General features: G+C 71.6%; 59 protein-coding genes, 1 pseudogene and 1 riboswitch. Of the genes and pseudogenes, 37 read left to right on the top strand and 23 right to left on the bottom strand.

The features are described 5' to 3' along the window. Positions 1-59 precede the first annotated feature (59 nt). The 6 genes from lepA to AB0K10_RS30575 all read left to right on the top strand — a co-directional run bounded on the left by lepA (position 60) and on the right by AB0K10_RS30575 (position 6,774). Positions 60-1,934, top strand: coding sequence for a translation elongation factor 4 (gene lepA / locus AB0K10_RS30600; protein WP_363689268.1), 1,875 nt, complete (start codon positions 60-62; stop codon positions 1,932-1,934). A 380-nt stretch (positions 1,935-2,314) separates the two neighbouring features. Next, positions 2,315-2,599 (top strand): GlsB/YeaQ/YmgE family stress response membrane protein, encoded by a 285-nt coding sequence (locus AB0K10_RS30595; RefSeq protein WP_266245137.1) that lies wholly within the window; start codon positions 2,315-2,317, stop codon positions 2,597-2,599. 569 nt (positions 2,600-3,168) lie between these two features. Beyond that, positions 3,169-3,453, top strand: coding sequence for a GlsB/YeaQ/YmgE family stress response membrane protein (locus AB0K10_RS30590; protein ID WP_363689266.1), 285 nt, complete (start codon positions 3,169-3,171; stop codon positions 3,451-3,453). 224 nt (positions 3,454-3,677) lie between these two features. Continuing rightward, positions 3,678-4,964 carry a sugar ABC transporter substrate-binding protein gene (locus AB0K10_RS30585; protein WP_363689264.1) on the top strand — a complete coding sequence of 429 codons (1,287 nt, stop codon included), beginning with the start codon at positions 3,678-3,680 and terminating at the stop codon, positions 4,962-4,964. After that, positions 4,961-5,947: a sugar ABC transporter permease gene (locus AB0K10_RS30580; protein WP_363689262.1), complete on the top strand. Its 987-nt coding sequence runs from the start codon at positions 4,961-4,963 to the stop codon at positions 5,945-5,947. The genes AB0K10_RS30585 and AB0K10_RS30580 overlap by 4 nt, the downstream gene beginning before the upstream one ends. Beyond that, entirely contained in the window at positions 5,944-6,774 is an 831-nt protein-coding gene (locus AB0K10_RS30575; RefSeq protein WP_234587171.1) for a carbohydrate ABC transporter permease, read from the top strand. The genes AB0K10_RS30580 and AB0K10_RS30575 overlap by 4 nt, the downstream gene beginning before the upstream one ends. 24 nt (positions 6,775-6,798) lie before the next feature. Here the strand turns inward: AB0K10_RS30575 and AB0K10_RS30570 are convergent, their stop codons facing one another. From AB0K10_RS30570 to AB0K10_RS30560, 3 genes are read right to left on the bottom strand one after another with little or no spacing between them, the layout of a single operon-like run. Continuing rightward, complete coding sequence (locus AB0K10_RS30570) at positions 6,799-7,581, bottom strand: MerR family transcriptional regulator (protein WP_363689260.1); 783 nt, start codon at positions 7,579-7,581, stop codon at positions 6,799-6,801. 45 nt (positions 7,582-7,626) lie between these two features. Beyond that, a complete protein-coding gene (locus AB0K10_RS30565; protein WP_363689258.1) occupies positions 7,627-8,388 on the bottom strand; it encodes an ABC transporter permease in 762 nt (253 codons plus the stop codon). Then, positions 8,385-9,182 (bottom strand): ATP-binding cassette domain-containing protein, encoded by a 798-nt coding sequence (locus AB0K10_RS30560; protein WP_363689256.1) that lies wholly within the window; start codon positions 9,180-9,182, stop codon positions 8,385-8,387. The genes AB0K10_RS30565 and AB0K10_RS30560 overlap by 4 nt, the downstream gene beginning before the upstream one ends. A gap of 72 nt (positions 9,183-9,254) precedes the next feature. Between AB0K10_RS30560 and AB0K10_RS30555 the strand changes: the two genes are divergently transcribed. Continuing rightward, a complete protein-coding gene (locus tag AB0K10_RS30555; protein ID WP_363689254.1) occupies positions 9,255-9,896 on the top strand; it encodes an MOSC domain-containing protein in 642 nt (213 codons plus the stop codon). A gap of 245 nt (positions 9,897-10,141) precedes the next feature. Further along, positions 10,142-11,338, top strand: coding sequence for a low temperature requirement protein A (locus tag AB0K10_RS30550; protein WP_363689252.1), 1,197 nt, complete (start codon positions 10,142-10,144; stop codon positions 11,336-11,338). A gap of 25 nt (positions 11,339-11,363) precedes the next feature. Here the strand turns inward: AB0K10_RS30550 and AB0K10_RS30545 are convergent, their stop codons facing one another. The 3 genes from AB0K10_RS30545 to AB0K10_RS30535 all read right to left on the bottom strand — a co-directional run bounded on the left by AB0K10_RS30545 (position 11,364) and on the right by AB0K10_RS30535 (position 14,711). Continuing rightward, positions 11,364-12,566, bottom strand: a complete 1,203-nt coding sequence (locus tag AB0K10_RS30545; RefSeq protein WP_363689250.1) for a low temperature requirement protein A — start codon at positions 12,564-12,566, stop codon at positions 11,364-11,366. 160 nt (positions 12,567-12,726) lie between these two features. Then, entirely contained in the window at positions 12,727-13,629 is a 903-nt protein-coding gene (locus AB0K10_RS30540; protein WP_363689248.1) for a phytanoyl-CoA dioxygenase family protein, read from the bottom strand. 221 nt (positions 13,630-13,850) lie between these two features. After that, positions 13,851-14,711 (bottom strand): hypothetical protein, encoded by an 861-nt coding sequence (locus tag AB0K10_RS30535; protein ID WP_363689246.1) that lies wholly within the window; start codon positions 14,709-14,711, stop codon positions 13,851-13,853. Between the two features lie 267 nt (positions 14,712-14,978). On the opposite strand from AB0K10_RS30535, the gene AB0K10_RS30530 reads away from it, so the two are divergent. Beyond that, entirely contained in the window at positions 14,979-15,743 is a 765-nt protein-coding gene (locus tag AB0K10_RS30530; RefSeq protein WP_363689244.1) for an SDR family NAD(P)-dependent oxidoreductase, read from the top strand. A gap of 56 nt (positions 15,744-15,799) precedes the next feature. On the opposite strand, the gene AB0K10_RS30525 is transcribed toward AB0K10_RS30530, so the two are convergent. Next, positions 15,800-16,609 carry an enoyl-CoA hydratase-related protein gene (locus tag AB0K10_RS30525; protein WP_363689242.1) on the bottom strand — a complete coding sequence of 270 codons (810 nt, stop codon included), beginning with the start codon at positions 16,607-16,609 and terminating at the stop codon, positions 15,800-15,802. Between the two features lie 19 nt (positions 16,610-16,628). On the opposite strand from AB0K10_RS30525, the gene hemW reads away from it, so the two are divergent. Next, positions 16,629-17,852, top strand: a complete 1,224-nt coding sequence (hemW, locus tag AB0K10_RS30520; RefSeq protein ID WP_363689366.1) for a radical SAM family heme chaperone HemW — start codon at positions 16,629-16,631, stop codon at positions 17,850-17,852. Between the two features lie 66 nt (positions 17,853-17,918). Here hemW and AB0K10_RS30515 read toward each other — a convergent pair whose 3' ends face one another. After that, the gene (locus AB0K10_RS30515) at positions 17,919-18,557 is read right to left on the bottom strand and encodes a DUF4870 domain-containing protein (RefSeq protein ID WP_363689240.1); all 639 of its coding nucleotides are present in this window, start codon (positions 18,555-18,557) and stop codon (positions 17,919-17,921) included. Between the two features lie 224 nt (positions 18,558-18,781). On the opposite strand from AB0K10_RS30515, the gene hrcA reads away from it, so the two are divergent. From hrcA to AB0K10_RS30500, 3 genes are all read left to right on the top strand, one after another. After that, the gene (hrcA, locus tag AB0K10_RS30510) at positions 18,782-19,804 is read left to right on the top strand and encodes a heat-inducible transcriptional repressor HrcA (RefSeq protein WP_363689238.1); all 1,023 of its coding nucleotides are present in this window, start codon (positions 18,782-18,784) and stop codon (positions 19,802-19,804) included. A gap of 73 nt (positions 19,805-19,877) precedes the next feature. Further along, entirely contained in the window at positions 19,878-21,023 is a 1,146-nt protein-coding gene (dnaJ, locus tag AB0K10_RS30505) for a molecular chaperone DnaJ (RefSeq protein WP_172899204.1), read from the top strand. Between the two features lies 1 nt (position 21,024). Then, entirely contained in the window at positions 21,025-21,759 is a 735-nt protein-coding gene (locus AB0K10_RS30500) for a 16S rRNA (uracil(1498)-N(3))-methyltransferase (protein WP_363689236.1), read from the top strand. Between the two features lie 22 nt (positions 21,760-21,781). On the opposite strand, the gene AB0K10_RS30495 is transcribed toward AB0K10_RS30500, so the two are convergent. Then, on the bottom strand, positions 21,782-22,543 hold the full coding sequence (locus AB0K10_RS30495; RefSeq protein ID WP_363689234.1) for an SDR family oxidoreductase: 762 nt from the start codon (positions 22,541-22,543) through the stop codon (positions 21,782-21,784). Between the two features lie 46 nt (positions 22,544-22,589). On the opposite strand from AB0K10_RS30495, the gene AB0K10_RS30490 reads away from it, so the two are divergent. From AB0K10_RS30490 to AB0K10_RS30455, 8 genes and pseudogenes are all read left to right on the top strand, one after another. Next, positions 22,590-22,949 (top strand): histidine triad nucleotide-binding protein, encoded by a 360-nt coding sequence (locus AB0K10_RS30490; RefSeq protein WP_007463963.1) that lies wholly within the window; start codon positions 22,590-22,592, stop codon positions 22,947-22,949. Further along, complete coding sequence (locus AB0K10_RS30485) at positions 22,946-24,331, top strand: serine hydrolase domain-containing protein (RefSeq protein ID WP_363689232.1); 1,386 nt, start codon at positions 22,946-22,948, stop codon at positions 24,329-24,331. The genes AB0K10_RS30490 and AB0K10_RS30485 overlap by 4 nt, the downstream gene beginning before the upstream one ends. A gap of 131 nt (positions 24,332-24,462) precedes the next feature. Further along, entirely contained in the window at positions 24,463-25,521 is a 1,059-nt protein-coding gene (locus AB0K10_RS30480; RefSeq protein ID WP_363689230.1) for a PhoH family protein, read from the top strand. A gap of 16 nt (positions 25,522-25,537) precedes the next feature. Further along, positions 25,538-26,011 (top strand): rRNA maturation RNase YbeY, encoded by a 474-nt coding sequence (gene ybeY, locus AB0K10_RS30475; protein ID WP_007463954.1) that lies wholly within the window; start codon positions 25,538-25,540, stop codon positions 26,009-26,011. Further along, positions 25,987-27,411, top strand: coding sequence for a hemolysin family protein (locus AB0K10_RS30470; RefSeq protein ID WP_363689364.1), 1,425 nt, complete (start codon positions 25,987-25,989; stop codon positions 27,409-27,411). The genes ybeY and AB0K10_RS30470 overlap by 25 nt, the downstream gene beginning before the upstream one ends. Continuing rightward, positions 27,404-27,790: a cytidine deaminase gene (locus AB0K10_RS30465; RefSeq protein ID WP_363689228.1), complete on the top strand. Its 387-nt coding sequence runs from the start codon at positions 27,404-27,406 to the stop codon at positions 27,788-27,790. Before AB0K10_RS30470 ends, AB0K10_RS30465 begins: the two co-directional genes overlap by 8 nt. Then, entirely contained in the window at positions 27,787-28,692 is a 906-nt protein-coding gene (gene era / locus AB0K10_RS30460) for a GTPase Era (RefSeq protein ID WP_363689226.1), read from the top strand. Before AB0K10_RS30465 ends, era begins: the two co-directional genes overlap by 4 nt. 151 nt (positions 28,693-28,843) lie before the next feature. Beyond that, positions 28,844-29,830 (top strand): annotated as a pseudogene (locus AB0K10_RS30455) (acyltransferase); the annotation flags it as partial. 364 nt (positions 29,831-30,194) lie between these two features. Here AB0K10_RS30455 and AB0K10_RS30450 read toward each other — a convergent pair. Continuing rightward, entirely contained in the window at positions 30,195-31,001 is an 807-nt protein-coding gene (locus tag AB0K10_RS30450; RefSeq protein ID WP_363689224.1) for a DUF4097 family beta strand repeat-containing protein, read from the bottom strand. Between the two features lie 102 nt (positions 31,002-31,103). Here AB0K10_RS30450 and recO point away from each other — a divergent pair, with 102 nt between their 5' ends. From recO to AB0K10_RS30425, 5 genes are all read left to right on the top strand, one after another. Then, positions 31,104-31,979, top strand: a complete 876-nt coding sequence (gene recO, locus AB0K10_RS30445) for a DNA repair protein RecO (protein WP_363689222.1) — start codon at positions 31,104-31,106, stop codon at positions 31,977-31,979. Between the two features lie 8 nt (positions 31,980-31,987). Next, a complete protein-coding gene (locus AB0K10_RS30440; RefSeq protein WP_363689362.1) occupies positions 31,988-32,788 on the top strand; it encodes an isoprenyl transferase in 801 nt (266 codons plus the stop codon). A gap of 69 nt (positions 32,789-32,857) precedes the next feature. Continuing rightward, a complete protein-coding gene (locus AB0K10_RS30435) occupies positions 32,858-33,043 on the top strand; it encodes a hypothetical protein (RefSeq protein WP_007463934.1) in 186 nt (61 codons plus the stop codon). Between the two features lie 222 nt (positions 33,044-33,265). Continuing rightward, on the top strand, positions 33,266-33,466 hold the full coding sequence (locus AB0K10_RS30430; RefSeq protein ID WP_363689220.1) for a thioredoxin reductase: 201 nt from the start codon (positions 33,266-33,268) through the stop codon (positions 33,464-33,466). Further along, positions 33,463-34,224, top strand: coding sequence for a pirin family protein (locus AB0K10_RS30425; RefSeq protein ID WP_363689218.1), 762 nt, complete (start codon positions 33,463-33,465; stop codon positions 34,222-34,224). The genes AB0K10_RS30430 and AB0K10_RS30425 overlap by 4 nt, the downstream gene beginning before the upstream one ends. A 127-nt stretch (positions 34,225-34,351) precedes the next feature. Here AB0K10_RS30425 and gndA read toward each other — a convergent pair whose 3' ends face one another. Next, positions 34,352-35,794, bottom strand: coding sequence for an NADP-dependent phosphogluconate dehydrogenase (gene gndA / locus AB0K10_RS30420; protein ID WP_363689216.1), 1,443 nt, complete (start codon positions 35,792-35,794; stop codon positions 34,352-34,354). A gap of 145 nt (positions 35,795-35,939) precedes the next feature. After that, on the bottom strand, positions 35,940-36,236 hold the full coding sequence (locus tag AB0K10_RS30415) for an MTH1187 family thiamine-binding protein (RefSeq protein WP_363689214.1): 297 nt from the start codon (positions 36,234-36,236) through the stop codon (positions 35,940-35,942). 291 nt (positions 36,237-36,527) lie between these two features. Here AB0K10_RS30415 and AB0K10_RS30410 point away from each other — a divergent pair, with 291 nt between their 5' ends. After that, on the top strand, positions 36,528-36,977 hold the full coding sequence (locus AB0K10_RS30410; RefSeq protein WP_363689212.1) for a hypothetical protein: 450 nt from the start codon (positions 36,528-36,530) through the stop codon (positions 36,975-36,977). 157 nt (positions 36,978-37,134) lie between these two features. On the opposite strand, the gene AB0K10_RS30405 is transcribed toward AB0K10_RS30410, so the two are convergent. From AB0K10_RS30405 to AB0K10_RS30395, 3 genes are all read right to left on the bottom strand, one after another. Continuing rightward, positions 37,135-37,935 carry an energy-coupling factor transporter transmembrane component T gene (locus tag AB0K10_RS30405; protein ID WP_363689210.1) on the bottom strand — a complete coding sequence of 267 codons (801 nt, stop codon included), beginning with the start codon at positions 37,933-37,935 and terminating at the stop codon, positions 37,135-37,137. Further along, positions 37,932-39,353 (bottom strand): ABC transporter ATP-binding protein, encoded by a 1,422-nt coding sequence (locus AB0K10_RS30400; protein WP_363689360.1) that lies wholly within the window; start codon positions 39,351-39,353, stop codon positions 37,932-37,934. The genes AB0K10_RS30405 and AB0K10_RS30400 overlap by 4 nt, the downstream gene beginning before the upstream one ends. 128 nt (positions 39,354-39,481) lie before the next feature. Continuing rightward, complete coding sequence (locus tag AB0K10_RS30395) at positions 39,482-40,069, bottom strand: ECF transporter S component (RefSeq protein WP_363689208.1); 588 nt, start codon at positions 40,067-40,069, stop codon at positions 39,482-39,484. A gap of 77 nt (positions 40,070-40,146) precedes the next feature. After that, positions 40,147-40,251: riboswitch (TPP riboswitch) on the bottom strand. A gap of 107 nt (positions 40,252-40,358) precedes the next feature. Between AB0K10_RS30395 and AB0K10_RS30390 the strand changes: the two genes are divergently transcribed. The 5 genes from AB0K10_RS30390 to AB0K10_RS30370 all read left to right on the top strand — a co-directional run bounded on the left by AB0K10_RS30390 (position 40,359) and on the right by AB0K10_RS30370 (position 45,646). Beyond that, positions 40,359-41,189: an alpha/beta fold hydrolase gene (locus AB0K10_RS30390; RefSeq protein ID WP_363689206.1), complete on the top strand. Its 831-nt coding sequence runs from the start codon at positions 40,359-40,361 to the stop codon at positions 41,187-41,189. A gap of 38 nt (positions 41,190-41,227) precedes the next feature. Then, on the top strand, positions 41,228-42,034 hold the full coding sequence (locus AB0K10_RS30385) for an AAC(3) family N-acetyltransferase (RefSeq protein ID WP_363689204.1): 807 nt from the start codon (positions 41,228-41,230) through the stop codon (positions 42,032-42,034). After that, the gene (locus AB0K10_RS30380) at positions 42,031-42,780 is read left to right on the top strand and encodes an SIS domain-containing protein (RefSeq protein ID WP_363689202.1); all 750 of its coding nucleotides are present in this window, start codon (positions 42,031-42,033) and stop codon (positions 42,778-42,780) included. The genes AB0K10_RS30385 and AB0K10_RS30380 overlap by 4 nt, the downstream gene beginning before the upstream one ends. Positions 42,781-42,990: 210 nt before the next feature. Beyond that, positions 42,991-43,494 (top strand): DUF6328 family protein, encoded by a 504-nt coding sequence (locus tag AB0K10_RS30375; protein ID WP_363689200.1) that lies wholly within the window; start codon positions 42,991-42,993, stop codon positions 43,492-43,494. A gap of 229 nt (positions 43,495-43,723) precedes the next feature. Beyond that, positions 43,724-45,646 carry an acyl-CoA dehydrogenase family protein gene (locus tag AB0K10_RS30370; protein ID WP_363689358.1) on the top strand — a complete coding sequence of 641 codons (1,923 nt, stop codon included), beginning with the start codon at positions 43,724-43,726 and terminating at the stop codon, positions 45,644-45,646. 82 nt (positions 45,647-45,728) lie between these two features. On the opposite strand, the gene AB0K10_RS30365 is transcribed toward AB0K10_RS30370, so the two are convergent. From AB0K10_RS30365 to AB0K10_RS30330, 8 genes are all read right to left on the bottom strand, one after another. Continuing rightward, a complete protein-coding gene (locus AB0K10_RS30365) occupies positions 45,729-45,896 on the bottom strand; it encodes a hypothetical protein (protein ID WP_007463909.1) in 168 nt (55 codons plus the stop codon). Positions 45,897-45,905: 9 nt separating this feature from the next. Continuing rightward, positions 45,906-46,514 carry a hypothetical protein gene (locus tag AB0K10_RS30360; RefSeq protein WP_363689198.1) on the bottom strand — a complete coding sequence of 203 codons (609 nt, stop codon included), beginning with the start codon at positions 46,512-46,514 and terminating at the stop codon, positions 45,906-45,908. Positions 46,515-46,586: 72 nt separating this feature from the next. Beyond that, positions 46,587-46,985: a Fur family transcriptional regulator gene (locus AB0K10_RS30355; protein ID WP_363689196.1), complete on the bottom strand. Its 399-nt coding sequence runs from the start codon at positions 46,983-46,985 to the stop codon at positions 46,587-46,589. Next, complete coding sequence (locus tag AB0K10_RS30350; RefSeq protein ID WP_007463903.1) at positions 46,982-47,281, bottom strand: metalloregulator ArsR/SmtB family transcription factor; 300 nt, start codon at positions 47,279-47,281, stop codon at positions 46,982-46,984. The genes AB0K10_RS30355 and AB0K10_RS30350 overlap by 4 nt, the downstream gene beginning before the upstream one ends. Positions 47,282-47,317: 36 nt before the next feature. Then, on the bottom strand, positions 47,318-48,190 hold the full coding sequence (locus AB0K10_RS30345; protein WP_363689194.1) for a metal ABC transporter permease: 873 nt from the start codon (positions 48,188-48,190) through the stop codon (positions 47,318-47,320). Positions 48,191-48,193: 3 nt separating this feature from the next. Next, the gene (locus tag AB0K10_RS30340) at positions 48,194-48,955 is read right to left on the bottom strand and encodes a metal ABC transporter ATP-binding protein (protein WP_363689192.1); all 762 of its coding nucleotides are present in this window, start codon (positions 48,953-48,955) and stop codon (positions 48,194-48,196) included. Next, positions 48,952-49,902, bottom strand: coding sequence for a metal ABC transporter substrate-binding protein (locus AB0K10_RS30335; RefSeq protein ID WP_363689190.1), 951 nt, complete (start codon positions 49,900-49,902; stop codon positions 48,952-48,954). Before AB0K10_RS30335 ends, AB0K10_RS30340 begins: the two co-directional genes overlap by 4 nt. A 54-nt stretch (positions 49,903-49,956) precedes the next feature. Then, a complete protein-coding gene (locus tag AB0K10_RS30330; RefSeq protein ID WP_363689188.1) occupies positions 49,957-50,214 on the bottom strand; it encodes a hypothetical protein in 258 nt (85 codons plus the stop codon). Positions 50,215-50,243: 29 nt separating this feature from the next. Between AB0K10_RS30330 and AB0K10_RS30325 the strand changes: the two genes are divergently transcribed. The 5 genes from AB0K10_RS30325 (at position 50,244) to dusB (ending at position 54,619) form a co-directional block, all read left to right on the top strand. Next, entirely contained in the window at positions 50,244-50,585 is a 342-nt protein-coding gene (locus AB0K10_RS30325) for an antibiotic biosynthesis monooxygenase (RefSeq protein WP_007463893.1), read from the top strand. 24 nt (positions 50,586-50,609) lie between these two features. After that, on the top strand, positions 50,610-51,089 hold the full coding sequence (locus AB0K10_RS30320; RefSeq protein ID WP_363689186.1) for a hypothetical protein: 480 nt from the start codon (positions 50,610-50,612) through the stop codon (positions 51,087-51,089). A gap of 116 nt (positions 51,090-51,205) precedes the next feature. Next, positions 51,206-52,585, top strand: a complete 1,380-nt coding sequence (locus tag AB0K10_RS30315; protein ID WP_344360685.1) for a glycine--tRNA ligase — start codon at positions 51,206-51,208, stop codon at positions 52,583-52,585. Positions 52,586-52,789: 204 nt separating this feature from the next. Then, positions 52,790-53,383, top strand: coding sequence for a hypothetical protein (locus AB0K10_RS30310; RefSeq protein ID WP_363689184.1), 594 nt, complete (start codon positions 52,790-52,792; stop codon positions 53,381-53,383). A gap of 63 nt (positions 53,384-53,446) precedes the next feature. Next, positions 53,447-54,619 (top strand): tRNA dihydrouridine synthase DusB, encoded by a 1,173-nt coding sequence (dusB, locus tag AB0K10_RS30305; RefSeq protein WP_363689182.1) that lies wholly within the window; start codon positions 53,447-53,449, stop codon positions 54,617-54,619. Positions 54,620-55,013: the final 394 nt, after the last annotated feature.

The raw sequence follows: 55,013 nt of genomic DNA, 5'->3' as shown, positions 1-55,013 counted from the left end.
CATGGAGGGGGTCGGCGGCGCGCCGGCCTGTTCACGTCAGCCGACCAGAACGGACCGCTGTGCCACCGAAGCTCGATCCCGGCGCGAACGCCCCTGGTGCCACCGACCCCGGTCGCATCCGGAACTTCGGCATCATCGCCCACATCGACCACGGGAAGTCGACCCTGGCCGACCGGATGCTGCAGCTCACCGGCGTGGTCGACCCCCGGCAGATGCGCGCGCAGTACCTGGACCGGATGGACATCGAGCGCGAGCGCGGCATCACCATCAAGAGCCAGGCCGTCCGGATGCCGTGGACCATCCGCGAGGGCGAGCGGGCCGGCGAGCACGCGGTGCTCAACATGATCGACACCCCGGGTCACGTCGACTTCACCTACGAGGTGTCCCGGTCGCTTGCCGCCTGTGAGGGCGCCGTGCTGCTTGTCGACGCCGCGCAGGGCATCGAGGCGCAGACCCTGGCCAACCTCTACCTGGCGCTCGAGAACGACCTGCGCATCATCCCGGTGCTCAACAAGATCGACCTGCCGGCCGCCCAGCCGGAGAAGTACGCCGAGGAGCTGGCCCACCTCATCGGCGGCGACCCCGCCGACTGCATCCGGGTCTCCGGCAAGACCGGTGAGGGCGTACCGCACCTGCTCGACGAGATCGTCCGCCAGTTCATCCCGCCGGTCGGCGACGCCGAGGCGCCCGCCCGGGCGATGATCTTCGATTCGGTGTACGACGTCTACCGCGGCGTCGTCACGTACGTCCGGGTCATCGACGGCCGGATCAGCGCCCGCGACCGGATCAAGATGATGTCGACAGGCGCGGTGCACGAGCTGCTGGAGATCGGCGTCATCTCACCGGAGATGGTGAAGGCCGAGGCGCTCGGGGTCGGCGAGGTCGGCTACCTGATCACGGGTGTGAAGGACGTCCGGCAGTCCCGGGTCGGTGACACGGTCACCATCAACGCGCGGCCGGCGGCCGAGGCGCTGGGTGGCTACAAGGACCCGAAGCCGATGGTCTACTCCGGCCTCTACCCGATCGACGGGTCCGACTACCCGAACCTGCGTGAGGCCCTGGACAAGCTCAAGCTCAACGACGCCGCCCTGGACTACGAGCCGGAGACCTCCGGCGCGCTCGGGTTCGGCTTCCGCTGCGGCTTCCTCGGCCTGCTCCACCTGGAGATCATCCGGGAGCGGTTGGAGCGCGAGTACAACCTCGACCTGATCTCCACTGCTCCCAACGTGGTGTACCGGGCGATCACCGACGACGGCGAGGAGATCGTCGTCACCAACCCCAGCGAGTACCCCACCGGCAAGATCGCCGAGGTGTACGAGCCGGTGGTCCGGGCCACCGTGCTGACCCCCAACGACTACGTGGGCGCGGTGATGGAGCTCTGCCAGGGCCGGCGCGGCAGCCTGCTCGGCATGGACTACCTCTCCGCCGACCGGGTGGAGCTGCGCTACACGCTGCCCCTCGCGGAGATCATCTACGACTTCTTCGACCAGTTGAAGAGCCGTACCAAGGGCTACGCCTCACTCGACTACGAGCCCTCCGGCGAGCAGGCGTCCGACCTGGTGAAGGTGGACATCCTGCTGCACGGCGAGCCGGTGGACGCGTTCAGCGCCATCGTGCACAAGGACAAGGCGTACAACTACGGCGTCACGATTGCCGCCAAGCTGCGTACGCTCATCCCGCGCCAGCAGTTCGAGGTGCCGATCCAGGCGGCCATCGGCAGTCGGGTCATCGCCCGGGAGACCATCCGCGCGATCCGCAAGGACGTCCTTGCCAAGTGCTACGGCGGCGACATCAGCCGAAAGCGCAAGCTGCTGGAGAAGCAGAAGGAAGGCAAGAAGCGGATGAAGATGGTCGGCCGCGTCGAGGTGCCGCAGGAAGCCTTCATCGCCGCACTGTCCTCCGACTCAGGCGACACCAAGACCCCCAAGAAGTAGCCCCCCACCTGCCCGGTCCCCTCGGTCCCGCCTGGGCCGGCCTCGCCGTGCGCCGTGCGGTGATCAGGAGGTTTGCGTCAGCTGGGACGCGGATCCTGACGCGAACCTCTTGATCACCGGCGCCGGGCGGCGGGCGAGTCGGGGAGTCGGGGGAGTCGGGGGAGAAATTTTTGGGGCGTCGCGGGAAGTCGTCGCCCTGGGCAACATGATGCCTGACCTGTGTGGACGCGTTTCCCCCTCCAATCGACGCAGCCTCTCGGCATCGACCGCGACAACTTCTTCGCGGTTGAGTCGGTTTGGATTTTTGGTGGGTCGGGAACTTAGTCGCCACGACAGGAAGCACACATTGTGTGTCAGACATTCTTAGAAGGAGGGCGACCGTGGAGCTCACCGTGTGGGGCATCATCACTGCCATCGTTGTTGGTCTCATCGTCGGGGCGCTCGGCCGCCTGGTTGTCCCGGGTCGGCAGAACATGCCGATGTGGCTGCACCTGCTGATCGGTATCGGTGCGGCTCTGCTGGGGACGGTGCTGGCGCGGGCGATGGGTATCGCGACCGAGACGTCCGGTATCGACTGGACGGAGCTGCTGGTGCAGGTCGTGGTGGCCGCGATCGCGGTCGCGCTGGTGGCCGGTGTGGGTGGCCGCCGCCGCGTCACCCGATGACACCAGCACAGCCGTAACACCGAACCACTTCCGAGGGGCGCCCGGCCGACAGGCCGGGCGCCCCTCGGCCTTCGCCGTTCGGCCCGGCTCCCGGCGTCGGTGGTCGGCGTCGGCCTGGGGACGCGGTCCGGCCCGGTGTCGAGCCCTGCGCGCCGTGCCCGTGCCCGCCGTCTCGGATCGTCGTGATCGACTCGATTTCAGTGAAAGCGCGGTGTCCCTGGCGCTCGGACACCCCGACTTCAGCGAAGCCGAGTCGATCACGACGCCGAGTCGGTCACGACGCCGAGTCGGTCACGACGCCGAGTCGGTCACGACGCCGAGTCGGTCACGACGCCGAGTCGGTCACGACGCCGAGTCGGTCACGAAGCCGAGGCGACCACGATGCCGGATCGAGGCCGTCGAGCGGCGGTTGAGGCGGGCGGGGGGCGGCCGGTGGAGGCTGCCCATGTTGGCCAAGTCGTGATCGTCTGGGCCACGAAGTCGGTTTGGATTTTTGGTGGGTCGGGAACTTAGTCGCCACGACAGGAAGCACACATTGTGTGTCAGACATTCTTAGAAGGAGGGCGACCGTGGAGCTCACCGTGTGGGGCATCATCACTGCCATCGTTGTTGGTCTCATCGTCGGGGCGCTCGGCCGCCTGGTTGTCCCGGGTCGGCAGAACATGCCGATCTGGCTGCACCTGCTGATCGGTATCGGTGCGGCTCTGCTGGGGACGGTGCTGGCGCGGGCGATGGGTATCGCGACCGAGACGTCCGGTATCGACTGGACGGAGCTGCTGGTGCAGGTCGTGGTGGCCGCGATCGCGGTCGCGCTGGTCGCTGGCGTGGGTGGCCGCCGCCGCGTCACCCGGTAACAACCTGGCATCACCGCACCACGGAAAAGAGCGTCCGACCACCGGTCGGGCGCTCTTTCCGTGGTGGAGTGCCCGGGTTCGGCCCTATGCTGCGGCCCTTCGGGTCGATGCGCTGCGGTACCGTCGCCTCGCTTTGGCCAGCCCGCCCACTGTCGTAAAGGATTTCTTCGTACTAGGGTGCGGCGGAGAAGGTTAGTTCCAAGCGGCGCGAGGGGAGAAGTGGCGTGAACAGGTGGAAGCGGCTGGCCCCGGTCACCGCCGTGGTGGCCTCGGCCGCGATGGTGCTGACCGGCTGCGGAGGCTCCGAAGACAAGGCGGCCGACGACAGCAAGCTCACGGTCTGGATGATGGGCGAGGGCGGCGACGCGCAGAACAAGTTCCTCGACGGCGTCGAGGCGGAGTTCCGCCAGAAGCACCCCGACACCGACGTGGTCGTGCAGTACATCCCCTGGCTGGAGGCGCCCAAGAAGTTCCAGGCCGCGCTCGCCGGCGGTGAGGGGCCGGACGTCACCGAGCTGGGCAACACCGAGACCCAGGGCTGGGCCGCGCAGGAGGCGCTCGCCGACGTGAGTGGTCGGATGGGCGGTTGGGCGGACGGCAAGGACCTGCTGCCTGACCTGGTGCGCAACGCGCAGCTCGACGGCAAGCAGTACGGCGTCCCCTGGTACGCGGGTGTCCGGGCGATCTACTACCGCACGGACTGGTTCGCCGAGGCGGGCGTCCAGCCGCCGAAGACCTGGGACGAGCTGGTCACCGTGGCCAAGGCCGTGCAGGCGAAGAAGAAGGGCACCTACGGCATCGCGCTGCCGGGCAACTCCGAGCTGCCCTTCTACTCCTTCCTCTGGGGCGCCGGCGCGGAGATCGCGACCAACCAGGGCGGCACCTGGAAGTCCGGCTACAACACGCCGGAGGCGCAGCGGGCCGTCAAGTACTGGACCGACCTCGTGACCGTCCACAAGGTGGCCCCACCGGCCGCCGCCGGCTGGAACGAGATCGACGCGCGCACCCAGTTCGCCACCGGCAAGGCCGCCATGGCGTTCGCCGGTAGCTGGCAGCAGGGCGCCATCAAGAAGGACAACCCCGAGATCGAGAAGGTCTGGGGTACGTTCCCGATCCCCGGCCCGGACGGCAAGGCCGCGCCCGGTTTCGCCGGTGGTTCGGATGTGGCGATCTGGAAGGACAGCGAGCGTCAGGACCTGGCCTGGGACTACCTGACCGTGCTGCTGAACAAGAAGAACGCGCAGAGCTTCGCGAGCAGCCTCGGCTTCTTCCCGGTCTACAAGGACCTGGTCGCCGGTGACACGTACGCCAACGACAAGGTGATGGCGGCGTTCGCCACCACCATGCAGAACACCAAGCTCACGCCGCTCACCCCGAAGTGGGTGGAGGTCAGCCGCACGAAGACGGTGACCCAGGCGATGAACAGCTCGGTCATGAAGGGTCAGAAGACGGTCGAGAAGGCTACCGCCGACGCGGCCGGTGAGATGGAAAGCGTTCTCAACTCCAAGTGACCACGCTGACCGAGGTGCCGGAGACGGCCGCCGCGCGGGAGAACCCCGCGCGGCGGCGTCGCCGGGTGGACCGCCTGCCCTACCTGCTGCTCCTGCCCGCCCTGGTGATCATCGGGGTGCTGCTGCTCTGGCCGCTCGGCCAGGTGGTGGCGATGTCCTTCTACCGGCTGAACAGCGTCCGGCAGTTGCGCGGCGACCGGGAGTGGCCGTGGGTGGGGCTCGGCAACTACACGGACATCCTCTCCGACCCGTTCTTCCTGACGGTACTGCGCAACACAGTGCTGTTCGCCGCGGCCAACGTGCTGCTCACGATGGTGCTCGGCACCCTGGTCGGGCTGCTGCTCAACCGGCTCGGCCGCAAGATGGCCACATTCGTCGCCAGTTGCGTGATGCTCGCCTGGGCCACCCCGGCGCTGACCGGCACGATCGTCTGGAAGTGGATCTTCGACGACACGAGCGGCCTGGTCACCTGGCTGTTCAACGCGCTGCCGGACGGCCTGTCCAACGGCCTCTTCGGCCGCAGCGACTGGACCGGCTACGGCTGGTTCAACTCGCCGCTGCTCTTCTTCGCCATCCTGACCCTGGTGGTCGTGTGGCACTCGTTCCCGTTCATCGCGGTGAGCGTGCTCGCCGGCCTGAAGAGCGTGCCGAGCGAGTTGCACGAGGCCGCCCGCGTGGACGGCGCCAGCCCGTGGCGGGTCTTCTGGAAGATCACGTTCCCGCTGTTGCGCCCGGTCTTCGGGATCCTGATCGTGCTCTCCACCATCTGGGACTTCAAGGTCTTCACCCAGCAGTTCGTCCTGGCCGGCGGCACCCAGGACCGGCCGACGTTCATGCTCTCCATCTACTCGTACGCCGAAGCCTTCTCTCCGCCGCCGAAGTACGGCCTCGGCGCGGCCATCGCGGTGATCCTCACGCTGATCCTGCTCGTGGTGACCGGCTTCTACGTACGGATGGTGCTCAGGCAGGAGGACGAGTCGTGAAGAAGGTAGCCCTCAACGCCGCCGGGCTGCTGGTCGCGCTCTTCGCGGCGTTCCCGGTCTACTGGATGATCTCGACCTCGTTGAAGCCGAGCAGCGAGATCTTCTCGTCGACCCCGCAGCCGGTGCCGGCCCACCCGACGCTGGCGCACTACCGGGAGATCCTGACCGGCAACCTGATCCCCGGCGTCAGCTTCCTGGACTTCTTCGTCAACAGCGCGATCGTCGCCGTCTCGACTGTGGTGCTCAGCGGCCTGGTAGCCCTGCTCGCAGCGACGGCGGTGGCCCGGTTCCGCTTCAAGCTGCGGACCAGCTTCCTGATCATGCTGCTCGTGGTGCAGATGATCCCGCTGGAGGCGTTGGTCATCCCGCTGTTCCTGATGATCCAGCGGCTCGGGCTCTACAACACCCTGCCCAGCCTGATCCTCACGTACCTCGGCTTCTCGCTGCCGTTCGCGGTCTGGATGCTGCGCGGATTCGTCGCCGCCGTGCCCAAGGAGTTGGAGGAGGCGGCGGCCATCGACGGCGCGAGCCGGGCCCAGACGTTCCGTCGGGTGCTGTTCCCGCTTGTCGCGCCCGGCCTGGTCGCCACCAGCATCTTCTCCTTCATCACCGCGTGGAACGAGCTGATCTTCGCGTTGACGTTCATCAACGACCAGGGTCGCTACACGCTGCCGGTGGCGATGACGTTCTTCTTCGGTCGCGACGACACCAACTGGGGGCCGGTCATGGCCGCCTCCACCCTGTTCACCCTGCCGGTCATCATCTTCTTCCTGCTGGTGCAGCGGCGGATGGTCTCCGGCCTGGTGGCCGGCGCGGTCAAGGGCTGACGGGCCGGCCCCGACGCCCGGCGATCAGTCGGGGGCCGGCTCCGCCAGCCGCTCCATCCGGTTCCAACCGGACCACCCGCGCTCGCGCATCAGCTGCCGCAGTCGCCGCACCCGCGGGTCGGACTCGTCGGCGAGCGCATCGATCAGGTCGTGCGGGAGATCGTCGTCGGCCTCCTCGGCGTGCAGGACCTCGCCGGCGTCGTACGCCTGCTCCGCCAGGCAGGCCATGATGTCGGCGGCCTCCGCCAGACGCGGGTCGTCGGCCTGGTCACCGTCGAAGATCGCCGAGAGCACCCGATAGAGCCGGACGACCTGCGGATCATCGAGAGCGGCGATCTTGCCGGGCATCCACTCGACGATGCGGTCGGGCCAGCGCGCCGCCACCAGGATCCAGCCGTCCCGTTCGGCCTCCACCATCCGCTGTGACGCCCCGATGTTCCGGAGTCGGTCGAGATAGGCGGCCACCTCCGGTGGGAGCGCCAGGCTGTCTCCGGCGGTGAGCTGCGCGATGTGTCTGCGGCTGGTCCGCAGTCGTTCGATCTCGTCACGCAGGTGGTCGTCGATGGCTCGGATCGACTCGGCGAAGGCTGCTGCGTCTGCTTCGAGCATCCGACTGATCTGCGACAGCGGTACGCCGGCGTCGGCGAGGGTGCGGATCTTGATGAGGGACACGACCGCCGTCGCGCCGTACCGTCGGTAACCCGAAGCGTCCCGCTCCGGCTCGGGCAGCAGTCCGATCTGGTGGTAGTGCCGCACCGCCCGCGCCGTGACGCCGGCGTACGCCGCGAGTTGACCGATCGTCAGCATGCTCTGATCCTGCCCGCAGTTGATCCAGCTCCGGTCGGCACCCGCTCAGGAGATCCTGCGACGGTAGGTGACGGTGGCGAACACGTAGGCGAGGGCGAGGATGCCGACGCACCAGCCGAGGGCGATCCAGATGTCCGTCCCAACCGGCTGTTGGGCGAACAGGTCCCGGATCGCGTTGACGATGGAGGTCACCGGCTGGTGCTCGGCGAAGGCACGCACCGGGCCGGGCATGGACTCGGTGGGCACGAAGGCGGAGCTGACGAACGGCAGGAAGATGAGCGGATAGGAGAACGCGCTCGCGCCGTCCAGCGTCTTCGCGGTGAGGCCGGGGATCACGGCGATCCAGGTCAGCGCCAGCGTGAACAGGACGAGGATTCCGGCGACCGCGAGCCACCCCGACACGCCCGCCCCCGTACGGAAGCCCATGACCAGGGCGACACCGATGACGACGACGAGCGAGATCAGGTTGGCGACAAGCGAGGTCAGGACGTGCGCCCACAGCACTGACGAGCGGGCGATCGGCATGGACTGGAACCGTTCGAAGATGCCGCCCTTCAGGTCCAGAAAGAGCCGGAAGGCGGTGTACGAGATGCCGGAGGCGATCGTGATGACCAGGATGCCGGGCAGCAGGTACTTCACGTACGAGTCGGACCCGGTCTCGATCGCGCCGCCGAAGACGTAGACGAACAGCAGCATGAAGGCGATCGGCATGATCGCGGTGGTGATGATGGTGTCCGGGCTGCGGGCGATGTGGCGCAGCGAGCGTCCCAGGAGAACGGCGGTGTCGCCGACGAAATGCTTGTTCATCGTTGTTCCTTGTTCGTTCGGGCGCCGACGAGAGTGAGGAAGACGTCCTCCAGGCTCGGCTGCTTCTCGACATACTCGATCTTGACGGGTGGGAGGAGTTGCTTGAGCTCGTCGAGGGTCCCGTTCACGATGATCCGGCCCTCGTGCAGGATCGCGATCCGGTCGGCGAGGTGCTCCGCCTCGTCCAGGTACTGGGTGGTGAGCAGGACCGTCGTACCGTCCTCGGCCAACTCCTTGACGGCCTGCCACACCTCGATGCGGGCCTCCGGGTCCAGCCCGGTCGTCGGCTCGTCCAGGAAGATCACCGGCGGGTTGCCGATGAGGCTCATCGCGATGTCCAGCCGGCGGCGCATGCCACCGGAGTACGTCGCCACCCGCCGACTGCCCGCCTCGGTCAGCGAGAAGCGCCTCAGCAGGTCGTCCGCGATGACACCCGGCCCGCTGAGGTGCCGGAGCCTGGCGACCAGGACGAGGTTCTCCCGCCCGGTGAGGATCTCGTCAACCGCCGCGAACTGCCCGGTGAGACTGATCGACTCGCGTACCTCGGCAGCCTGCGCCGTGACGTCGAAGCCGTTGACCCGGGCGGTCCCCGCGTCCGCCCTGAGCAGCGTGGAGAGGATCTTCACCACCGTGGTCTTGCCCGCCCCGTTGGAGCCGAGCAGGGCGAAGATGGTGCCGCGCGCCACGTCGATGTCCACGCCGCGCAGCACCTTCAGTTGCGTGAACGACTTCTCCAGGCCCTGCACGGAAATCACGGCCTGCTCGACCCGGTCGGTTGTTGGCGGGATGCTCATGGCAGCCAGCATGGGGGGTTGACGCAGCGTCAAGGTCAAGCCCGTACCGCGAATTCACCTAGGCTGTCGGTCATGACGGGCAGGGTGGCAGCGGTGAACATCGGCGTCGTGACCGAGGCGGCGTGGGCGGGCGACGCGAGCGGTCGCAGCGGCATCGACAAGCGACCGGTCGACGGGCCCGTGTCGGTGCTCACCGAGGGCCTGGCCGGTGACTTCGTCGGCGAGCGGGCAGTGCACGGCGGGCCGGATAAGGCCGTCTACGCGTACGCCGAGGAGGACGCCGCGTGGTGGTCGGCCGAGATCGGCCGGTCCATCCGCTCGGGCGGCTTCGGGGAGAACCTGACCACCTACGCCGTCGACCTGACCGGCGCGGTCATCGGCGAGCAGTGGGCGGTGGGCACGACGGTGCTCCAGGTGACGATGCCGCGTTACCCCTGCATGACGTTCGCGGGCTTCTGGGGAGTGCCCGACCTGATCCGGCGCTTCACCGTGCGGGCCAGCCCGGGGGCGTACCTGCGGGTGCTGCGCGAGGGTGAGGTGGGCGCCGGCGACCCGGTCGAGGTGGTGGACCGGCCCGCGCACGGGGTGACCATCGGCGAGGTGTTCCGGGCGACCAGCCTGGAGCCGGAGCTGCTGCCCCGCCTGCTCGACGCGGACGACCTGCCCGCGCCGATGCGCGAGAAGGTCCGCCGCCGCCTCTCCTCCCGCGGCTGACCGCGACCCCGCGACGACGGCACGCCTGACCGCGACCCCGCGACGACGGCACGCCTGACCGCGACCCCGCGACGACGGCACGCCTGACCGCCGCGCCGCGACGAACGCGGCTGACCGCGACGGCGTACGCCCGACGCGGCGACGCGCAGCCGGCGGCCGATAAGAACCGGATGACGGGACTGCCGGCAGGGAGTTGCCCGTATTGTCCCCACTGAGGGCAGGCGGTGGAGGCCGGGTGGGGCACGATGTCGATGGCAACGGACGGCGGCGCCACCGCAGCGGCGCCCACCGATCCGGACCTGGGGCGGCCGGCATTCCTGGAACTCTTCTTCGACCTCGTGTACGTCTTCGCGCTTGTCACCTTGGCGACCATGCTGGCCGAGGACCTGACGTGGACCGGCGTCGCCGAGGTGTTGGTGCTGCTGCTCGCGTTCACGATGATCTGGGCGCTGACCGTGTGGACGGCCGACACCATCGACCTGACCAGTCCATCCGGGCAGGGGCATCTCATCTCGGTGGCGGCGGCCAGCCTGCTGTTGGCCGCGGCGGCGGCCGACGCGTACGGCGAGCGCGCAATGCTCTTCGCGATCACCTTCGTGATCATCCCGCTCAGCACCACCGCCTACTACGCCGTCTTCGTCGCGAAGGGCCGGGCTCTGCCGCGTTCGACAATCCGGATCCAGACCTGGAAGGCCGTCGCTGGCGTGGGCTGGATCGCCGGAGCGCTCGTCGGCGGCTCGGGTCAGTTGCCGATCTGGGCGCTCGCGATCGTCGTCGAGTACGCCGCGGCGGTGTTCGGCTGGCCGCTGCCCCGGATCGGCCGCTCACGACCTCGGGACTGGCGGCTGGTCGACGCGCGGGTGGCCGAGCGCTACCGGCAGTTCGTCATCATCGCGCTCGGGGTGTCGATCTTCGTGACCGGAACGACCTTCAGCAGGGGCGAGTACACCCTGGAGCGCGTCTGGGCCCTGCTCGTGGTGTTCAGCACTGTGGTGCTGATGTGGCGGATCTACATCTACCGCGCCGGTGAGCTGCTGACCGACGCGATCGCCCGGTCAACCGACCCGGCGCTGCTCACCCAGTCCGCCGCCGTCACCCACCTGATCATGGTGGCCGGGATCGCCGGCGCGGCGGTCACCAGCCACCTCGTGGTGGGTCGCCCGTCGGGCGAGACCCCGCCGTCGTGGGCCGCGGTCATCCTCGGCGGTCCGGCGCTGTACCTGCTCGGTCGGGGGGTCCTCGACTTCACCGTGTTCGGACGGATCTCGCGGTCCCGGCTGGCCGGCGTGGTGCTGCTCGCGTGCCTGGCACCGGTCACGCCCCTGCTGCCGCCGGTCCTGGTCGCGCTGCTCGCCATGACCGTGCTGGCCCTGATCGCCGTGGCGAACCTGGTCAGCACCCGACGACACGCCCGTACGCCGGCACCGCCGATGCTCGGGTGAGACTCCGTGCTGGCACGGTGGCCCCTCAGCGGGCCGGCGCGGTGGCCTCGACCCGTCCGCGACGGGCGGCCAGCCCCTCCCCGACCAGGGTGAGCAGCAGTACCAGGTTCGCCACCACCAGGACGGTAAGCGGCGGCAGCCGGAACACGCCGGGTGCCACCAGCGCGCACAGCAGCACGACCGCGAGCACCGCGATCGCCAGCACCCGCGACCAGAGGATCCGGGCCGTCACCACGGCATCGAAGAGCACGCTGCCGACCAGGAACAGCACGGGCCCGCCGAGGATGGTGGCCATCAGCCCCACCGGCGTGTTACCGGACGGCCGAACGATGACCATCGAGGTGCCGGTCGAGATCACCACCACCCCGGCCACCATCACCAGATGGGTGTACGAGGTGGACGTGCCGGAGCGGACCCGCTCCACAGTCGTGACGCTCGGTGGGGCCAGGATCCGCTGGACGCGCTGGAAGTAGAGCTGGAACAGCAGGACCGCGCTGGCGAACGCGACCGCGCTGGCGGTCACCTGCCCGGCCGTGAACCCGCTGCCGGCCAACCTCGTGCCGGTGCTGAGGATCAACTCGCCGAGCGCGACGATGAAGATCGCCCGGTGGCGCTCGGAGAGGTGCACCCCGGTGAAGATCTGGCTGGCGAGCTCGGTCCGCCCCAGCCCCGGCGTCGGCCAGCCGATCCGTGCCGAGCCGAGGTCGACCGCCACGGCGAGCGACCAGAGCACCAGACGAGCCGTGTCGTCCACGAACACCCCGGCCACCCAGGGCGTCGCGGTGATGCCGAACCAGAAGAAGACCCGGACGCTGCGGGCCTGGATCGGACGGTTCACCCGGGTGCCAGGGATCAGGACGGCGTCACGGACCAGGTGGATGCCGAAGTACGCGGCGACGAAGAGCCACCCGTACCGGCCGAAGGCGTACGGTGTCGCGATCGCCATCAGCAGGGTGCCGAGCATGACCAGCAGGACGGTCGCCTGGATGATCGGCAGTCGGGGGTCGAACAGGTCGGTGAGCCATGCGGTGAGCACCCAGACCCACCAGGCGGCCAGCAGCAGGACGGCAGTCTGCGCCGCACTCCGGACGGTGAGGTCCTCGCCCAGGCTGGCAGCGAGCCGGGAGAGCAGGAAGATGTAGACCAGGTCGAAGAAGAATTCCAGGAAGGTCGGGTATTCCGGCTCGCCGCGTCGGCGGAGGATCCGGGGGAGCGGAGCGGACGTCATCGCGGCTGCCTCCGGTGCCACCCCGCGCCCCGGGCGGGCGCTGCGCCCCGGGCCTGCCTACCGTCACGCTACCGACCGTGCGGCGCCGGGTGGCCCGGAAGCGGATACGAGAACGGCCCCCTGCCGTCGTTGGCAGGGAGCCGTTCTCAGCCGCGGGTGATCAGCGCAGCCAGGGAACGCTGCGGTCCAGCAGACCGCGCTCCTTGAGCTCCTTGCGCAGCGGGATCTCGTCGTCGACGTACCCGTCCCAGTTGATGCCCCAGTAGTTGGCGGTGTGGGTGCCCTCACCGATCAGCTGGCGCTGCACGGGCGTGCGGTTGCGGTACCACTCGCCGTCCAGGTCCGGGTGCAGCTCGTCGAGCGGGCGGATCCACCGGTAGGTGTAGCCGACGAAGAGCATCTTGCGGGTGATTGTCGACAGGTTCGTCGAGCGGGAGTGCCACTGCCGACGGTCGAAGATGAACGCGTCGCCCGGGTTCGCGGTGATCTCCACCGTGCCCTCCGGGTCGGGGTTCTGCACGGTGAGGTCCGCCGGCCGGGGCAGCGAGTTCTTCAGGTGGCTGCCCGGGATGACCTTGGTGGCGCCACGGCCGGTCTCCGACAGGTCGGAGAGCACGTACGCGACCTTGAGCGAGAACATCGGCCGGGGCAGGTTCGGGTCCATCGTCTCCGGGTCGGAGTTCTGGCGGTACCCGTCCTGGTGCCAGCCCCAGTACGGCTTCTCCGGCTCGAGAGCCGGCGGGGTGACGTCCAGGTGGTTGTGGTGGGTGTAGATGTTCCAGCCGGCCAGCCCCCACATGTACGGGAAGGCGATCGGGTGGGTGAGCAGCTCGCCGAAGAGCTCGTCGCGCTCCAGGAAGCCCAGCAGGTGCAGCGTGCCGTCCTTCTTGGTGTTGCCCTTGGCCTGCTCCTCCGCGTAGACGCGGTCGACCGCCGCCTCCAGCGCCGCCCGGTGGTCCTCCGTCAGGACGTTGCGCAGCAGGAGGAAACCCTGCTCGTGAAACTCCTTGCGGTCAGTGTCGCTGATCGGTTCGTAGCCGGTCCGGTCGCCGTAATCGAACACCGCGTCGTACCCCTCCCCATGAGGTGAAACCATTTCTGGCACAGGCCGCCGATCGTAACGCGACTGTCCAGGCATCGGGGAGGGCGTGCGGCGCGGGCGGACCCGGGTCAGACCTTGTGCAGCGGTACTGCTGCGGACAGTGACATCCCTGTGATGAATTAGGCGGTATGCGGCGCGGTGCCCGATTGTGCGGTGACTGCCGGTTGAGAGATCCGGGTCGCTCAGCCCTCGGCGAAGACCTCGGCCACCACCTGGCCCGCAGGGCCCCGCTCGCCGGTGACCCGGCCCCAGGTGCCGCTGCGGGCGGTCCACTCCAGGTCGCCGAAGCGGACCCGCTTCACCCCGTGGTCCTGGGCGTGCGAGACCAGCCAGTGCGCGTACCGCCAGCCGTCGCGCTTGTCGTCCGCCGTCACCGCCAGCCCGGTCTGGCTGGCCGGGTCGGCGCTCGACACGCCCCAGTCCAGTACCAGGTTGCGGGTCAGCTGGGCGGCCGCCGCCGCGCCGTGCATCACAGGGGTACGCCCCACCGTGCACGCCACCGCGCCGGTGACGTCGCCGAGCAGGGCCTTGGTGAGCACCTCGGAGTCGTCGGCCCACTTCTGGTACGCCTCGGGGAACGCCGAGCGCTGCACCCGCTGGGCGGCGTCGGTGACCCGCATCTTCTCCCAGCCGCGCACCTTCTTGAGCGCCTTGTAGAACCGGTTAGCCGCGTAACGGGGGTCGCGGATCTGCGCGGGCGTACCCCAGCCCTGACTCGGGCGCTGCTGGAACAGGCCGACCGAGTCCCGGTCCCCGTCGGGGAGATTGCGCAGCCCCGACTCCTGGTACGCGGTGGCCAGCGCGATCACCACGGCCCGCTCCGGCATCCCGCGCTGGGCGCCGATCGCCGCGATGGTCGCCGCGTTGGCCATCTGCTCGACGTCCAGCGCGACCCGGCCGTCGGCCTGGACCGTGCAGGTGCGACCCGCCAGCGGCAGGCGCAGTTCATTCCCGACCTGCCGGACGACGAGCCAGATCGCGATCACGGCGACGAGGATGAGCACCACTCCACCCGCCACGGCTGCCCGAGTTCGCACCCACACCCCCTGAACGACAGTTCGACAAGCGTACGTCCCCGTTGGCGTCGTCCGGGTCGTCCGAGCGGTTCGGGGTCCGCGCTGCCGGCGCGTACCGATCGGGACGTTCCCGCTCCGGCGGCGAACTCACCTGCCGCGTCGGTCGGACTCCGGCCTGTCTACCAGGTCACGGACCCCTGGCGCCGGGAAGCGATCGACCGGTCGGGGACTTGAGCGATTGACACGTCAATTGCGGGGCCGGAAACGGACCCTGACCAGGCAAGGAGAAGTTCGATGGGCATGCTGGACGGCAAGGTCGTACTCATCACCGGCACCGGCGGCGGTCTGGGCCGCGTCGCGGCGCTCACCTTCGCCCGCGAGGGCGCGAAGGTCGTCGGAGCCGACATCCAGATCGACGGCAACAACGAGACGATCGACCTCGTCCGGGCGGCCGGCGGGGAGATGACGAGCATCGCGCCTGTCGACCTGACCGACCCGGAACAGGCCCGCAAGCTCGTCGAGGACGCCGCGACCGTCTACGGCGGGCTCGACGTGGTCTACAACAACGCCGCCGCGCTGCGCTTCGGCCCGATGCCTGACTTCTCGGTCGAGGACTGGCGCTACACCATCACCGGTGAACTCGACATTCCCTACTTCGTGTCGAAGTTCGCCTGGCCGCACCTGGTCCGGCGCGGTGGCGGCGTCATCATCAACGCCGCCTCGATGGCCGGCATGATCGCGGGCCAGGTGCCCCCGATGGTGGGCCACACCGCGGCGAACGCCGGCGTCATCGGTCTGACGCGGCAGCTCGCGCTCGAAGGCGCCCCCCACGGCATCCGCGCGGTGGCCGTCAGCCCCGGCCCGATCCTCACTCCGGCCAGTGAACGGGACCTCGGCGACAACCAGGCGGCCCGGGACGCCATCACGGCCAAGACGCTCCTCAAGCGCTTCGCCCGCCCGGAGGAGGTCGCCGAGCTGGTGGTCTTCCTCGCGTCCGACCGGGCGTCGTACATCACCGGGGCGAACTACCCCGTCGACGGCGGCGCGACCGCCTGGTGACCCGACCGGACACCGGGGCGCCGCCGACCAGCGACGGCGCCCCGGCGGCTCCGGTCCTACCCGGCATGATCACCGTGATCCGCGTCCAGAGCGGCCACCCATCGAGCCAATCGCTTCTCCCGGAACGCGGTGACCCCCTCGCGCCCCTCGTCGGAGAGGAAGTAGCCGGTGGAGAGGGCGGACAGCCGGGCCAGGTCACCTCGCAACTCGGCGGCGCCCGGCCGGCGCAGCAACTCCTTCGCGCCGGCCAGCGCGCCGGGCGCGCCGCGCACCAGCGAGTCGCAGTAGCGGCGTACCGCGTCGTCCAGCCCGTCCGCCGGCACGCTCGCGGTGACCAGGCCGATCTCGGCGGCCCGTCGGCCGTCGAAGGTGTCTCCGGTCAGATACAGCTCGGCGGCGGCACGCGGGTGCAGGCGGGGCAGCACGGTCGCCGAGATCACCGCCGGGATCACCCCGATCCGTACCTCGGTGAACGCGAACGTCGCCTCGTCGGCGCAGACCGCCAGGTCGGCGGCCGCGATCAGGCCCAGCCCGCCGGCCCGCGCCGGGCCGGCGACCCGCGCGAGCACCGGCTTCGGGCACTCCCAGAGCGCCGCGAGGACGTCGCCCAGCATCCCGGCCGGCACCGTTCCGCTGGCGTACGCCGCAGCGGTCTCCTTCAGGTCCGCGCCCGAGCAGAAGACCGGGCCGGTGTGGCCCAGCACGATCATCCGGACCGCGTCGTCGGCCACCGCGTCGGCCAGCCCGGCCAGCAACTGGGTCATCAGGGCTGTGGAGAGGGCGTTGCGGTTGTGCGGGCTGTCCAGGGTGAGGGTGGTCACCCCACGGGCCGTGGCGACCCGCACGAGGGCGTCGGGAGAGGTCATGCCGGGCACACTAGTGGCCATGCCCGGCGTCCTTCCAGATGGTGAGACCGTCCCCGTCGACGGTTCGCTGCCCGCCACCGCCACCTCGGCGGTCGGCGCGCGCGGCTTCGGCGTGTACGTCCACGTGCCGTTCTGCGCCAGCCGCTGCGGCTACTGCGACTTCAACACGTACACGGCCGCCGAGCTGGGTGGGGGCGCCAGCCGCGAGGCGTACGCCGACACCGTGCTGGCCGAGCTGGCGCTCGCCGCCCAGGTGCTCGGCGACAACCCGCCGCCCCGGGTCGACACGGTCTTCGTCGGCGGCGGCACCCCCACCCTGCTCCCCGCCGACGATCTGGCCCGCATCCTCGACGGCATCGACCGCACCTGGGGGCTGGCCGCCGACGCCGAGGTGACCACCGAGGCCAACCCGGAGTCGGTCACCCCGGAATCGTTGACGCGGCTGCGGGCCGCCGGCTACACCCGGATCTCGCTGGGCATGCAGTCCGCCTCCCCGGGGGTGCTGGCGATCCTGGACCGCAAACACAGCGCCGGTCGGGCCACCGCCGCAGCCCTGGAGGCACGCGACGCCGGGTTCGAGCACGTCAACCTGGACCTGATCTACGGCACGCCGGGGGAGCGGGCCGAGGACTTCGCCGCCACGCTGGAGCAGGTCGTCGCCGCCGGGGTGGACCACGTCAGCGCGTACGCCCTGATCGTCGAGGACGGCACGCGGCTCGCCGCCCGGATGCGGCGCGGCGAGCTGGCGTACCCCAGTGACGACGTCGCCGCGGACCGCTACCTGGCCGCGGAGGCCGCCCTCGACGCGGCCGGCCTGTCCTGGTACGAGGTGTCCAACTGGGCGCGCACCGACGCGGCCCGGTGCCGACACAACCTGCTCTACTGGACCGGCGCGGACTGGTGGGGGCTCGGCCCGGGGGCGCACAGCCACGTCGGCGGGGTGCGCTGGTGGAACGTGAAGCACCCCACGACGTACGCCCAGCGGCTGGCCGCCGGCGCGTCACCCGGCCTGGCCCGCGAGGTGCTCAGCGTCGACGAGGCGCACATGGAGGACGTGATGCTCCGGCTGCGGCTCGCCAGCGGGCTGCCGCTGGCGGTGCTCGACGCGGCCGGCCGGGCCGGCGCCGAACGGGCACTCGCCGACGGCCTGCTGACGCCCGGGGACTACGCCGCCGGTCGGGCGGTGCTCACCCTGCGCGGCCGGCTGCTCGCCGATGCGGTCGTCCGCGACCTGCTGCCCTGACCCCGCGCGCCGCTACGGCCGGAGGTGGCGGTGTGCCGGACCGGCCGGGGGAGCGGCCGGCCCGGATCACTTGACGAGGTTGGCCGAGAGCGGGTAGCGGTAGAGGCTGCCCTCGTTGGCCTTGATGCCGGCGATGATGCCGAACACGGCACCGAGGATGATGGCCGCCCCGACGCCGATGAAGCCGATCAGGATGCACGAGAGCACCCAGCCGACCAGGCCGACGATCGACCAGATGAGCTGGAAGTTCAGCGCGGCGACGGCGTGCGACCGAACCGTCGGGGACTGGTTGCCCCGGGCCAGCAGCGCCACCAGCGGAGCGATCCAGCCGAGCACGCCCCCACTGATGATCATCCCGGCCGCGCCGCCGAAGTGCGCGACGAGCGCCCAGGTCTTGTCCTCGTTGTTGGCGTAGCCGCCGCCGGGGCCGCCGAAGGCGCCGCCGGTCGGATAGCCGCCACCCGGGCCGCCCGGGGGGTAACCGCCCGGCGGGGGATAGCCACCCGGCGGAGGGTAGCCGCCCGACGGCGGTTGGTCACCGGTGGGCGGCGGATAGCCACCAGCCGGGGGATAGCCGCCCGGGCCGGGTGCCCCGGACAGTGGTGCGGTGGGCGGCTCGGCCGCGGAGGACGAGCCCGGGGGAGTCGGCTCCGGCGGGTAACTGCCGGGGTCTCCCGCGCCGGGAGGGCGAGGTGGTTCAGTCATGACTGTCACGGTAGGTGCCCGCGGCAAGGTCGCACCAGAGCGACACCGGCCGGCCACGCGGGCCGATCGGCCGGATGAGGTGGCGCGGGCCGCAGCTGCGGCCTGTCGTTGATCATCGCGTCGGCGGGGGCGCCGACGTAGACTGGCACTCGCTACAGTCGAGTGCCAGGGCGGCCGTCGGCCCCGATGGGCCGTCGGCCGACGTGCGACAGGAGGTGCGGAGGATGGGTCTGGACGACCGCAAGCTCGCCGTGCTCCGCGCCATCGTCGAGGACTACGTCTCCACCCAGGAGCCGGTCGGCAGCAAGGCGCTGGTCGAGCGGCACCAGCTCGGTGTCTCCCCGGCGACGGTCCGCAACGACATGGCCGTGCTGGAGGAGGAGGGCTACATCCGGCAGCCGCACACAAGTGCCGGCCGGGTGCCCACCGACCGTGGCTATCGGCTCTTCGTCGACCGGTTGTCCCGGGTCAAGCCGCTCAGCCCTGCCGAACGCCGGGCCATCGAGCGCTTCCTCGTCGGCGCGGTCGACCTCGACGACGTGGTGCACCGCACCGTACGCCTGCTCGCCCAGCTCACCCGGCAGGTGGCAGTCGTGCAGTACCCGTCGCTGGCCCGCTCCTCGGTGCGGCACCTGGAGCTGGTGCCGATCTCCACCACCCGGCTGATGCTCGTCATGATCGCCGACACCGGGCGGGTCGAGCAGCGGCTGGTCGAGCTGCCCGGGCCGGTGCCCGCCGACGACGTCACCGACCTGCGCCGACTGATCAACGAGAAGCTCGCCGGCGCCCGACTGTCCGACACTCCGCCGCTGGTGCAGGCGCTTGTCGAGGAGGTGCCGCCCAAGCTGCGTCCGACGATGACCACCCTCGCCACGGTCCTGCTGGAGACGCTCGTCGAACGGCACGAGGAGCGCATCGCCCTGGCCGGCACCGCCAACCTCACCCGGGGTGGCCTGCTCGACTTCCAGGGCTCGCTGCGGCCCATCCTGGAGGCTCTGGAGGAGGAGGTCGTGCTGCTCAAGCTCATCGGCGAGACCGAGCCCAGCACGACCCGGGTGCTGATCGGCGACGAGAACGAGTTCGACAACCTGCGCGCCGCCTCGGTGGTCAGCACCGGGTACGGCCCGGGGGCCACCATCGTGGGCGGCCTCGGCGTGTTGGGGCCCACCCGCATGGACTACCCCGGCAATATCGCCACGGTGCGCGCCGTGGCACGCTACGTGGGCGAGCTGCTGGCCCAGAACTGACCAGTCAGGGCCGACGGCCGGCTGCGGCCGCCGGTCGGCGTAACGCGAGACGAACATGAGGACACGGAACGCAGTGGCCAGGGACTACTACGGCATCCTCGGTGTCAGCCGGGAAGCCTCCGATGACGAGATCAAGCGCGCCTACCGCAAGCTGGCACGCCAGTTCCACCCGGATGTCAATCCGGATCCGGAGGCCCAGGAGAAGTTCAAGGACATCAACGCCGCGTACGAGGTTCTCTCGGACGACCGGAAGCGGCAGATCGTCGACCTGGGTGGCGACCCGCTCGCTCCGGGTGGCGGCGGCGCGGGCGGTCCGGGTGGCCCGGGCGGGGCCGGCCCGTTCGTCGGTTTCCAGGACATCATGGACGCGTTCTTCGGCGGCGCGGCGGGCGGCGCCCGTGGGCCGCGTCCGCGTACCCGCCCGGGCGCCGACGCGATCCTGCGACTCGAACTCGACCTGCACGAGACCGCGTTCGGGGTCGAGGCACCGATCACCGTCGACACCGCGGTGCTCTGCACCACCTGCTCCGGCGCCGGCACGGCCGCCGGCACGCACCTCGCCACCTGCGAGGCGTGCGGCGGGCGGGGCGAGGTGCAGTCGGTGCAGCGCACCTTCCTCGGTCAGGTGGTCTCCGCCCGGCCGTGCACCGTCTGCCAGGGCTACGGCACCACCATCCCGCACCCCTGCCCCACCTGCGCGGGCGATGGCCGGGTGCGCACCCGCCGCTCGCTCACCGTCAAGATCCCGGCCGGTGTCGAGGACGGCATGCGGATCCGGCTGGCCCAGCAGGGCGAGGTCGGCCCGGGCGGCGGCACCGCCGGCGACCTCTACGTGGAGATCCACGAGCGGCCGCACGACGTCTACTCCCGCAAGGGCGACGACCTGCACTGCCGCGTCACCGTGCCGATGACTGCCGCCGCGCTGGGCACCCGACTCACCATCAAGACGCTGGACAGCGAGGAGACCGTCGACGTCAAGGCCGGCACCCAGCCGGCCAGCACGCTGCGTCTGCGCGCCCGTGGTGTGCCGCACCTGCGCGGCACCGGCCGAGGCGACCTCTACGTGCACCTCGACGTCCGGACCCCCACCAAGCTCGACCCCGACCAGGAGAAGATGCTGCGCGACTTCGCCAAGACCCGTGGTGAGGAGGTCGCCGAGTTGACCAAGCAGGGCGGCTTCTTCTCCCGGATGCGCGACGCGTTCAACGGCCACGCCTGACGTGTCCGCGCCGCTCTTCCTGGTCGACGCGCTGCCCACCGGCGACGCGCTGACCCTCGACGGCCCCGAGGGGCACCACGCCGCCACCGTGCAGCGACTGCGCGTCGGCGAGGAGCTGCTGCTCGCCGACGGGCGGGGTGGCACGGCCGCCGCCGTGGTCACCGCCGTCGGCAAGGGCAGCCTGGAGGTCACCGTCACCTCCCGGGGGTACGCGGACGCGCCCGTACCCCGGATCGTCGCCGTGCAGGGCATCGCCAAGGGTGATCGGGGCGAGCTGGCCGTGCAGGCGATGACCGAGGTCGGAGTGGACGAGATCGTGCCCTGGGCGGCGTCGCGCTCGGTGGCCCAGTGGCGCGGCGACCGGGGCGTACGGGCCCGGGAGAAGTGGGTCGCCACCGCCCGGGAGGCCGCCAAGCAGGCCCGCCGGCCCTGGCTGCCGGTGGTGGCCGGTGCGCCGGACGAGTCCACCGCCACGGTCGCCCGCCGCATCGCCGGCGCCGCCGCCGCGTTCGTCCTGCACGAGGAGGCCGAGGAGCGGCTGACCACCGCCGAGCTGCCGTCCACCGGTGAGATCGTCCTGGTCGTCGGCCCGGAGGGCGGCATCGCCCCGGCCGAGCTGACCGCGTTCCAGGAGGCCGGAGGCCGGCCGGTGCGACTCGGGCCGGCCGTGCTGCGTACCTCGACGGCCGGCGTCGCGGCGCTCGCCGTGCTCGCCACCCGTCTGGGCCGCTGGTAGTCGATCCTGTCGGAGCGGTCGGTCAGCTGCGCAGGTAGGAGGCGCCGTTGAGGTCGACGATGGTGCCGGAGGCCCACTCCGCCTGCGGCGACGCCAACCAGTGCACGGCGGCCGCGATCTCCTCCGGCCGGGCCACCCGGTCGAACGGGCTCTGCGCCCGGATGGCCGCGCCGCGCTCGCCGCTCAGGTGCTCGGTCGTCATGTCGGTAGCCACGAAGCCCGGCGCGACGGTGGCCACTGTGATGCCGTACGGCGCGAGCGCCACGGCGAGGGACTGGCCCAGCGCGTTCAGCCCCGCCTTGCTGGCCCCGTACGCCGGCTGGTCCGGCTCACCCCGGAACGCGCCCCGGGACGACACGTTGACGATCCGGCCGCCACGCTCGCGCAGGTGCTGGGCAGCGCACCAGATGACGTTGCCGGCCCCGGTCAGGTTGGTCTCCACCACCTGACGCCAGCGCCGCTGCCACTGCTCGTACGAGGTGCCGAACACCGGGTGCGGGTCGTCCCGGTCGCCGTACACCCCGGCGTTGTTGACAAGCACGTCCAACCCGCCGAGCAGTTCGGCGGCCCGGTCGACCATGGCCCGGACGGCGTCCGGGTCGGTGAGGTCGGCGCGGACCACCACGTGCCCCGAGCCGGGCAGCCGCGCCCGTAGCTCCTCGGCCGCGTCGGCGGAGTCGCGGTGGTGGATGGCCACCCGGTCGCCGCCGGCGGCGAACGCCTCCACCACGGCGCGGCCGATGCCGCGCGAGGAACCGGTCACCAGTACCGCCCGATCCGTCATGCCGGCCATCCTGCCCGAGCCGGTCGCGCTTACCTACACTGCCCCGATGGGATCCGACTGCCTGTTCTGCCGCATCGTCGCCGGGGAGATCCCGGCCACCGTGGTCCGGGAGACCGCCACCACGCTCGCCTTCCGCGACATCGACCCGAAGGCCCCGGTGCACGTCCTGGTCATTCCGAAGGAGCACTACGCCGACGTCGCCACGCTCGCCGAGGGCGACCCGGCGCTGGCCGGTGCGGTGCTCGCCACGGCCGCCGCCGTGGCCGAGGACGAGGGGCTGCTCGGCGACGGGTTCCGGCTGATGTTCAACACCGGGGCGTACGGCGGGCAGGAGGTGTTCCACGCCCACGCGCACCTGCTCGGTGGCGCGCCGCTCGGCCCGATGCTCGCCCGGGACCTGGCGTGACGACCGGTACGGACGCGTACGACCGGTTGGGTCGGCTGGTCCGCCGGGTGCAGGCCGACGCGCGCGTGCCGGGGGTGTCGGCGGCGCTGCATCGCGCCGACCGGCCGCTGTGGACCTGCACCGTCGGGGGCAGCGGCACCGACAGCCCGTTGGGGCCGGGCACCCAGTTCCGGATCGGCTCGGTCACCAAGACCTTCACGGCGGTGCTCACCCTGCAGTGCCGCGACGACGGGTTGCTGGACCTGGACGACCCGGTGGGCCGGCACCTGGACCTTCCCGCGCACGGCGAGCTGACCGTGCGCCGGCTGCTGTCGCACACCGGTGGCCTGCAACGCGAGCCGTACGGTGACGTCTGGGACACCCTGCGCGCACCGGACACCGAGCGGTTGGTGGGCGAGCTGGACCGTGCCGAGCGGGTGCTGCCGTCGGGCCGGCGTTTCCACTACTCCAACCTGGGCCTGGCAGTGCTCGGCCTGCTGGTCGGCCGGCTGCGCGGCGGGAGCTGGGCGGAGGTGCTCGCCGAGCGGGTGCTGACGCCTCTGGGGCTTACCGACACCACTGTGACGCCCCGGCCCTCGGCGGCCACCGGCTACCTGGTCGACGCGTACTCCGACGAGGCGCACCCGGAGCCGCCCACCGACTTCGGCGCGGTCGGCCCGGCCGCCCAGCTCTGGAGCACCGCTACCGACATGGCCCGCTGGGCGGCGTTCCTCGCCGACCCGGCGGCTCTCGACCCGGCCGGCGCGGTCCTCGCCCCGGGCACCCTGGACGAGATGCGCTGGCCGCTGACCACGACAGACGAGACGCTCTGGGGCGCCGGCTTCGGGCTCGGCCTGATCCTCGTCCCGCAGGGCGAACGGGTGGTGCACGTGGGGCACGACGGCGCGATGCCGGGTTTCCTGGCCGGCGTGTACGGCCGCCGGGGCGGCGACGGCACGGCCGGCGCGATGGGCGCCGCGGTGCTCGGCTCGTCCGGTACGGCGGCCGAGCTGTTCGAGCTGCCGCACCGGCTGCTCACCGAGGCGGTCGAACACGACCCCGCCGACATCGAGCCGTGGGCGCCCGGCGCGCCCGCCCCGGCGGCCCTGCGGGGGATGCTCGGCCGCTGGTGGGGCGAGGGTTCCGAATACGTCTTCTCCTGGCACGAGGGTGCTCTTCAGGCGCGCGGGGTCGGGGACCCGGCGGGCCGCCCGCCGGCGGTCTTCGCGCCGCTGCCGGACCGGCCGGACGTGTTCCGGACGGTCTCCGGCCGGGAGGTCGGCGAGCTGCTGCGGTTGACCCGGGACGAGTCTCGGACGGTGGTCCGGATGCACTGGGCGACCTACCGGTTCACCCGCCACCAGGAGACCTTCGACAGGTACGACTTCCGGGCCGGGAGTTGATCGCGGCCAGCGGAAATGGGCGCGATGCGGCCCGCGTTGACCCGATACGATGGGTGTAACGTCCGCACGCCGTGCCAGCAGGGCCGGCGCCGAGATCGAGAGCAGGTGCGCAGGGCCCTTCGGCCCGACCTATGACCGGCACCCCACCTCCCGGCCCGCCCCGGGTGCAGACCAGGATCACCGTGCCCGACCCCAAGATCATGGTCAATCTGCTCGGCGCGGGCGACGAGATCCTCCGACTCGTCGAACGCTCGGTCGCCAGTGACGTGCACGTCCGGGGCAACGAGATCACGATCACCGGCGCCCCCGCCGACAACGCCCTCGCCGAGCGGGTCTTCAGTGAGCTGCTCGAACTCATCGAGAAAGGCGAGACCCTGACCAGTGACGCCGTCCGGCGTACCGTCGGCATGCTCGAGCAGGGCAGCGCCGAGCGGCCCGCCGAGGTCCTGACCCTCGACATCCTCTCCCGTCGCGGACGCACCATCCGCCCCAAGACACTCGGGCAGAAGCGGTACGTCGACGCGATCGACTCACACACCATCGTCTTCGGCATCGGCCCGGCCGGCACCGGCAAGACCTACCTGGCGATGGCGAAGGCCGTCCAGGCGTTGCAGGCCAAGCAGGTCAACCGCATCATCCTGACCCGGCCGGCGGTCGAGGCGGGGGAGCGGCTGGGCTTCCTGCCCGGCACCCTCAACGAGAAGATCGACCCGTACCTGCGCCCGCTCTACGACGCGCTGCACGACATGCTCGACCCGGAGTCCATCCCGAAGCTGATGGCCGCCGGGACGATCGAGGTCGCGCCACTGGCGTACATGCGGGGTCGCACCCTGAACGACGCGTTCATCATCCTGGACGAGGCGCAGAACACGACGCCCGAGCAGATGAAGATGTTCCTCACCCGGCTCGGCTTCAATTCCAAGATCGTGGTGACGGGTGACATCACCCAGGTGGACCTTCCCGGCGGGACGAGCAGCGGCCTGCGGGTGGTCCGGGAGATCCTGGAGAACGTCGACGACGTGCACTTCTCCCAGTTGTCCAGCTCCGACGTGGTGCGCCACCGGCTGGTCGGGGAGATCGTCGACGCGTACGCCCGCTGGGACGCCGAGCGGGAGAACCAGCAGGCGCAGGGCGTCCATGCCGTGCCCGGGCGACCCGCCCAGGGCGGCCGGGCCGGCCGCCGCCGCTAAAGCAGAGGAAAGCAAGTTGTCCATCGAGATCGCCAACGAGTCCGGTGTCGAGGTCGACACCGACGCCGTGCTCGCCGTCGCCCGGCACGCCCTCGACGAGATGGGGGTCAACCCCCTCGCCGAGCTGTCCGTGCTGCTTGTCGACATCGACTACATGACCGAGCTGAACCACCGCTGGATGGGCGGGGACGGCCCGACCGACGTGCTCGCCTTCCCGATGGACGAGGGAAGCGTCGACCACGGCCCGGGCGAGAGTGCCCCCGCCGGCGGCGAGCCAGCCCTGCTCGGTGACATCGTGCTCTGCCCCGAGGTCGCGGCCAAGCAGGCGGCGACCGCGGGGCACGCCTCGGCCGACGAGCTGCACCTGCTCACCGTGCACGGGGTGCTGCACCTGCTCGGCTACGACCACGCCGAGCCGGAGGAGGAGCGCGAGATGTTCGCTCTGCAGGCTCGACTGCTGGCGAGCTGGCGGTCGACCCGCACCCAGTGATGTCCACTCCTCCGTTACTCGCGGTCGGCCCCACGGCCGGCCTTCCCGACCTGCAACTGATCGTCTTCGCGGCGGGCCTGGTGGTGCTGGCCGGTGTGATCGCCATGACCGAGGCGGCGCTCGCCGCGGTCTCGCCGGCCCGGGCCGCCGAGCTGGCCCGTGACGGCGTACGCGGCGCGCGGACCCTCCAGGTCGTGGCCTCGGACGTCGTCCGGCACCTCAATCTGCTGCTGTTGCTGCGGCTGCTCGCCGAGCTGACCGCCACCACGCTCGTGGCGTTGGTCGCGGTGGACAGCTTCGGCGCCGGCTGGCGTGCCGCGCTTGTCACCGCAGGCGCGATGACAGTGGTCAGCTTCGTGGTGGTCGGTGTCGCGCCGCGCACCATCGGCCGGCAGCACGCGTACGCGGTGGGCCGGGCGGTCGCGCCGCTGGTCCGCTGGCTGGGCCGCGCGCTCAACCCCCTCGCGTCGCTGCTCATCCTGATCGGCAACGCGGTCACCCCGGGGCGCGGCTTCCGGGAGGGGCCGTTCGCCAGTCAGGTGGAGCTGCGCGAGCTGGTGGACCTGGCCGAGCAGCGCGGCGTCGTGGAGCACGGCGAGCGTCAGATGATCCACTCGGTCTTCGCGCTCGGCGACACCATCGCCCGTGAGGTGATGGTCCCGCGTACCGAGATGGTGTGGATCGAGGAGGGCAAGACCCTCGCGCAGGCGTTGGTGCTGTTCCTGCGGTCGGGTTTCTCGCGCATCCCGGTGATCGGGGAGAGCGTCGACGACGTGCTCGGTGTGCTCTACCTGAAGGACCTGATCCGCCGGTCGCGGGGCGGCGACCCGGACGCCGAGCAGTTGCCGGTGGCCGAGCTGATGCGCCCGGCCACCTTCGTGCCGGAGTCCAAGCCTGTCGACGATCTGCTGTCGGAGATGCAGGCGGCCCGCAACCACCTGGTCATCGTTGTCGACGAGTACGGCGGCACCGGCGGTCTGGTCACCATCGAGGACATCCTGGAGGAGATCGTCGGTGAGATCACCGACGAGTACGATGTCGAACGCCCGCCTGTCGAACGCCTCGCGGACTCCTCGGTGCGGGTGACCGCCCGCCTGCCGGTGGAGAACCTGGGCGAGATGTTCGGCGCCGACCTGCCCACCGACGAGGTGGAGACGGTCGGTGGCCTGCTCGCCCAGTCGCTGGGGCGGGTGCCGATCCCCGGAGCGCAGGCCGAGGTGGCCGGCCTCCGGCTGGTCGCCGAGGGCACCACGGGCCGGCGCAACCGGATAGACACCGTCCTGGTCAGCAGGGTGGAGTCGGGCGACGAGCAGGACAGCACCGGGCGCGGCGACCATGCCGGCCCCGGGGACGACCCGGATCATTATCGAGACGAGGAGAGGCAAGCCGCCGATGCCTGAGACACCCGCCGCGCCCGCCGCCCAGCCCACCCCCACCGCGCCGGCACCGCTGAGCGCCGAGGACGGCAAGCTCGTCGTCCTGGCCCGGGGCGCCCGCGGGCGGGTCGGTGCCGTGGAGGGCGCCGCGGTTCGGGACTCGGACGGCCGGACGTACGCGGCGGCCAGCGTCGCGCTGCCCTCGCTGACCCTCACGGCTCTGCAGTTGGCGGTGGCCTCGGCCGTGGCCGCCGGGGCGGGCCGGCTGGAGGCGGCGGCGGTGGTGACCGAGGCGTCGACGCTTGACGGCGCCGGGCACGCCGCCGTACGCGACCTCGCCGTGGACGCGCCGATCCACCTGGCCGCGCCGGACGGCACCGTGCTCGGCACGGTGACCCAGTGAGCCCCGTCCGGGATCCGGAGCCGCGTCCGTACCGGGCCGGGTTCGGCTGTTTCGTGGGCCGTCCCAACGCCGGCAAGTCCACGCTTACCAACGCCATCGTCGGCACCAAGATCGCGATCACCTCGAACAAGCCGCAGACAACCCGGCACGTCATCCGGGCGGTGCTGCACCGTCCGGAGTCGCAGCTGGTCCTGGTGGACACGCCGGGTCTGCATCGTCCCCGTACGCTGCTCGGTGAGCGCCTCAACGACCTGGTCCGCTCCACCTGGACCGAGGTCGACGTGATCGGCCTGTGCATCCCGGCGGACGAGCCGGTGGGGCGCGGCGACCGGTTCATCACCGGCGAGCTGGCCGAGCTGAAGGCGACAGTGCTGGCGGTGGTCACCAAGACCGACCTGGTGGACAAGCGCCGGCTGGCCGAGCAGTTGCTCGCGGTGAGCCAGCTGGGGGAGTTCGCCGAGATCGTGCCGGTGAGCGCGGTCTCCGGGCACCAGGTGGACACGCTCGTCGACGTGATGACCAAGTACCTGCCGCCGTCGCCGCAGCTCTACCCGGACGACATGCTCACCGACGACCCGGAGCAGGTGATGGTCGCGGAGCTGATCCGGGAGGCGGCCCTGGAGGGTGTCCGCGACGAGCTGCCGCACTCCATCGCCGTGGTGGTGGAGGAGATGATCCCCGAGGGTCAGGTCATCAAGATCTACGCCGACCTGTACGTGGAGCGGCCCAGCCAGAAGGCCATCGTTCTCGGTCACAAGGCGAGCCGGCTCAAGGAGGTCGGCACGAACGCCCGCCGGCAGATCGAGGAGCTGTTGGGCAGCCGGGTCTATCTCGACCTGCACGTACGGGTCGCAAAGGACTGGCAGCGCGACCCGAGGCAGTTGCGCAAGCTGGGCTTCTGAAACGTCGCCGGCCGGCCCGGGTCGCCGGTCGGTCCGATCGTCGGCGAGCGTGGGCAGCTTCACGATCGGCCGGGGTCGGCGTCGTTTGGCGCGCGGGCCGCGGAGGGTAGGGGAAAGAACACCCCCGCGTCCCCGATCCAGATGCAGGCTGATGCGCAACAGATACCTCGATCTGCTCCGTTTCCTGGCCATCGTCCGGGTGGTCGTCTATCACGTCACCGGCTGGGCGACCCTCACGCTCGTCTTCCCGGCCATGTCGGTGATGTTCGCGCTGGCCGGCTCGTTGATGGCCGCCTCGCTCGCCCGCTCCGGCCCGGTGGCGGTCGGCCGCCGGTTGCGCCGCCTGCTGCCGTCACTGTGGGTGCTGACGGCCGTCTTCGTGCCGGCCATGCTGCTCACCGGGCTGTCGCTGTCGCCCCGGGTGCTGCTGTGGCTGTTTCCGATCGCCGATCCGCCGGCGAACAACTGGGGTGCGGTGGGACTGAGCACCATCTGGTACCTGCGCGACTACCTGTGGTTCGTGCTCGCCTCGCCGGTCGCGCTCTGGCTGTTCCGGCGGGCGCCGCTGCCCACCCTGCTCGCCCCGTACGTGGTGCTGGTGACGATCGAGGTGGGGATCTACCCTGCGCCGCCGGTGGTGCGCGAGTTCGGGCTGTACTTCGGCGCGTGGTTGCTCGGTTTCGCCCACCACGCCGGGATGCTGCGCCGACTCGCCGGTCGGGTGCTGTACCCGCTGTCGCTGGCCCTCGCGGTCGCCGGCGGGGCCTGGATCGTCACCCATCCCGGCCCGCGCGGGTACGACCTCAACGAGAACCACCTCGGCAACGCGCTGTGGTCGGCCGCGTTCATCCTGGTCGTGCTGGGTCGGGCGCCGGCGGGGGTGGCCTGGCTGGAGCGCAGCCGGCTGGCCGACCGGGTGGTGACAGTGGTCAACCGGCGGGCGCTCACCATCTATCTCTGGCACATGCCGTTCGTGGTGGCGCTGACTCCGCTCGTCGACGTGGTCGGATGGTCGCGCCAGGACCCGGTGGGGCTGGCCGTCCGGGTGCTGCTGGTCTTCGCGCTGGTCGGTCTGGTCACCCTTGTCGTCGGCTGGGTCGAGGACGTCGCCGCCCGTCGCCGCCCGGAGCTGATCCCCGCCGGCTCGGCGACCCCGACCAGCCGCCCGCTGGGCCCCGACCCGAGCCCTGCGGGATGGTCCGGTCCGCCGCTGGGCCCCGACCCGAGCCCTGCGGGATGGTCCGGTCCGCCGCTGGGCCCCGACCCGAGCCCTGCGGGATGGTCCGGCCCGGCGAGCCGTCCCGACGGGTGCCTGGTCGGCCGGTCCGGCCCACCGAGCCGTCCCGACGGGTGCCCGGTCGGCCGGTCCGGCCCACCGAGCCGTCCCGACGGGAGCCCGGCGGGACGGTCAGGCGCTGGCGGGACGAGGACGGGCGACCGTACCGGCGCAGCGGGTGTCCGGTGCGGCAACGACCGTTGAGATCACCGCAGGCTGATCGACATCAACGTTGGCTGATCGACACGTCGCCGCTGCCGGCCGAGCCGTCGAGCACCAGGGACGCGGCCGGGTCGTCGGCGACGGTGATCCGGGCGTCGCCGGAGCCGGTGCTGGAGCGGACCCGGTAGCTGCCGGCCGGCACCACCAACGAGACGTCCCCACTGGAGGCGTGCAGACGTGCCGAGGCGGCCGTCTCCAGCTCGACTGTGACGTTGCCGGAACCGGCCTCCGCGTCCGTCGTGCCGCCCACCCGCCGAGCGGTGATGTCGCCGGAGCCGGCGCGCAGTCGCACTGCCGAACGGGCCTCGTTCAGCTCGATGTTGCCCGAGCCGGTCTCCACGTCGATCGCCCCGGCGACGTCGCTGATCCGCACGTCGCCCGAGCCCAGCCGCAGCTTCACCGCGCCGGTCTTGGTCAGCTCGACGTTACCCGAGCCGCTCTCGCCCTGCACGGTCACGCCCTCTCCAACTGTCACCTCGTACGAGACGCTGCACCGGTTGCCGCAGTCGGTGTCCAGCACCAGCTCGCTGTCCTTGATCTCGTACCGGGTCTTGGGTTCGCCGCCCTGGTAGCGCACCACCCGCTTGATCCGTGCCTCGCCTGCCGTGCCGGTACCGCGGACGATCACGTCCCCGGAGCCCCCCTGCACACGGATGGTGGTGATCTTCACCGCCTCGGTGTTGTCGTAGTCGAGCCGGCGGAAGGACAGGTTGTCGCACCCGGCGAGCAGGATGAGGGCGGTGGTCAGCCCCAACGCGACGGGCGCGGCGGCGCGGCGACGACGGACGGCGGTGGTCTGGTGCAGTGCCATGGCGAGCACGCTACGGCCGGTGACGAGCGGTGCGCATCGGGGTTCGTCCGCGCATCCACCCCGAGCCGACCCTGATTTCACACCCCGAGGGAGAATGGTCCGATGGCCGGGTACCGCCGACAGCTCTACCGCGACGACGCGGTGGTGCTGCGTGTGCAGAAGCTCGGCGAGTCCGACCGGATCATCACGCTGCTCACCCGCCGGCACGGCCGGCTGCGGGCGGTCGCCCGGGGGGTCCGGCGCACCATGAGCAAGTTCGGCGCCCGGCTGGAGCCGTTCGGTCACGTGGACCTCCAGCTCGCCGGTGACCCGAAGGGCAACCTCGGCAGCTCGCTGCACACCGTCAGCCAGGTCGAGGGCATCGAGCTGTACGGCAAGCGGTTCCTCGGGGACTATCCCCGCTACACGGCGGCCAGCGCGATCGCCGAGACGGCCGAGCGGCTGACGCCTGTCGAGCGGGAGCCGTCGCTGCGGCTGTTCCAGCTCACCGTGGGGGCGCTGAAGGCGCTGTCCCGGGGCGAGCACGCGACGACGCTGGTGCTCGACGCGTACCTGCTGCGCGGGATGGCCCTCGCGGGCTGGGCGCCGGCGCTTGTCGCCTGCGCGGTCTGCGGCACCCCCGGGCGGCACCGTGCGTTCTCCGTGCCGGCCGGCGGCGCGGTCTGCCCGGACTGCCGGCCACCCGGCGCGGCCCACCCCGCGCCGGCGACCATCGACCTGATGTCCGCGTTGACCACCGGTGACTGGGTGGTCGCCGACGCGACCGAGGCCGGTGTACGCCGGGAGTGCAGTGGCCTGGTCGCGGCGCACCTCCAGTGGCATCTGGAACGCGCGCTACGCTCGCTGCCGCTGGTCGACCGGGGTCCCTCGGTCGCCGGCACGGTCTCGCCGCCGGGCGGCGGTGGGGCTGCGATGCTCCGGCCACGCGGTGACGTCGAGGCCGGTGCGGACGGCACGAGCAGGGAGAGACCCGAGTGATCCGATCGATGAGGCCCGGCCGGCGCGAGCCGACGCCACCGACGCCGCACCCGTCCGGTGCCCGGCCGCCGGCGCTGCCGAGCGAGGCGGTGCCGAAGCACGTGGCGGTCGTGATGGACGGCAACGGCCGGTGGGCCAAGGACCGCGGGCTGCCCCGCACCAAGGGCCACGAGGCGGGGGAGCACAGTCTCTTCGACACCATCGAGGGCGCCATCGAGATGGGCATCCCCTACCTGTCGGCGTACGCGTTCTCCACCGAGAACTGGCGGCGCTCGCCGGACGAGGTCCGGTTCCTGATGGGGTTCAACAGGGACGTGATCCGTCGACGCCGCGACCAGTTGGTCGACCTCGGGGTCCGGGTGGTCTGGTCCGGGCGGCCGGGGCGGCTGTGGAAGAGCGTCATCTCCGAGTTGCAGACCGCCGAGGAGATGTCCCGGGGCAACTCGACGCTGACCCTGCAGTTCTGCGTGAACTACGGCGGGCAGGCCGAGATCGGCGACGCGGCCGCGGCGATCGCCCGGGACGTGGCGGCCGGTCGACTGGACCCGTCGAAGGTGACCGAGAAGACCGTCGCGAAGTACCTCTACCACCCGGAGATCCCGGAGGTGGACCTGTTCCTGCGGCCCTCCGGCGAGGAGCGGATCTCCAACTTCCTGCTCTGGCAGACCGCGTACGCCGAGCTGGTCTTCCTGGACACGCTCTGGCCGGACTTCGACCGCCGCCACCTGTGGTACGCGTGCGAGCTGTACGCCCAGCGGGACCGGCGCTTCGGCGGCGCGCTGCCCAACCCGGTGGCCCCGACGGCCTGAGCGAGGCTTACCGACACGTCACGCTGGGTATCAGGAACGTCAGACAGCCACTGACGGAGGTGAACCCACATGATCCAGAAGCGCATTGCCCAGTGGGCGGTGATGGCCGTCGCGGTGCCGCTGGCCGCGGCCGGCGCCCGCCGGCTCAGCCACACCCTGGAGGCCCGGCGTGGTCCCTCCGGGGCGACCCGGCTGCTGACCAGGGGCGCGGATCTGATCCGCCCGCAGAAGGCCAAGCGCCGCCGGTTCTGGTAGGTCCCGACTCTTCGGCGCCGCCCGCACGAACGCGGGCGGCGCCTTCTCGTTCCCGCACACCCCCGTGGGGCGCGTCGGTGGGCGTGGCGGTGCCGCTCGGGCGGTTGGCCCGGGATGTGCGACTGTTCGCAGGTGGTGCGGGATGGGGGCGGGTAGGGTCCGGAGGTGGCGGGATGATGGCGGTTTGGGGTGGATATGCGGGATCTCCGATACAAGATGATCATGGCGTTGAACGCGGCCGATCTGGGTGACCCGATCTGCGAGCAGGTGGCCGAGATCTGCGCCGAGATAGCCGAGCAGCACTGTGCGGAGTTCGGTCACACTCCACAGCTGCGTACCGGTGAGATCGCCGAGCTGGCCACCGGCGAGCCGGCCCTGGCCTGGGCGCCGACGACCCCCGACGCCGGGCAGCGTGCCTGGTGACCGCACCCGCGCCGTCGGTCGACCTGCGTCGCGCCGACGACCGGTTCGCCACCCGCATCTCCTGGTTGGACTCCAAGCACTCCTTCTCGTTCTCCCGGCACTACGACCCGGCCAACACCCATCACGGGCTGCTGCTTGTCAACAACGACGACGTGGTCCGGCCGGGCGCCGGCTTCGAGACCCACCCGCACGAGGACATGGAGATCGTCACCTGGGTGCTGCGCGGCTCGCTCGTGCACCAGGACTCCACAGGCCACTCCGGAGTGATCTACCCGGGCCTGGCGCAGCGGATGAGCGCCGGCACCGGCATCCTGCACTCGGAGAAGAACGATGCCTGGCGGCTCAACAACCAGGAGCCGCACAGTGATCCGGTGCACTTCGTGCAGATGTGGGTGCTCCCCGACGAGCAGGGCGTCGACCCCGGCTACGAGCAGTTGGAGATCGAGGACGAGTTGCTGCGCGGCGGCCTGGTGCCGATCGCCTCCGGGATGGACCGCTACGACGGCGCGTCCGCGATCCGGATCCGCAACCGGTACGCGACCCTGCACGCCGCCCGACTCGGCCCCGGCGACGAGGTCACCCTCCCGGACGCGCCCTTCGTGCACCTGTACGTCCCGGACGGCACGGTGACCCTGGAGGACAGCGGCCCCCTCGGCACCGGCGACGCCGCCCGGCTCACCATGACCGGCGGCCGGCGGGTGACCGCCGACGAGCCGGCCGAGATCCTCGTCTGGGAGATGCACGCCACCGTCGCCTGACCGGTGCCCCCGACGCCTCCCGTCGGGCCCATGATCACGCTCGAACACAGATGTAGGGGCCTCCCGTTGTCGGGAGACCCCTCCATCATGGATTCAGCGCGATCTTGCGGGCGCGGAGCGCTCCCCGCTACGCCGGGGACTCGGTCTTGTCACCGGCCCAGGTGGTGTGGAACGAGCCCTCCCGGTCGACGCGCTGGTAGGTGTGCGCGCCGAAGTTGTCCCGCAGGCCCTGGATCAGCGCTGCGGGCAGCCGCTCGGCGCGCAGCGCGTCGAAGTACGCCAGCGACGACGAGAACGCCGGCGTCGGCACACCCGCCCGAGCGGCGTCGGCCACGACCCGCCGCCAGCTCGGCACACCGGCCGCGACCGCCTCGGCGAAGTACGGTGCCACCAGCAGCGTGGGCAGGTCGGGCTGCTCGTCGTACGCCTCGCGGATGCGGTTCAGGAAGCGGGCGCGGATGATGCAGCCGCCCCGCCAGATGGTCGCCGTGCCACCGAGGTCGATGTCCCAGTTGAACTCCTGGCTGCCGGCCCGGATGTGGTCGAAGCCCTGCGCGTACGCGACGATCTTGGAAGCGAGCAGCGCCCGGCGGACGTCCTCCACGAACGCGTCCCGGTCGGCGACCTGCCATTGCTCACCCGCGTCCGGGAATGCCCGACGGGCGGCCTCGCGCTGGTCGACGTGCCCGGACAGCGAGCGGGCGAACGTCGCCTCGGCGATCCCGGTGATCGGAATGCCCAGGTCGAGGGCGCTCTGCACCGTCCACCGGCCGGTGCCCTTCTGCTCGGCCCGGTCCTGCACGACGTCGACGAACGCGCGACCGGTCGCCGCGTCGGTGTGCGCGAGCACGTCGGCGGTGATCTCGATGAGGAACGACTCCAACTCGCCGCTGTTCCAGTCGCGGAAGATCTCCGCGATCTCCGCCGGCTTCGCGCCCAGACCGGCCCGGAGCAGGTCGTACGCCTCGGCGATGAGCTGCATGTCGGCGTACTCGATGCCGTTGTGCACCATCTTGACGAAGTGCCCGGCGCCGTCCGGCCCGACGTGCGTGCAGCACGGCACGCCGTCCACCTGAGCCGCGATCTTCTCGAACATCGGCCCGAGCTTCGCGTACGACTCGGCGGAACCGCCAGGCATGATGCTCGGCCCGAGCAGCGCGCCCTCCTCACCACCGGAGACGCCTGTGCCGCTGAAGTGCAGCCCCTGCGCGCGCAGCGCCTCCTCCCGGCGGCGGGTGTCGGCGAAGTGGGCGTTGCCGCAGTCGACGATGATGTCGCCCTCGTCCAGCAGCGGCACCAACTCGTCGATCACCGCGTCGGTGGGCGCACCGGCCTTGACCATCACGATCACCGCGCGGGGCCGTTCCAGCGCCGCCACGAAATCGGCCATCGACTCACCGGGCACGAAGGTGCCCTCGTCACCGTGCTCGGCGACGAGACTGCGGGTGCGCTCCGGTGACCGGTTGTGCACCGCCACGGTAAAGCCGTTGCGGGCCAGGTTGCGGGCCACGTTCCGGCCCATCACCGCCAGCCCGGTCACGCCGATCTGCGCCGTCGCCTGCTCAGCCATTCGTGCCGCCACCTCTCGCCGTCGAACTATCCTGCTGCGACCGTATCGCGGCGGACGGCATCGTGGGCGGGTCGTCCCACGGCGGGTCACTGCCTGGTCGCGGCCCGTCCGCGCTGCGCGTCGACATCCCGAACGGCAGTAACGCTCACCCCTGGGCCAGTCGATCCTCCACACGCGCCACCTTCGCGGTCAGCGCGTCGGTGACCCCGGGCCGGACGTCGGCCTTCAGGACGACGCTCACCCGGGGCGCCTGCGCGGCCACCACGTCGACCGCCCGCTTCACCACCGCCATCACCTCGTCCCACTCGCCCTCGACGGTGGTGAACATGGCATCGGTCCGGTTGGGCAACCCGGACTCGCGGACCACCCGTACCGCATCGGCGACCAGGTCACCCACGGAGTCGCCGCCACCGAGCGGGGTGATCGAGAACGCGACAAGCATGCGCCGATCGTGTCAGGAAAACCGGGTGCGCGTGCGGTCGGGCAGTGGTTAGGGTTCGGACATGCGCAACTGACGCCCCACTTCCCGAGCCGGCCCGCCGTCCCGCGACCGCGGTCCGTGCGCTCCCGGGCGTCGCGCGTCTCCGTCCACCGTTCGGCGGTGTCGACCCGGCCCGATCCCCGGTGAGCAGTCCCTTCCCATTCGACCGTCGCGTTGCCACGGTCACCAGCCGACCCGACCGACCGCCGGAGCGCAGGACCGCCGGGACGGTCGGCACCGAAGGAGGCCCGGATGCCTGCCAAACGCAATCCGAGAAAGACCCGTACCGCCGCGTCGACCCCACTGGGCACCGACCTGGCGGCCGACCACGGCCCGCTCGCACCCACCCACCCGGACCTCCCGGTCGAAGCGATCGCGCCGGCGCTCCCGGCGGCGCTGACCGGGCCGGCGACGTTGACCGAGCCGACGTTCACCGGGCCGGCGCTGCCGGCGGCGCTGACCGGGCCGGCGCTGCCGGCGGCGCTGACCGGGCCGGCGCTGCCGGCGGCGCTGACCGGGCCGGCGCTGGCCGTGGACGTGCCGGCGGCGGTCGACGCGCCGGCGGTGGAAGACCTGCCGGAGACCGCCGGGCGGCCGACGGCGCCGACGGCCGGGCCACCGCAGGCCGGCGGTGACCGCGCGGGTGGCGGCCGCAGCCAGCGGGCCGGTCAACCGCGCCGCTACGCCTTCCGACGGAGCTGACCGACCCCCGCACCGCCGGGGCGGCCGGGGGGTTGATGCACTCAAGGTCGGCGACGTGGGGGTATCCGGGCATCTGGATGCCCCCATGTCGGCGATGTGGAGTGACCAGGGCGCCTGTGTCCCGGAGGTGGGGAGAGGAGCGGAGGTGGGGAGAGGATCAGCCGGTCAGGGGGCGGAAGGCGCCGAGGAGGACGCTCGTCGTCAGGGCCGCTCCGGCCAGCGCGGCCGCCCCGGCGATCAGCAGCCCGTCGGCGAGGCCGAAGCGCTGGTGGCGGGCGACGGTACGGGGTGTGTCGCCGTCGAACCCGCGCGCGTCCATCGCGACGGCCAGCCGGGTGCCCCGGCGGATCGCCCCGACCAGCAGCGCGAACGCCGTGGACGCGAACAGCCGCAGCTTCGCCACCGGGTTGCGTCCGGCGTCGACGCCGCGCGCCCGCCGGGCCATGCTGATCATTTGCCACTCCTGGCCGAGCAGCGGCACCAGCCGGAACGCGGCAAGCGCGCCGATGGCGAACCGCGCCGGCGCCTTCGCGTTCTGGATCAGCGCGTCCGCCAGGTCGGTCGGGTCGGTGGTGGCGAAGACGATCACGCCGGGCAGGGCCACCGCGAAGATCCGCAGCACCAGACCGAGAGCGGTGCCCAGCACGCCGGTGCTCACCAGCACCGGTCCGACGTCGAGCAGGACCCGGCCGGACTGGTCGGCGGCGAAGAGCACAAGCGTGACCAGGATGCCGGTGGCGCTGAGCAGCAGGGGCAGGGCCCGCCGGGCCAGCACGCGGTAGCGGACGCCGAACAGCGGCAGGACGGCGAGTTCGACGGCGATGGCGATCGCCGGCGCCACCGGGTCGAGCGTCGCCAGCAGGGCGAACGAGAAGACCAGGGCGGCGGCCACCTTCGCCACCGGGTTGCGTCGGGCCAGCGGGGCGCCGGGCGCGGCGACCGGTTCGATGCTGATCATCCGCGCTCCAGGGTCACGGTCCGGTCGGCGAGCGCGGCGACGAAGTCCAGGTCGTGGGTGACCGCGACCACGCCGTGGCCGGCGTCGCGCAGGTCGGCGAGGAGATCGACAAGCTCCCGCCAGGTCCGCCGGTCCTGACCGAAGGTCGGTTCGTCGCAGATCAGCAGGCGGGGCGCGGTGGCCAGGGCCGTCGCCACGCTCAGCCGCCGCGCCTCCCCACCCGACAGGGTGTACGGGTTGGCCGCCGCGAGTCGGGTCAGCCGCAGCCGTTCCAGCAGACCCGCGACGGTCTCCCGGACGGCCGCCTCGGGTTGACCCGTCCGGCGGGGACCGAGCGCCAACTCGTCGAAGACTGTTCCGGTGACGAACTGGTGTTCCGGGTCCTGGAACACCGACCCGATCCGCCGGGTCAGCGCGGGTGCCCGCCAGCGGTGCGGGGGAGCGCGGTGGTCGGCTCCGGCCAACTCGACCGAGGCGGTGACCCGGCCGACGCCCGGTTTGAGCAGACCGCCGAGCAGCAGCGCCAGTGTGGACTTCCCGGCGCCGTTGGGTCCGCGTACCGCGAGGGCCTCTCCGGCGCGTACCGCCAGGTCGGTGTGGCCCAGCCGCGGCGGCAGGCCGAGCCGGTCGGCGGTGAGCAGGACGTCGCCGGGGGCGGCGGTGGCCGTGCGGGGCGCGATGGGGTGACCGGGCACCCAGACGCCCTCGGCGGCGAGGGTGTCGCCGTGCGCGGCGAAGACCGCGTCGGGCGTTCCGTCCGCGCGGACGCCGCCGCCGGGCTCCAGGACGACCACCCGGTCGACAAGTGGGAGCGCCTCGGCGACCCGGTGTTCGACAAGGATCAGTGTGGTGTCGGCGTCCAGTGCGCCCGCCACCGCGCGTCGGACCAGGGCGGCCCCGTCCGGGTCGAGGTTGGCGGTCGGCTCGTCGAGCAGCAGGAGGCCGGGCCGCAGGGCCAGCGCGCCGGCCAGGGCGAGGCGTTGCTGCTCGCCGCCGGAGAGCGCGGCCGTCGGCCGGTCCCGGGGGTACGGGAAGCCGACCCGCCGCAGCGCCTCGTCGACCCGGGGCCAGATCTCGTCTGTCGGCACGCCCCGGTTCTCCAGCCCGAACGCGACGTCGTCGCCGCTGCGCGCCATCACCAGTTGGCTCTGCGGGTCCTGGAAGACGATGCCGACCCGTTCTCGCGCCTTGCGGGGGTCGAGCCCGTCGATTTCGACGGTGCCCTCCTGCTCGCCGGAATCCTCGGGCAGCAGCCCGGCCAGCGCGCTGAGCAGGGTGCTCTTGCCGGCCCCCGATGGCCCGAGCAGCAAAATCCGTTCCCCGGCCTCCACCCGCAGATCCACCCCGCGCAGAGCCCAGGTCCGCCGCCCGGCATGCCGCCACCCGAACCCTCGCAACAGAACCCCGCCCCCCACCACACCCACCCCCTCCCGGGCCTCGGCTCCACCCTGCACGGTCGATCATGAGGTTGACGGTGGTTATGAAGATCCATCCGCCCGTCAACCTCATGATCAGCGCGGAGTGGGGGTGGGGGTGGGGTGGGAGGTTAGATCAGGGCTCGGTTCTGGCCTGCGGGGAAGCGGTCCAGGGCGCCGGTGTTGGCCAGGGCGCGGGTGAGCAGCCAACCGCCCGCACCGGCGATCACGGTGGAGCTGACGATGGTGAGCAGGGCGTACGGGATGCGGTAGTCGCCCAGCGCGTAGTCGACGTTCCAGATGAAGAAGTCGAACAGCGCCGCGCTGAGACCCGTCAGCGCACCGGCGAGCACGGCGGTCGGCAGCCGGTACGACCGGTACCGGAAGGCGGCGAACGCCAGCTCGGCCCCGAGGCCCTGCACGATGCCCTGAGGGATCACCGTGCCGGCCCACTGGCTGCCCAGCAGCGCGGAGACGACCGCGGCGACCGTCTCGCAGTAGAGCGCGGCGCCGGGCTTGCGGATGACCAGGCCGCCGACCACGGCCGGCAGCAGCCAGACGCCGTAGATCAGCGTCTGCGCCGGCGGGAAGAAGGCGAAAGCCCCCTCGGTGGCGCTCCAGACCAGGCCCCAGGCCCAGAAGATGACGCCGAAGGCGACCGCGATCACCGAGGCGACCACGATGTCGATGGTGCGCCAACGGCTTGTGGTGTTGTCCATGCTGTGCTCCCAGTTCAGTGGAACGAACCAGGAGAAGACGCACGCCGCGCGTCCGGTGGCACCGGACTCACGGCGCGGCTGGAGGTCGACCGAACTCCCTGCGCTGGCATTACCCAGATCAGGTTCGAGGGTCTGCGGGCGTGCCCGCACTCTCAGCGCTGTGCGCTCCCCTGTCGGATGTGAAGTTGTCTCGCTGACGCTAGCACCGACCAGGGGTAACGGCCCAGCAGGGCAGCCAGTCACCTGCGCGTCCGGACCGGCGCGGCGGCGGCTGGGTAGGCTGACGATCATGCAGGTCGACGCGCGAGGTCTCACATTCGAGGTACGCACCGGCGGCCCGTCCGACGGCGTTCCCGTCCTGCTGCTGCACGGCTTCCCGCAGCACAGCGGCGAGTGGGACGAGGTCGTGCCGGCACTGCACGCGGCCGGGCTGCGCACGTACGCGCTGGACCAGCGGGGTTACTCGCCGAACGCCCGGCCGGAGGCGGTGGCCGCGTACCGGATTCCCGAACTGGTCGCCGACGCGGTGGCCGTGCTCGACGCGCTCGGTGTGGACGCCGTCCACCTCGTCGGCCACGACTGGGGCGCGATCGTGGCCTGGGCGGTGGCCGCCGCGCACCCGGATCGGGTCCGTACGTTGACGGCGGTGTCCGTGCCGCACCCGGCGGCCATGGCGCACGCCCTCGGCAGCGACACCGAGCAGAAGGCCCGCTCGTCGTACATCGCGCTGTTCCGCAAGCCGGGCAAGGCCGAAAAGGTGCTGCTGGCGTGGCACGCGACGGCGCTGCGCAGGATGCTCGGCGGGGTGGGCGACGCCTCCCGGGTGAACCGTTACGCCGATCCGATGCGGGAGCCGGGCGCGCTCACCGCCGCCCTGAACTGGTACCGGGCCCTGTCCCGCGCCGACCTGGCCGGCGTCGGTCCGGTCGCCGTGCCCACCACCTACGTCTGGAGCGACCGGGACATCGCCATCGGGCGTACCGCCGCCGAGGCGTGCGCCGCAAACGTCACAGGTGACTACCGCTTCGTACCGCTGCCCGGGGTGACCCACTGGATCCCGGACGCCGCGCCCGCCGCGCTGGCCGAGGCGGTCCTGGCCCGGGTCGCCGGGACGGCCTGAGCCGTGCCGGGCCGACGAGCGCCGGGGGGAGGCGCGCCGTGACGACCCCCGCCGACGGGCTGGGCACCCGCCGCTCGCTCGCCGCGCAGTTGCGCCTACTGGGTGTACGCCCCGGCTCAACGGTGCTGGTGCACGCCGGGATGCGCCCGCTGGGCTTCGTCTGCGGTGGGCCGCAGGCGCTGGTGCTCGCCCTGCGCGACGCGCTCGGCCCGGACGGCACGATCGTGGTGCCCACCCACACCCCCGACAACAGTGACCCGGCGCAGTGGCGCAATCCGCCGGTGCCGGTGGACTGGTGGCCGCTGATCCGCGCCGAGATGCCGGGCTTCGACCCGGCGGTCACGCCGAGCCGGCACATGGGTGTGTTCGCCGAGACGGTCCGCTGCTGGCCCGCGGCGCTGCGCAGCGCGCATCCCCACGTGTCGTTCGCCGCGCTCGGGCCGACGGCCGAGCAGGTGGTCGCCGGGCACGGCCTGGCCGACATGCTCGGCGCGGGCTCGCCGCTGGCCCGGCTCTACGACCTGGACGCCGACGTGCTGCTGCTCGGGGTGGACCACACCGTCAACACCTCGCTGCACCTGGCCGAATATCGCCTCCCGGCGCTGGTTCGCGAGCGACTGGGCGCGGCGGTGCGTACGGCCGACGGCGGCCGCGAGTGGGTGTGGTGGCAGGACGTCCGGCTCGACGCGAGCGACTTCGGCGCGTTGGGCGGGGACCTGGAGGCCACCGGGGCGGTGCGCTCCGGCCCGGTCGGCGCCGGGACGGGGAGGTTGGTACGCCAGCGGGCGGCTGTCGACTTCGCGGTGCAGTGGATGGCCCGCAACCGGACGACGGAGGATCTATGAGTGTGAGCGCCGAGGACTACCTGGCAGTGGTGACCGAGACGATCGGCCGGGTGTCCACCAGCCAGCGGGAGGCGGTGGGGCGGGCCGCCGACCTGATCGCGGAAGCGGTCCGCGCCGACGGGGTGGTGCACGCCTTCGGCACCGGGCACTCCGAGGCCCTGGCCATGGAGATCGCCGGGCGGGCGGGTGGCCTGGTGCCCACCAACCGGATCGCGCTGCGTGACCTGGTGCTGCTGGGCGGCGAACCGGCCGAGCGTCTCGGGCCGCTGCTGGAGCGGGATCCGGAGGTGGCGCACCGGCTCTGGGAGTTGGCCCCCGTACGGCCGGCCGACGTCTTCGTGCTCGCGTCGAACTCAGGGGTCAACGGCGCGATGGTCGAGTTTGCCACGCTGATCAAGGAGCATGGTCACCCGCTGGTGGCGATCACCTCGGCGCAGCACTCCGGGCGGATGGCGTCCCGTCACCCGTCCGGGCACAAGTTGGCCGATCTCGCCGACGTGGTGCTCGACAACGGCGCGCCGTACGGCGATGCGACGCTGCCGCTGCCCGGTGGTGGCGCGGTCGGCGCGGTCTCGTCGATCACGGCGGCGCTGCTGGCGCAGCAGATCACCGTGGAGGTGGTAGCCCGTTTACTGGCGGCGGGGGAGCGGCCTCCGGTCTACCTGTCGGCGAACATCCCGGACGGCGACGCGCACAACACGGCGCTGGAGGCCCGGTACGCCGGCCGGATCCGCCGCGGCTCCTGACACCCGGCGGCACGCGCGGGCGGCGTGGCCAGCGGCGTGGCGGCGGCGTGGCGCGGCCAGCGGCGTCGCGGCGACCGGGCGATGGCCGGCGGGTGACCGGCAGATGGCCGGGACGTGTCGTGAACCTGTTTCGCGCTCGGTCGTGGAGGGCATTGGCGTTGCTGCCGGCGGCCGGGACCGCCGGCAGTAACGTCTGACCGGAGGTAGCGCGTGTCCAAGGAGACCGAGAAGCAGCGTTGGCAACGCAACTTCGCCGACCTGTTGCAGGAGCTGCGGGTCGCCCAGACCGGCGTGCAGATCCTCTTTGCCTTCCTGCTCACCCTCCCGTTCAGCAACGGCTTCACCCGGACCAGCGAGTTCCAGCGGGACGTCTACATCGTCGCCCTGCTCGCCGCGGCCGCCGCCACCGCGTTGATCATCTCGCCGGTGGCGTTCCACCGGGCGTTGTTCCGCCAGGGGCGCAAGCCGGAGCTGGTGCGGTTCGCGCACCGGATGGCCACCGGCGGCCTCGCCTTCATGCTGATCGCGATGGTCAGCGCGGTGCTGCTGATCACCGACTTCGTGCTGGACCGGCCGATCGCCTTCGTGCTCAGCGCGGTGGCTGGGCTCTGGTTCCTCGCGTTCTGGGTGATCCTGCCGTTCGCCCGACGCAACTGGGGCGACGACGACATCGACGACGAGGACGACGACCCGGATGCGGCCGGCGGTCGCTGAGCACGTCGATCCGCCCGCACCGCTACCCCTGGGTAACAACCGGGGGTAGCGTGACGGTAGTCACGTACGTCGACGCGGTCCGCGCCGGTCCGGCCGGGCGGCCGGGGGACGCGTAACAGCCGCAGCCGCACCGAGCTTCGAGGGGGCAGCCGTGACCACGACGCAGAACGGCCGACCGGCACCGGACGGCCCCGAGCCCGCGGCCGACACCGCCGGCGCCGCCGCCCCGTTGCCCACCGAGGCGGGGCAGGTCTCGGAGAAGGAGGCCCGGCAGGTCGCCGAGGCTGCCCGGGAGTCCGCCTGGGACCGGCCCAGCTTCGGCAAGGAACTGTTCCTCGGGCGGTTCCGGCTCGACCTGATCGACCCGTGGCCCACCTCCGACCCGGACGACGTGGCCCGCGCCGAGGAGTTCCTCGGCCGGTTCCGCGACTTCCTCACCTCCGAGGTGGACGGCGCGGCCATCGAGCGGGACGCCTCCATTCCGGACTCCGTGTTCCACGGGCTGGCCGACCTCGGCGCGTTCGGCATGAAGATCGATCGGAAGTACGGCGGCCTCGGGCTGAGCAACCTGCACTACTGCCGAGCGCTGATGCTGGCCGGCTCGGTCAGTCCGGCGATCGGCGCGCTGCTCTCGGCGCACCAGTCGATAGGTGTGCCGCAGCCGCTGAAGATGTTCGGCACCGCCGAGCAGAAGCAGCGCTTCCTGCCCCGGCTCGCCGCCGGGGAGGTCTCCGCGTTCCTGCTCACCGAGCCCGACGTCGGCTCCGACCCGGCCCGGCTCGCCACCACCGCAGAGCCGACCGAGGACGGCACCGGCTACCGGCTCAACGGTGTGAAGCTCTGGGCCACCAACGGCATCGTCGCCACCCTGCTGGTCGTGATGGCCCGGGTGCCGGCCGCCGAGGGGCGGCGCGGCGGGATCACCGCGTTCGTGGTGGACGGCGACAGCGCGGGCATCACAGTGGAACGGCGCAACGAGTTCGTCGGCCTCCGCGGCTTGGAAAACAGCCTGACCCGGTTCCACGACGTGTTCGTGCCGGCGGAGAACGTCATAGGTGGTGAGGGCAAGGGGCTCAAGATCGCCCTGACCACGCTGAACACCGGCCGGCTCTCGCTGCCGGCAATGTGCGTGGGCGCCGGCAAGTGGTCGTTGAACGTGGCACGCGGATGGGCCGCCGACCGGGTCCAGTGGGGTCGGCCGGTGGGCGAGCACGAGGCGGTCGCCCAGAAGCTCTCCTTCATCGCCGCCACCACGTACGGCATGGAGACCATGCTCGACCTCTGCTGCCTGCTCGCCGACGACGACCGCAACGACATCCGGATCGAGGCGGCGCTGGTCAAGCTGTACGCCAGCGAGATGGCCTGGAAGATCGCCGACGAGCTCATCCAGATCCGGGGCGGGCGTGGCTACGAGACTGCCGACTCGCTGGCCGCTCGTGGCGAACGTCCGGCCAACGTCGAGCAGGTGCTCCGGGACCTGCGGATCAACCGGATCTTCGAGGGCTCGACCGAGATCATGCATCTGCTGATCGCCCGAGAGGCGGTCGATGCCCACCTGTCGGTGGCCGGCGACATCATCGACCCGGAGGCGGGGCTCGGCCGCAAGGCCCGCGCCGGCGCAAGAGCGGGCGCGTTCTACGCGAGGTGGCTGCCCACCCTCGCGGTCGGCAGGGGCCAGAGCCCGTCGGCGTACGCCGAGTTCGGCCCCCTGGCCGCGCACCTGCGCCAGGTGGAGCGGTCGTCGCGCAAGCTGGCCCGGTCGACGTTCTACGCGATGTCCCGCTGGCAGGGAAAGATGGAGCGCAAGCAGGCGTTCCTCGGGCGTGTGGTGGACATCGGCGCGGAGTTGTTCGCGATGTCCGCCGTCTGTGTCCGGGCGTCCGCCGAGCGCGACACGCGGCCGGAGAACGTCGAGCTGGCCGACCTGTTCTGCCGGCAGGCCCGAGTCCGGGTGGACGCGCTGTTCACCGCCCTGTGGGACAACACCGACTCCGTAGACACGGCCGCCGCCAAGCGGATCCTCGCCGGCCGCTACGCGGGCCTGGAGGAGGGCGTCGTCACCCCGTCCGACGAGTTGCCCTGGGTGGCCCGCTGGTCGCCCGGCCCGTCGACCGCCGAGGACGTCCGCCGCCGCATCCCGCCGAAGCCGTAACGCAGGCCGCCCGTCGGTAGTGTCGGGCCGCCCGGCTCCCCGCGGGCGGCTGCCGGGGCGTCGCCGGCTGACCGAGACACGGTCAGCGGGAGACCGCCCAGGCCAGCACGCCCGCCAGGATCAGGCCGTTGAGCCCGGCGAGGGCCAGGTACGCCGCGGGCGGGATCTTCTTGCCCCGGCGTACGAAGGAGACCAGGACGGCGGCGTAGCCGAGCAGCAGCACGGCGATGACGATCAGGAAGTAGAACACCCGAAGACCCTAGCGGCCCCGGCTGCGCAGGCCGAGTTGGCGCAGCTCCAACGCGGCCAGCGCGTCGACTGTCGCGTCGTCGCCGCGTCGCCACGCCTCGGCCACGTCCGGTGCGATCCGGGTCAGCCGGCCCAGCGGCTGGGTGGCAAGCGCGCGCAGCGCGAGCAGGTCCCGCCCGGCCGGTCCGGCGGCCAGCTTCGCGGCCGATCCGGCCCGGCGCATCCAGCGCACCCGCAGCGGCAGCCACCCGAACAGCACCAGGCCGAGCGGGAAGATCAGCACCGCGATGGTGAGGGCGAGGGCGAGTTGGTCGACCAGGTGCTGCTGGTCGCGGCCGGCGTCGGCGAGACCTCGGGCGGCGTCGGCGGCCCGCTGGAAGGGCGCGGTCAGCTCGTCACCGACCAGCGGCACTCGCCGGACCTTGCCGCCGGCGTCGGCGAGGTTGTCGGCGAGGCCACTGCCGGCGCCCTCCAGCTTCTGTCCGGGTACGGCGAGCTTCTGCACCAGATCGTGCAGCCAGAGCGCGGCGCGGATCGCTACGTACACCCAGGCGACGACGAGCAGGTCGGTGAGCAACTGACGGACGGCGGTCGGCAACCGATCGGCGTAGATCTTCACGCCGGACAGCGTGCCACGAACGACTCCGGCCCGGCACCCGTCGATCGGGGGTCGAAAAAGGCCGGCGGCGGTTCAGTGGACGCAGGCCGGGCAGGTGCCGAAGATCTCCAGGGTGTGGCTGACGTCGGCGTAGCCGTGCTGCGCGGCGATCCGGTCGGCCCAGCTCTCCACCGCGGGGCCGGCGACCTCGACCGTACGCCCGCAGGCCCGGCAGACCAGGTGGTGGTGGTGTCCCTCGCTGCACCGGCGGTAGAGGTGCTCACCGCCCGGCGGGCGCATCACGTCGATCTCGCCCGCGTCGGCCAGCCCCTGCAGCGTGCGGTAGACAGTCGTCAGGCCCACCCGCTCACCGCGCTGTCGGAGCATCGCGTGCAGGTCCTGGGCGCTGTGGAAGCCCTCCATCTCGCCCAGCAGCGCGCTCACCGCCGAGCGCTGTCGCGTGTTGCGCACCGCGGCGCCACTCTCACTCATGATCCCTCCCCGGCGTGGCTGACCGCGTCCGCCACGATGTGCGCGACGTGCTCGTCGACGAGGCTGTAGGCGATCTCCCGACCCCGGCGGGAACCGCGCACCACGCCTGCTCCGCGCAGCACCCGCAGGTGCTGGGACACCAACGGTTGTGCGGCGCCCAGCTTCTCCACCAGCTCGTGCACGCACCGCTCGCCGCCGGCGAGCTCGCTGACGATGGCCAGCCGGATCGGCGCCGACAGGGCCCGGAGCAGCTCGCTGGCTCCGTCGAAACCCTCGTAGCCCGTTGCGCTGGTCATCTTGCAACGGTAACCAATACCACCGACATCCGCCGATCAGCCTCGGTCGAGCACGACCTCGTGCGGTTCCGGCACCGGCACGGTAGCCGGCGCGGTGCGGCGGCGCACGGCCCGCCAGGCAGCGCCCGCCACGGCCACCACCAGGAAGGAGGCGATGGCCAGTAGCACCACCGAGGCGCCGGGCGGGGTGTCGGCGGTGGCCGCCACCCAGACGCCGGCGCCGGCGGCGAAGAGCCCGAGCGCCATGGCCGCGGTCATCGTGCTGCGGAAGCCCCTGGTGATCTGCTGGGCGGTGGCCACCGGAACGACCATCAGCGCGCTGATCAGCAGCACCCCGACGGCCCGCATCGCGATGGTCACCGTGACCGCGGTGGTGACCGCGATCAGCAGGTTGAGGGTTCGCACCGGCAGGCCGGAGACGCGGGCGTACTCCTCGTCGTGGCTGATCGCGAAGAGCGCCGGCCGCAGCACGATCATGGTGATCAGGATCGCCGCGCCGAGCACTCCGACGGTGATCAGGTCGGTGGTCGAGGTGGAGAGCAGCGACCCGAACAGGTAGGCGTTGAGGTTGGCGCTTGTCGCGTCGGACAGGCCGACCAGCAGGACGCCACCGGCGATGCCGCCGTAGAAGAGCAGCGCCAGGGCCAGGTCGCCGGAGGTCCGCCCGCGAGCGCGGACCACCTCGATGGCGATCGCGCCGACCGTGGCGACGATCACCGCCACCAGCACCGGCGAGCGGTTGAGGAGCAGGCCGGCGCCGACGCCTGTCAACGCCACGTGCCCGATGCCGTCGCCGATCAGTGTCAGCCGGCGCTGCACCAGGTAGATGCCGAGCGCCGGCGCGGCCAGGCCGATCACCAACGCGCCGATGAGGGCGCGCTGCATGTAGGGGTACTGGAAGAGTTCCATTTCTCAGTTGCTCCACAGCCCGGCGGGCTCGTCGGGACCGTGCGGGTGCACGTGGTCGTGGTCGGGCTCCGCGTGGTGGCCGGCCGGGTCCGGAACCGCGCCGTCGTGACAGATGCCGCCCTGGTGGACGACGACCGCCCGGGTGATCACCGGTCGCAGTGGGCCCAGCTCGTGTGCCACCAGCAGCACCGTCCCGCCGTCGGCGACGAAGTCGCGCAGCGCGCCCGCGAACGCCTCCTGGCTGGCCGCGTCCACCCCGGCGGTGGGCTCGTCGAGGATCAGCAGCTCCGGTTGGCCGGCAAGCGCGCGGGCGATCAGGGTGCGCTGCTGCTGACCGCCGGAGAGGGTGGCCACCGGGTCGCCGGCCCGGTCGGCGAGCCCGACCGAGCGCAGGGCCGCGTCGACGGCGGCCCGGTCGGCGGCGCCGGGTGGACGCAGTACGCCCCGGCGGGCAAGCCGGCCGGAGGCCACCACCTCGCGGACCGTGGCGGGCACGCCTCCGCCGGCGCCGAGGCGCTGCGGCACGTACCCGATGCGCTGCCACTGTCGGAACTGGCGCAACGGCCTGTCGAAGAGGGTGATCGAGCCGGCGCCGAGCGGCACGAGGCCGAGGATCGCGCGGATCAGCGTGGACTTGCCGGAACCGTTGGCCCCGAGCACCGCGACCACATCCCCGGCGGTCACGCTGAGCGAGACGTCCCGGAGCACCGGGCGGCCGTCGTAACCGACCGCGCCGTGCTCGACGGTGATGACGGGGGTGCTCACGAGCAGCTCAACGCCGTCCGCAGGGTCTGCAGGTTGGTACGCATCACCGAAAGGTAGTCCGAGTCGCTGCCCGCGGCGAGTCCTTCGATCGGGTCGAGCACCGCGGTCTTCGCGCCGACCTGACCGGCGATGGTCTCGGCGACCTTCGGGCTGACCAGCGACTCGAAGAAGATCGTGGTGGCCCGGTGCTCCTTGGCCTTTTCGATGACCTGGGCGAGCCGCTGCGGCGAGGGCTCGACGTCGGGGGTGAGCCCGGTGATGCCTACCTGGTCGAGCCGGTAGCGGTCGGCCAGGTAGCCGAACGCGGCGTGGCTGGTGACGATCTCCCGCCGCTGGCAGGTTGCCAGGCCCTGGGTGAACTCGCTGTCGAGGGCCGTGAGGTCGGCGCGCAGCGCCGTGGCGCGGGCGGTGTAGTCGGCGGCGTGGTCCGGGTCGACGGTGCCGAGACGCTTGGCGAGTTGGTCGCCGATGCCGGCGAGGCGGGTCGGGTCGAGCCAGACGTGCGGGTCCTTGGCGTGCCGGTGCTGCTCCTCGCCCTGCTCCTCCTCGCCCTCGTGGTTGTGGCCACCGGCGCTCGCGTCCAGCAGCGGCTGCACGCTGGCCACGTCGAACACCCGGTCGTCGTCGTCCTGCGCGACCGCCTCGTCCACCGCCGGCTGGAAGCCCTTGAGGTAGACGATCATCTCGGCCTCGGTGACCTGACCGACCTGGCTCGGGCTGAGCTCCAGGTCGTGCGGCTCGGCGCCGGGCTTGGCCAGGTTGGTCACGCGGACGGCGTCACCGCCTACGCGCTCGGCGAGGAACTGGAGGGGATAGAACGCGGCAACCACGTCGACCCGTTGGGGATCGGCGCCGGCGGCGCCGCCGGTGGAGCAGCCGGCGCCGGCGCTCAGGGCGAGCAGGGCGGTCGCGGCGGCCAGGACACGGGACGTGGTGCGGTTGGTCATGTCCCCAACTGTCCGTGGTAACGACAATGATTGTCAAAAACGCATGCTTGCATGTCAGAGCAGCTTCGCCAGACCCACAGTGACCAGCAGGGTCAGCATCAGCAGCCGGATCAGCCGGGTCTGCGGCGCCTGAACCGGCCAGGTGGTCGCCAACAGGGCGATCAGGGCGGCGGCGAGGGTCAGCGTCAGCAGCCCGCCGACCACCCCCGGCGTGAAGAACGCCACCAGCACCACCACCAGGGTGAGCAGGAACACCGACGTCGGGTTCGCCCCGGCCAACCGGGCCAGCAGAGGGCGCTGCGTACGCTGCATCCCACAGACTCTACGAGGAGGAACCCCCGGTGCTGGTGACCAACCGGTTCGTGGTCGACGTCGATGTCGCCGACGGCTTCACCGAACGGGCGCACGCCGCCCTCACGGCCCTGGCCGCCTGCCCCGGCTACCTGCGCGGCCAACTGGTCCGAGCCCTGGACGACCCCCGGTACTGGTCGCTCGTCACCGAGTGGGAGTCGGTAGGCACCTACCGGCGGGCGCTGGGCGCGTTCGAGGTCAAGGTGAGCGCGGTGCCGTTGCTCGCCGAGTCGGTCGACGAGCCGTCCGCGTACGAGGCGCTGGCCAGCGCCGCGCCCGGCGGAGCCGTGGTGGTCGCCGAGAGTGATCGGGCTGCGGGTCCTTACCGCTGAGCGGCAGGACACTACGCTGCTCCTATGACCGCACCCGCCCCGCCGCCCGGTCCCGGTGTGGCTCCGCCGTTCGCCGCGCCGCCCACCGAGGGTCGCCGGACCCGGCTCTGGATCGGCCTCGGCGTCGGCGCCCTCGCCGTGGCGCTCTGCTGCGGCGGGGGAGGCACGGCCGTCGTCGGCCTGGCCGTGAGCGGCGTGCAGGCGGTTCGCGAGCAGGGCCGCACGGTCACCGGCGACTACTACCAGGCGCTCGTCGAGCGAAATTACGGCCGGGCGTACGACCAGCTCTGCGACGACGCGCAGCGGCGCGAGTCCCGCCCCGAGTTCGAGCGGCGGGCGGCCGCCGAGCCGCAGGTCACCGCGTTCCGGGTGGGTGAGGTGGACACCACCAGCCTGACCGTTCCGGTCGACGTGACCCTCGACGGCGGCGACCGGGAGCGGCAGCAGGTCAGCCTGGGCCAGGACGGTCAGACCGGCGGCATGGAGGTCTGCGGGGTGAGCTGACCCCCGCCCCCGGTATTCTGCTGGGCTCGGGGCGCCGGTGGTCGTACCGTTGTCCCGAACCGACCGATCCATCCACATCTCGCCCCCGCCGACCGCCAGCCGGCGTAGGAGGAAACATGCCAGCCGACCGTATCGACGCCGTCGTCAGCCTCGCCAAGCGCCGAGGCTTCGTCTTCCCCTCCAGCGAGATCTACGGAGGCACCCGATCGGCGTGGGACTACGGTCCGCTCGGCGTGGAGCTCAAGGAGAACGTCCGCCGGCAGTGGTGGAAGACAATGGTCCAGCAGCGTGACGACGTCGTCGGCCTCGACTCCGCGGTGATCCTGGCCCGCAAGGTGTGGGAGGCGTCCGGCCACATCGCCGAGTTCGTCGACCCGCTCACCGAGTGCCAGTTCTGCCACAAGCGGTTCCGGGCCGACCACCTCGAGGAGGCGTACGAGGCCAAGCACGGCCACCCGCCGACCTCGCTCGCCGAGCTCAACTGCCCCAACTGCGGCAACAAGGGCACCTTCACCGAGCCGAAGATGTTCAACGGCCTGATGAAGACCTACCTCGGCCCGGTGGAGAGCGACGAGGGGCTGCACTACCTGCGCCCGGAGACCGCGCAGGGCATCTTCGTCAACTACAAGAACGTCGAGACGGTCGCCCGCAAGAAGCCGCCGTTCGGCATCGCGCAGACCGGTAAGTCGTTCCGCAACGAGATCACCCCGGGCAACTTCATCTTCCGGACCCGCGAGTTCGAGCAGATGGAGATGGAGTTCTTCGTCGAGCCGGGCACCGACGAAGAGTGGCACGAGTACTGGCTCCAGGAGCGCTGGAACTGGTATCTCGACCTCGGCCTTTCGGCGGACAATCTGCGCCTCTACGAGCACCCCGCGGAGAAGCTCTCGCACTACTCGAAGCGCACTGTCGACATCGAGTACCGCTTCCAGTTCGGCGGCACCGAGTTCGCCGAGCTGGAGGGTGTCGCCAACCGCACCGACTTCGACCTGTCCACGCACAGCAAGCATTCGGGCGTCGACCTGTCGTACTTCGACCAGACCAAGAGTGAGCGCTGGATGCCGTACGTCATCGAGCCCGCCGCCGGTCTGACCCGCGCCGTGCTCGCCTTCCTGCTGGAGGCGTACGACGAGGACGAGGCGCCCAACACCAAGGGCGGCGTGGACAAGCGCACCGTGATGCGGTTCGACCCGCGGCTGGCCCCGGTGAAGGTGGCGGTGCTGCCGCTGTCCCGCAACGAGGCGCTCTCGCCAAAGGCGAAGGACCTCGCGACGCTGCTGCGTAAGCGCTGGGTGGTGGAGTTCGACGACTCGCAGGCGATCGGCCGCCGCTACCGCCGGCAGGACGAGATCGGCACCCCGTTCTGCGTCACCGTCGACTTCGACACGCTGGACGACAACGCCGTGACGGTGCGGAATCGCGACACCATGGGGCAGGAGCGGGTCTCGCTGGACCAGGTCGAGCGTTACCTGATCGAGCGCCTTCCCGGCTGCTGACCTGATAGCGAAAGTGCCTCCTCTCCACCGCCGTGGAGAGGAGGCACTTTCGGTTCTCGTGGCAGCCCGGAAAATAGCCGTGCAAATTGTCGACCAGCGGCGGGTCGCGGCCGATGAAATCAATTCAATGCCATCCTTCGATATCGTGATCTCAGCCGGAAGGAAAGTGAGACCACGTTGGCGAAGCGATTTTCTGTCCTCCGCTTGACCGCTGCGGCGTCGATTGTCGTGGGACTGCCGGCGCTCGCGGGCTCCTCGGCCCAACACAGTGCCGCCCAGCCTCCCCCTGCCGAGGCTGCCGCCCACGCCACCCCGCTGCCGAACGCGTCATCCGCGCCCCGCCTGTCGACCGGTCCCGTCGCCATGGTCCCGTCGTCCGTCGAGGGGATCATCGAGGCCGCCCAGGAGAGGCCCGAGCCGCCTGTCGCGTCCCGCCGCGCTCGCGAGCCGGTTGGGTCTCCCGGGGCACGCACGACACGTCTCTCCCCCGTCACGGCGATCCACTCGCAGACCGCGGTCGACCGCGGGGCGCTGGTCACCTGGACGACGTCGCCGACCTGCCTCCTGGCGGGGCACGACACGATGGGGTGGGCGTGGCTGGACGACCTCGCCACAGGGACTGTGGTCCGGGTCAGGTCGGGGCCGTGCGCGGGCACCTATCAGGTGGTCGGGCACCGGTGGCAGCCGCGCAAGGGCGGCTCGCTGCCTTCCTGGATGGGCCACTACGACCTCGTGCTCCAGACGTGCACGGGGCGGAGCGGAACGGGCTTCAGCACCGCCCGACGGATGGCTCGCTAGGCCGGGTCGGGTCGGCCCCGAGCGCCAGGCATAGGTGGAGGAACCTCTCCTTATACTCGGAGAGTGAGTGATGTTGCGGTGGCGACCGGACGCCCGTTGACCCTGGGCGGCTACCAGGTGTGGCCGCCGGTGGTGCTTGCGCCGATGGCCGGTATCACCAACGTCGGGTTCCGCCGGCTCTGCCGCGAGCAGGGCGGCGGCATCTACGTCTGCGAGATGATCACCACGCGTGCGCTGGTCGAGCGCAACCCGAAGACGCTGCACATGATCGCGTTCGGCGACGACGAGCAGCCGCGCAGCCTCCAGCTCTACGGCACCGACCCGGAGGTCACCGCCGCGGCCGTGCGGATGATCGTCGAGCGCAACCTGGCCGACCACATCGACCTCAACTTCGGCTGCCCGGTCCCCAAGGTCACCCGACGGGGCGGTGGCGCGGCGCTCCCGTGGCGACGCCGGCTCTTCGCCCGCCTGGTCCGGGCCGCGGTGGACGCCGCCGCACCCTCCGGGGTGCCGGTCACCGTCAAGATGCGCAAGGGCATCGACGACGACCACCTGACGTACGTCGAAGCGGGGCTCGCCGCCCAGGACGCCGGCGTGGCCGCCGTGGCCCTGCACGGGCGGACGGCCGCGCAGCGCTACTCGGGCACCGCCGACTGGGACGCGATTGCCACCCTGAAGCAGGCTCTCGACGTGCCGGTGCTCGGCAACGGCGACATCTGGGAGGCCGACGACGCGCTGCGGATGGTCGCCCACACCGGTGTCGACGGTGTGGTCGTCGGTCGTGGCTGCCTCGGCCGGCCGTGGCTCTTCGCCGACCTGGAGGCCGCCTTCAACGGGCGGCCCGAACGGCGCCTGCCCGCCCTCGGCGAGGTGGCGGTGACCATGCGCCGGCACGCCGAACTGCTCGTCGACCAGTTCGTGGCGGGTGCCCGCAACCCCGCCCGGGGTGAGCGGGACGGCTGCACCGACTTCCGCAAGCACGTCGCCTGGTACCTGAAGGGCTTCCCGGTCGGTGGCGAACTGCGTCGCTCGCTGGCGATGATCGAGAGCCTGGCCCAGCTCGACGACCTGCTCGGCAAGCTCGATCCGGCGGAGCCCTTCCCGGTGGCCGCCCTCGGCCAGCCGCGTGGGCGCACCAACTCGCCCGGCAAGGTCTCCCTCCCGGACGGCTGGCTGGCCAGCCGGGACGACGACACCGTTCCCGAGGGCGCCGAAATGGACGACTCCGGCGGCTGAACCTCCGGCCGGCTGAGCAAGACGCCCCGCGAACCTTCCTTCCGAACGCTGCCTCGGCGGGGCTGGGCAGATGAGTTCGGCGTCCTATCGAGCTGATGTCGTGAACGAATCACCCGCTCGGCCCGGTCGGCCCGCTCGGCCCGCTCGGCCCGCTCGACCCGCTCGCCTCGGTCGCCTCGGTCGGCCGTCCCCTGATTCGTTTACGACATCAGCTCCAAAGGACCCACGACACGGTCGGCGAGCAGATCCTGGCCGTCCTCGCCACCGACTGAGGTCATGCCGAAAGGGCCGGACCCCGGTGGTGGGGTCCGGCCCTTCGGTGGTGTGCTCGCGGGGTCAGCTGGTGGCGTAGCCGCGGGTGGCGATCCAGTCGGCGAGGTGCTCGACGGTGACC

It is taken from the genome of Micromonospora sp. NPDC049274 (assembly GCF_040678875.1).
GTDB lineage: Bacteria > Actinomycetota > Actinomycetes > Mycobacteriales > Micromonosporaceae > Micromonospora.
Note: the sequence above shows the minus strand (reverse complement) of the source record. Positions and strands in the feature narration are given on the sequence as shown.

Bases quoted from the DNA above. Each gene is read 5' to 3' on its own strand.
- AB0K10_RS30570 (WP_363689260.1), bottom strand. From the start codon at position 7,581: ATGCTGACGATCGGTCAACTCGCGGCGTACGCCGGCGTCACGGCGCGG.
- AB0K10_RS30565 (WP_363689258.1), bottom strand. From the start codon at position 8,388: ATGAACAAGCATTTCGTCGGCGACACCGCCGTTCTCCTGGGACGCTCG.
- AB0K10_RS30560 (WP_363689256.1), bottom strand. From the start codon at position 9,182: ATGAGCATCCCGCCAACAACCGACCGGGTCGAGCAGGCCGTGATTTCC.
- AB0K10_RS30555 (WP_363689254.1), top strand. From the start codon at position 9,255: ATGACGGGCAGGGTGGCAGCGGTGAACATCGGCGTCGTGACCGAGGCG.
- AB0K10_RS30550 (WP_363689252.1), top strand. From the start codon at position 10,142: ATGTCGATGGCAACGGACGGCGGCGCCACCGCAGCGGCGCCCACCGAT.
- AB0K10_RS30545 (WP_363689250.1), bottom strand. From the start codon at position 12,566: ATGACGTCCGCTCCGCTCCCCCGGATCCTCCGCCGACGCGGCGAGCCG.
- AB0K10_RS30530 (WP_363689244.1), top strand. From the start codon at position 14,979: ATGGGCATGCTGGACGGCAAGGTCGTACTCATCACCGGCACCGGCGGC.
- AB0K10_RS30525 (WP_363689242.1), bottom strand. From the start codon at position 16,609: ATGACCTCTCCCGACGCCCTCGTGCGGGTCGCCACGGCCCGTGGGGTG.
- hemW (WP_363689366.1), top strand. From the start codon at position 16,629: ATGCCCGGCGTCCTTCCAGATGGTGAGACCGTCCCCGTCGACGGTTCG.
- AB0K10_RS30515 (WP_363689240.1), bottom strand. From the start codon at position 18,557: ATGACTGAACCACCTCGCCCTCCCGGCGCGGGAGACCCCGGCAGTTAC.
- hrcA (WP_363689238.1), top strand. From the start codon at position 18,782: ATGGGTCTGGACGACCGCAAGCTCGCCGTGCTCCGCGCCATCGTCGAG.
- AB0K10_RS30495 (WP_363689234.1), bottom strand. From the start codon at position 22,543: ATGACGGATCGGGCGGTACTGGTGACCGGTTCCTCGCGCGGCATCGGC.
- AB0K10_RS30490 (WP_007463963.1), top strand. From the start codon at position 22,590: ATGGGATCCGACTGCCTGTTCTGCCGCATCGTCGCCGGGGAGATCCCG.
- AB0K10_RS30480 (WP_363689230.1), top strand. From the start codon at position 24,463: ATGACCGGCACCCCACCTCCCGGCCCGCCCCGGGTGCAGACCAGGATC.
- AB0K10_RS30465 (WP_363689228.1), top strand. From the start codon at position 27,404: ATGCCTGAGACACCCGCCGCGCCCGCCGCCCAGCCCACCCCCACCGCG.
- AB0K10_RS30450 (WP_363689224.1), bottom strand. From the start codon at position 31,001: ATGGCACTGCACCAGACCACCGCCGTCCGTCGTCGCCGCGCCGCCGCG.
- recO (WP_363689222.1), top strand. From the start codon at position 31,104: ATGGCCGGGTACCGCCGACAGCTCTACCGCGACGACGCGGTGGTGCTG.
- AB0K10_RS30440 (WP_363689362.1), top strand. From the start codon at position 31,988: ATGAGGCCCGGCCGGCGCGAGCCGACGCCACCGACGCCGCACCCGTCC.
- AB0K10_RS30435 (WP_007463934.1), top strand. From the start codon at position 32,858: ATGATCCAGAAGCGCATTGCCCAGTGGGCGGTGATGGCCGTCGCGGTG.
- AB0K10_RS30430 (WP_363689220.1), top strand. From the start codon at position 33,266: ATGGCGTTGAACGCGGCCGATCTGGGTGACCCGATCTGCGAGCAGGTG.
- gndA (WP_363689216.1), bottom strand. From the start codon at position 35,794: ATGGCTGAGCAGGCGACGGCGCAGATCGGCGTGACCGGGCTGGCGGTG.
- AB0K10_RS30415 (WP_363689214.1), bottom strand. From the start codon at position 36,236: ATGCTTGTCGCGTTCTCGATCACCCCGCTCGGTGGCGGCGACTCCGTG.
- AB0K10_RS30410 (WP_363689212.1), top strand. From the start codon at position 36,528: ATGCCTGCCAAACGCAATCCGAGAAAGACCCGTACCGCCGCGTCGACC.
- AB0K10_RS30405 (WP_363689210.1), bottom strand. From the start codon at position 37,935: ATGATCAGCATCGAACCGGTCGCCGCGCCCGGCGCCCCGCTGGCCCGA.
- AB0K10_RS30395 (WP_363689208.1), bottom strand. From the start codon at position 40,069: ATGGACAACACCACAAGCCGTTGGCGCACCATCGACATCGTGGTCGCC.
- AB0K10_RS30390 (WP_363689206.1), top strand. From the start codon at position 40,359: ATGCAGGTCGACGCGCGAGGTCTCACATTCGAGGTACGCACCGGCGGC.
- AB0K10_RS30380 (WP_363689202.1), top strand. From the start codon at position 42,031: ATGAGTGTGAGCGCCGAGGACTACCTGGCAGTGGTGACCGAGACGATC.
- AB0K10_RS30355 (WP_363689196.1), bottom strand. From the start codon at position 46,985: ATGAGTGAGAGTGGCGCCGCGGTGCGCAACACGCGACAGCGCTCGGCG.
- AB0K10_RS30350 (WP_007463903.1), bottom strand. From the start codon at position 47,281: ATGACCAGCGCAACGGGCTACGAGGGTTTCGACGGAGCCAGCGAGCTG.
- AB0K10_RS30345 (WP_363689194.1), bottom strand. From the start codon at position 48,190: ATGGAACTCTTCCAGTACCCCTACATGCAGCGCGCCCTCATCGGCGCG.
- AB0K10_RS30335 (WP_363689190.1), bottom strand. From the start codon at position 49,902: ATGACCAACCGCACCACGTCCCGTGTCCTGGCCGCCGCGACCGCCCTG.
- AB0K10_RS30330 (WP_363689188.1), bottom strand. From the start codon at position 50,214: ATGCAGCGTACGCAGCGCCCTCTGCTGGCCCGGTTGGCCGGGGCGAAC.
- AB0K10_RS30320 (WP_363689186.1), top strand. From the start codon at position 50,610: ATGACCGCACCCGCCCCGCCGCCCGGTCCCGGTGTGGCTCCGCCGTTC.
- AB0K10_RS30315 (WP_344360685.1), top strand. From the start codon at position 51,206: ATGCCAGCCGACCGTATCGACGCCGTCGTCAGCCTCGCCAAGCGCCGA.